Genomic DNA, 57,671 nt, shown 5'->3' on the forward strand with positions numbered 1-57,671 from the left:
CAATGTGCTGCAGCAGTTCAAGGCAGGTTTGGAGACGGGCACATTGGATCCGGAAAAAACGTTGCCTGAGTTTAACTCGAGATTGAAGGCAGCCGGGATTGAGAAGATTATCGCTGAGAAGCAGAAACAATTGACTGATTGGAAGAAAACAATGAAGTAGTTCCATATCGAGTGCTTCAACTGCAATCCAATAAAGGATTAACGGAGGACTTTGTTGATGAATATTATCTTGATTACTGTAGACAGCTTGAACAAACATTACTTGAAGGCTTACGGCGAACAGACCGGGATTGATGTTCAGACGCCGAATCTGGATAGATTTGCTGCAAAATCAGCCATATTTGACAGGCATTATTCAGGAAGCCTGCCTTGTATGCCTGCCAGAAGGGAATTATACACAGGTATCCAGGAATTTTTATGGCGTTCATGGGGCCCGGTGGAACCGTTTGACATGCCGATTGCCCGTGCCGCGAATCAACAAGGCTATGTCACACAATTTATTACCGATCAATTTCATTTTTTTCATGGTTACAGCCATGGTTATTATGATGATTATCAAGGCTTTGAGCTGATTCGCGGACATGAGTTGGATGCCTGGAAAACAGCACCGCTGGGTGACGAAGACCAGTCGTTCCTACAAAAAATCCACTACAATCCGAAGCTGCCGGAGCCGTTTACACGCGGAGCATACGCCAAAAACGTTAAGAACTTCAAGGAAGAAGAGGAATTCTTCGCACCAAGGGTGTTTCAGACTGCAGAGCAATGGTTGGAGGACAACCATACTCATGAGAAATTCATGCTGGTCATCGACAGCTTTGATGTTCATGAACCGTTTCATAATCCGGATAGTATCGCCGGTATGTATACAGACGAGGACATTCATGATCCGGACTTGCCGATCTGGGCGCATTCAGGAAGGACGGACGAAGGGAACGGAAAGTTAAGCGAAAGACAGCTTGCCTTTATTAGGTCACAATATGCGGCCAAAATAACATTGGTCGATAAATGGTTGGGCAAGGTGTTCAATAAGCTTGACGAACATCAATTGTGGGATGATACCATGGTCATTGTCACATCCGATCACGGGCATTATTTGGGCGAAAGAAATTTGATGGGCAAGCCTTCTTACAATAATTACAATGTTCTGGCCAATATTCCGCTTATAGTATGGCATCCGCAAGGCGCACATAACGGAAGTAGAGTTTCCTCCTTGACGTCGACAGTGGATCTGTATGCGACCATGATGGTAACGCTCGGTGGCGAAGTTCGGCATTCGGAGCATAGCCGCAGCCTATTGCCTATTTTGACAGGTCAGGCAAGTATAATCAGGGACTGGGCGATATACGGTTATTTTGGCAGAGCCTTAAACATTACAGACGGCCGGCATACATACCATGTCCCGCCGGATGAGAATATTCCACTGTACAACTATTCGACTATGTATATCAATCCGGTAGCCTTCTTTTTTCCCGGATATGTCCCGGACAAGGTTGAGGCCGGTCAATTTTTACCGTATACGAATGCGACGGTTTGGAAATATGAAGTTAAAGTGCCATCGGAATTCGCTATCTTCACCAAAGGAAAATATGCCCATGAGCTCTATGATTTGGAATACGATCCTTGGCAAGAGAACAATCTTTTGGACAGCTCACCGGAGCTGCACACCCGGATGAAGGAACTGCTGGGATCCGCATTGTCTCAGCTGCAGGCACCCTCTGAAGCATTTACACGAGCAGGTCTTGTACCGAAATGACGGATGGGAGCGCACAGTGGCGTTCAGGAATGACGAACAGTCCGCTGTAATTTATCCAAGTAAGACCAAATTGGAAGTGATGTGTTAATGACGACGGTCAGTACAAGTATATGGTATATCAGTTATGGGGACTTAACACTTCGCGTTCTACTTTCTCTGCTGTTAGGGGGATTAATCGGTATTGAACGTGAGTGGAGCAATCATGCAGCTGGCTTTCGAACCCATATTTTGGTTTGTTTGGGTTCAACGACGATTATGCTGCTGTCGATTTACGGCTTTGGCGATTTCGCTAATGAATTTAATGTCAGGATGGACCCTGCCCGGCTTGCTGCGCAAGTGATCTCAGGAATTGGTTTTCTAGGGGCAGGGGCTATTATGCGAACGGGGGTTACCGTTTCCGGATTAACGACAGCCGCCTCCATTTGGGTTGTTGCAGCCATTGGTTTGTGCGTGGGTGCGGGATTCTATTATGGAGCTGTCCTCGTAGCTTTCCTTGTTTTGGTAAGTCTGTTTGTTCTGAATAAGTGGGAGAAACGATTGCCTGGCAAGCGAAAGAAGCATGAGCTGCATGTGCAAGTTAAAGCTTGCCCAGGTGTATTAGGCAAAATCGACACGGTGCTCCACGAGCAGGGCATACAATTTAAGAATCTAAGGATAGAATCGGAAACAAGCGAAGGCACGCCTGAGACGATTACGATGCTGCATTTCCAATTGCATCCATCAAGACACCAGCAACTGATGGTTGCGATTGAGCAAATCTACGATATTGATGAAGTAATTTTCGTCGAGATTCCAGTGGCCTTGGACGATCACAAAGTGATGGTACATGGGGGCAAATCGGCGCCAGTTTGAATATGTAGGTAAAGCAAAAGCAGGCGAAGAATTCTTCGTCTGCTTTTAGCACATTTCAACAAGAGAATAAGATAAGCTGTTTAATTCCCTGTATAGGTAAAAAATGGCCAGCTGATGTATAATGTTTCTAGCCGTTAAGCAGCTATGGTCTACATCACATTGGATGGAACAGAAATCTATAAGGACCCCGTTTCAACAAGAGATTGGGACCGTTTGGTCCAAATAAGCAGCCTCAGAGGCGATCATTTAACCTGCTTTGGGATCGAAGAAACTTTTTCCAATGGACTCGCTGCCGAGGTAGCCTTACCCATCTTGAAGCATATAGATTGCCAGGTGATTCCAAGCAGGTTCCCTGACCATGAAGTGGCATATATGGGGATGTGTTAAGGCGGATTTCGTAACGAGAACAGTAGACGATGACGGCATTGAATACGCGCTTCAAGCCTTCCATATCCTGTAATTCAATAATCAATCTTAAGGAGATGCTATTACTTATGATCATGCCCATGAAGCTGCCTAAAGAACAAAAGGAAGAAATCATTACAAAGGTTCAAGCCTATTTTAATGAAGAAAGATCGGAAACGATAGGAGATTTGGGAGCAGAGCAATTGATTGATTTTATGATTAAGGAACTTGGGCCGTATTTGTATAACAAGGGGATTGCTGATGCCAGAAACTTGATCAACGAAAAAGCCGCTCAAATCGAAGATGAATTGTATACGCTTGAACAGCCGCTCCATAACCGAAAGAGATAATTCCATACAAGGTACAGCCAGGATTGCCGAAGAAGGCAGTCCTCTTTGTTGTTTATATCAAGGTTTGGTATAGCTGACCTTACAAATAAGCAGTTGACATGGTGAATGGATTATTCTGCTTCCACTGGGACTAACCGGGAATCGGGGTGAGGGCTGATTTAGAGTAAAATCCTGTTTTCAAATATGTTTTTCATACTAATATGAGATTTGGAAGGTCCGAGCTCTACAAGTGAGTCTTGGAATTCGGCAAGCTCCTCAATCGATGCTGTTTGTACCTGGATAAGATAATTGAACTCCCCGCTGATGCGAAATAAATCCGTTACTTCCCTGGCCTCTTTACAAAAGTCCACTAGCTCTTGGCAGCGTTCTGTCTTGATTAGAATAAAAGTGGTCGTACCTCGATTCATCTCCCGCAAATTAAATATGGTACCATACCCGGAAATGATTTTTTTCTCTTCGAGCTTCAAGATTCTTTCTTTAACCGATGGTTGAGACATCGAGATTTCTTTACTGATTTGGGAAATGGACATTCGCGCATGATGCTGCAGTAATTGCATAATCTTTTTATCAATATCATCGATCAGATGTTCCATATTCGGCGGACTCCAAATCCATTTTATAAAGTAAGGTATTTAAGTGAAATTAACTTATATTTAATAACCATTCTAATATAAAACCCTCATTTATAGTATATATTCTACAGAAAAATATGACTATAATAAAAACAACTTATAGATCGAGGAGAGATCAGTGATGAGCGTAAAGGGAATAGCGCATGTGGCGATACAAGCCAAAAATTATCAAGCAACCATTTTATTTTATACTGAAGTTTTAGGGTTTAAAGTAGGTCATCATTGGAGTCTCCCGTCTTTCCAGATCAAAGAAGCTTCGATGCTGGTCTCACCTGATCAAAGAACGTGTATTGAAATCTTTGATAACGAAGCGGTCATTCCGGCACAAGGGAAAAAAGCAACGTCCGAAGCGGAAATAGCTCACGGAGCGTTATTACATTTGGCCTTTTATGTAGATAATGTAGACGATATGTATCATAAAGCCTTGACTCATGGGGCCAGCACATATATAGAACCGGGCCAGCTGTCTCTTGGCGAACCCCCACTCGTTGTCAAAAACGCTGTAATTTACAGTCCGAATGGTGAGGTTATTGAATTTATTGAGGAAGTTGATTTTGATCTAAGACCGGTTATTGTCCCGTAGGCTCGTGGTGTTGTCCATCCTCGGGGCTTTTACCATCGGGCACACTGTAACCATTTTGTGAAATTGTTTGGTTGTCCCTTACCAGATAAGAGTAAGTCCAACCCTTTTCATTCTCAAACGTCACATCCAGGGAATAAGGATTATATGGTCGTCCTACTTTTCGATCGATTTTCCACTCCTGGTTTGGATATTTCTGTTTCAGATACAGGTTGAGCTGATCTGTTTTTATGGAAACTTTGTAATCGATCCAATAGGGACGAATAGCAAACCATGAAATCAATACCAACGTTATGAATAAAACAAGGAATAGACTGATTTTTCTTGCCTTTTTCGGAATAAGCATAGTAATAATAAAAAGTAAGACTACACAAATAACGGAAGCGGTTATTTCGATGACGGTTATGGGATGCATATTTTCCTCCTGCCCAACAATCATAGCTACGGGGTGTTCCTACTCATGTAAGTGTATCATATATGGCATTTTACGCGCTGATTATCCTTTGTTGAGTGCGCTCATAAAAAGGCAGAACCGAATACAAATCATTCGTCTGCCCCTGTAAAGTCAGATGATGATATCAGATTAACGCACAACTTTGAAGTTAAAATGGGAGTGACCCACAGTCATATGAACTCTGACCAAAAGGGAAAAGAGCATTTCGGTGCTGCGTGCAGAAGACAGGTCCCCCAAATCAAGGATACTTTCCCAACCGAACCAATCCTTCAAATATCCAATGACCTCGTTTCTGGCATCAACATCATTTCCGCTTATGAACAGATCATGCTGACCTTCTGCAAGACTGAGTGGGTTTACCATTAAAGCGGCTGACACGGTATTCATGGTTTTCACTACTTTTACATGGGGAAAGGCACGTTGAATTTGTTCCCCTAATGAATCTGTGTTGGCTACGAACAAATTCAGGATACCGTTTGAAAAATCCAATGGAAGAGAAATATCGATCAATATTTTACCCTGCAAATTATGACTTCCCGCTGCCTTCAATGCCTTCAAAGAACCTGCTCCTGAGGTAGCATTAAAGACAATATCTCCATGTGCAGCGGCCTCATCGAAAGAACCAACACTAGCCCTGACGTCACTAACTTGATTCAGCCACGCATCCAGTTTCTGAGGGCTTCTAGTTCCCAGCTTGACTACGTGACCACGTTTAACAAGTGCCTCGCCCAAGGTTTGCCCGGCATTTCCCGAACCGATAATTCCAATTTTCATGGACCTTCCTCCTCTATATACTTACAAGTCAGTATACTTACATTGACAGTATATATACCGATCTGTATAATGTCAACTAGAAGAGGTGGAGATGATCTTGATGAAATCAGATGGAAAGAAATCAGCTGCACGCGAGCAATTGCTGGTTACTGCAAGCAAATTGTTTTTTGATAAGGGATTCCATGCTGTCGGAGTCGATATGATTGCAGCTGTATCAGGAATAACCAAAATGACGATGTACAAGCATTTTCCTTCAAAGGATCATCTTATCGTTGCGATATTGGAGCGTTCAGGCGAGCTGTATTGGGAATGGTTTGAAAGTATTGTTCATGGAATTGCCCAACCGGAACAGCAGCTCATCGCAATTTTCGAGGCGGTTTCCAAGCAGCATGCCTTATCTCCCCAATCGACGTTCTGTCTTTATCAGGCCGTTGCTGTCGAGTTCCCTTCACGGGAACATATGGTGAATAAAGCGGCTGTTGAACATAAACAATCCATCGTCAAAAGGTTGGAATTAATTTGTGAGCAAGCCGAATTACAATCACCACAGCCCCTTGCCCGACAACTGTTTGTGCTGCTTGAAGGGTTTTGTATGTCTTCCCGTTTTTTTATTGCAGACAGCCTTGAGACTGAGACGGATATTGTTAATGCGGCCATTACATTGATCCATGCACATCATCAATAAAACATACGGAAAGACTGGGATGTTACTTTTAACATTCCGGTCTTTTTTTATTTAGCTATGTGGTTACAGGGATCTTGTTATCGTTCAAATTGCGTTTATTTTTACCATAAATTCCAATTTGAAGTTATAATATTATTTACATCAAATCATGGATGACTGGGAGGTATATGATGACATATCCGATAAGAGTAAGGCCCACTGCGCTGATACTTAATGAGGGAAAAGTGCTGCTGATTGAGTATTGCGAAAATGATCAATACCATTACAATTTGCCAGGTGGTGGGGTGGAGTCCGGAGAAACAATCATCGATACGTTAAGAAGAGAGTTACTTGAGGAAGCAGATGCTGCAATCCATGTTGGCCCCGTCGCATTCCTATATGAATATTCCCCACACAAGCAATCCGGTCAATATGAATCCAGTATTCCAGGACTCAATATTATTTTTGACTGTAGTCTTCAAGCAGGATCTGTCCCTCAGCTGCCAGAGCATCCCGATCCCCACCAAGTGGGTGTCAAATGGGTGCCCTTGGAAGAATTGGAAGCCGTAGTTCTGTATCCCAATATAGCGAACCATATTACCCAATATGCAAGGAATAAAAGACATATCGAATTGATAGAGGATCACCAATTGCAGTGTTATGCAAAATAGCTGAGCCCTCTGACCCGTGTACTGTCTATTCACACTATAAGGAAAAAGGTGGTGCCGCAATGCATTCCATATTTAAAGAGGTTACACAAAACATTCAATTTACGGGTGACTTAAAGCACGATATCTACTTATTTCTATCGGCTAACAACTGCAGCAAGACGGCAGAGCATTGCATGGATGTGGGTACAGAAGCAAGAAGGATAGCCTTATTATTTGATGCCAATCCCGAAGCGGCCGAAATATCCGGTTGGTTACACGATATTAGTGCTGTGTTTCCAAATCATCAGCGAATCGCTGTGTCAAGAGAGCTGCAGATTGAAGTTTTGCCAGAAGAAGAGTTTTTTCCAATGATTATTCATCAGAAGCTCTCTAAAGCTATGGCAACAGATATTTTCAAAATCACAGATACAGAAATATTGGATGCAGTGGGTTGTCATACGACTTTGAGAGCTCGATCCACCCAACTTGATCAAGTGTTATTCGTAGCGGATAAAGTGGCTTGGGATCAACCGGGTGAGCCACCCTATATTCAAGAGCTTCAGAGGAGCTTGAAAATTTCATTAGCCCATGGAGCTTTTTCATATATCCAATTCTTATGGGAACGTAAGGAAACGCTTAAAGTTGTACATCCCTGGTTGAAAGAAGCATACGAGGAAATGAAGCATATAGAGAATATTAATAACCATTCACAGAAGCGATTTAAATGAATAACTATCATCTGTAACATTATTACGAATCTATCGTATTTTATTGATTAATTACTACATAACCGAGCCAGGCAATAAGGAAATAAACTGGAAAAAGCACAATTACGGATAACAACCTTGCCCTTTTATTAATCGAAACTGCTGAGCCGATATACAACAATGGGAACACAAGTCCCCAAATTGAAAATCTTGGTGTGGCAGAAAGATAAAGGGATAGAGGCAATATTAAACAAGCGGAAATGAACAATAAGCTGGAACGGCTGAATATGACTCCAAGCAAAGATGTGATCACCGAGCAAATCATTAATGGCCAAAATAATAATTGTATCATGACTCACCTCCAGGCTGTGATTACTCTCAGAAACACACAAGACTAGGCACCCTACCTTAACCATTATATACCATCCTATTGGAGGTATCGTAGAGATGTTAACATTTATTACTGAAGTACCGACGGATAAGCCTGTTAGCGGTGTTCATTGCATACCGGTCCTGGATAACGGAAATGTAGTCATGGTTTGGGATACGGATGAACAGGTATTAACTACCATAGGCGGAAGATTAGAAACAAATGAATCATTATTTGAAGGCATGGATAGAGAAGCGTTAGAGGAAGCCGGAATTGAATTAATGGATGAAAGAATCCCTTTTGCCTGTTGGTATTGGAAGGAATTTGACTCATACCGCATTTATTATTTAGCTAAAGTGAAGAGATTCCTTGAAATGTCCCAAGTGTACGAAAAAACAGGATATGTCATAACGAATTTTGATACCGCAATTGAAATCATTCAGAAGGTTGAAGGACGTGAAGAACGGATTGCTGTCATAAGGAGAGCAGGGATCCTAGCTGGACAAGTCAGGGAATAGGGCAGCAGTAGACAGCATCCCCTTCCTGCGGCATGGTTAACGCCCCTACAATCCTTTGATGTATAATGGTACTTATGGAAAAGATCCAAATCGAAACTCTAGGAGGATATCAGATGAAATATCGTAAACTGGGCAATAGTGGATTAAAGGTCTCATTACTGGGATTGGGTACCAATGCATTAGGAGGGAGGGCCGACCAGGAGGAGTCGATCCGGATTATTGGGCAGGCGATAGACAAAGGCATCAATTTCATCGATACCGCTAATATATATACCAAATCCGAGTCGGAGCGTATTATCGGGCTGGCCTTGGAAGGCAAGCGACATGAGGTTGTATTAGCGACGAAGGCAGGATTAGTCCGCGGCAGTGGACCTAACGAACGGGGATCTTCGCGATTTCATCTTCAGCAGGAGCTCGAAGGTAGTCTGCGTCGGCTAAAAACGGATTATGTGGACTTATACCAAATACATACTTTTGATCCGGAGACTCCGCTCGAAGAAACACTTAGAACGCTGGAAGACATGGTTAGCTCAGGCAAGGTGCGCTATATTGGTGCGTCCAACTACGCTGCATGGGAGCTGATGAAAGCACTTGGGATTAGCGAGCGTCAGGGCTGGAACCGTTTTGTTTCTCATCAAATTTGTTATTCGCTGGCTGATCGGACCCCTGAACAGGAGCTTGTTCCCATTTCTCTGGATCAAGGTGTGGGCATCATTCCGTATTTCCCGCTGGCAGGTGGCATTCTGACAGGGAAATATACATCCGTAGGTGCAGCACCTGAAGGATCAAGGGCCGATAAAGATCCTAACTTTGGCAAGTTTTTGACGGATGAAAGATTACAGCTGAGTCAAAGCGTCAGTGAATTGGCTGCCAAGTGGGACTGTACTCCCGGCAATCTGTCACTATCCTGGCTGATGCACAACCCTGTCGTATCGACCGTTATTGTTGGAGCTTCAGGTGCTGCGCAGCTTGAGGAAAATTACAAAAGCTTATCGATTGAGCTGAATGCCGATCAACTGCAGGAGCTTGACCGGGTCAGTGAATATTCGCGTTATGGCAAGCCGTTTGCACATTTTCGACTGCCGCAAGCCTAAAGGGTAAGAATGGTCGAAGAAAACATTTCGGATATCTACAAGTCCGGTGAATAACGAGCACAGCGGCCAAATGATCCTGGAGAAGCGTCAGCGCTCGCCGGAAACAACAGCGATCGAAAGGATATTTGGTCGCGCAGCGGGACTAATTCACCGTACTTCTAAATTGATCATTGTTTATGCTTTTTCAACAACGGCGCAAGCTGCACAGCAACAATGGCCGTTCCAGCGATACATAACGAGCCTGCTTGCAAATAGGTGATACTGCGTCCGAGAAACAAGATATCCATCAGGGCAACCTCCAGCAGCATTAAATTATTGATAAGGCTGCTTTCATAGGCGCGCAGCTGCTTTTGCGACCAAGCCCAAAGTGTAAAGGCCAACGCTCCATTGATGGGTCCGAGCCATAACAGAATGAGGATCAGCTTTAAAGAGTAAGGTGGAATACCTTCTAGTATGAATCCAGTTAACAGCATACCGGCAGCCCCGATCAGCATTGGTATAAAAACGAGTGCGGAAGGGGCTGTTTGTTTGCGGGTAAGCAAATAACGGGAATAGGTCAAGTGCACAGCGTAGCCAACACAGGATAGCAGGATCAAGCTGATGCCGATCAGGCTGCTTTGGGCAAAATGCCACGGATAATAGTAAAATACGATGCCCACCATAGCTGCGAGAACAGCCAGGAAGGTGGCGCGGCCCTTTAACTCACGCAGCCAAAGCGCGTCAATAACGAGCAGGAACAGCGTATTTCCCACCGATAGGAACATGTTGGACTGCGTAGGGGTCAAATAAAATTGACCTGCATACTGAAGTCCTTGAGCCAGAATAAACCCGGTAATTCCAAGAAACAAGTAGTGCTTCCAGGTCAGCCTCCATTTCCCCTGTGTGACTTCTGAAGAAACGTTCTGGACGTCATTGACACCATTTGCCTGAGCGTGCTTTCGATCACGAAGCCGCAGCACCACCCATAAGGTCAACGCCGCTGCGCTGTAGCGCATGCCTGCAAGGGTAAAGGGACCTACGCTCTCAGCAAACGCATATTGATTCAAAATGTAAGAGGAGGACCACAGCAGCGTTACGAAGACGGCCGCTGCAATGGAAAGCGCACGAATCATCGAAAGCCCCCCGTTTGAACGCTGCCACACCGCTATGTTGCGATTGTTCTTAACTTTCTTTTCTGCATCCATAATAAGCTATTTCCCTTCTCTAACAAGGCTATTGTTAACTTCATAGTAAGCTTGTAAAAAGGGGATAAAAAGAGTAGACTTTCTTTTATTAATTTTCCCCTTTTTGAATCATCACTCTGTTTAAGGAGATTTGTATGCAAATTGCTTATCACTACTTGAAGCTAAGGGAACATGTGGGCTATGCAGAAAAAGAGCCTGTGGAGGTTTCACTGGAGCAGCTTGCAGAAGTGTTGTGCTGTACACCGCGAAATGTGAAGCTGATTGTGAAGCAATGCCAGGAGCTGGGGTGGATCGAATGGCAGCCTGGGCGTGGTAGAGGGAATCGTTCCATAATTACATTTAACATGGAATCGAAAAACGTAATACGCTCATGGGTCCAGACCAAAATAGACAAAGGTCAGTATTCGCAAGCGATAGAGCTTATGCGTAGGTATGATCAGAGCCCGCCTATTCAACAACAAATAACAGAATCGATCTATAAGCAATTTGGCATCCAATCCACGCCATATAAGAAGGGGCACATCGATTTGCTGCGGCTTCCTTTTTACCGGGAAATGCCTCTATTGGATCCGATCAACGCCACGCGGAGGACAGAGCTGCATATGAATGGCCAGCTTTTTGACACACTTGTTGAATGGGATTGTTCCAATGCAGTATTTGTACCCCGGCTTGCTGTGCACTGGGAGCAGAATAGGGATGGGACCGTATGGATGTTTTACTTGCGTAAAGGTGTCCTTTTTCATAATAAAAAAGAGCTGACGTCCGCGGATGTTCATCATACGCTCATGCGTCTTAGCCAGTTAGATTCGGATTGCGCAAATCTGGAGCCGAATAGACTGTGCTGTGAATGGAAGGTGCTTCATATTCGCAAGATAGAAGCCACACATCGGTATGCGCTGCGTATTCAACTGGCTGCACCAAGCTCCTTGCTGCTGCATTATCTGGCTGCACCCAAGGCTTCCATTATTCCATGTCAGACTCACGAAAATAATGAGCGGTTACCAATTGGAACTGGGCCGTTTAAGCTGTTGCGTAATGACGCGGAGATGGTGGTTCTGGAGGCATTCGCGGACTACTACCGGGAGAGGGCACAGCTGGATAAGGTTGAAATTTGGATATTGAAGGAGCTGCTCACACAAAAAATGCCCGATGGTGGTTTAGGCGGACAACCTATGCTTTACACGCATCCGTTCCAAATTCATGCGCATGCTCCAACGGGGACGACGATTATGGAGCAGACGGAGGGAGGCTGTGCGTTCATAATCATGAACAGTCGCAAGCAAGGACCGTTACAGGACTCTGCTATGCGGCACACGCTGCGTAAGCTTTTGCAGCCCGAACAGTGTGTGGCGGAGCTTGGAGGTAATCGGATCGGAGCCGCCTACAGCTTTTTTCCAGATTGGAGTGCAGCAATAGCGACTCAGATAGTGGTAAAGAGCAAGGTTAAGCATGGGACCGAGGACCCTGAGACAGAGCAGTAGGTGGCTACAGCTGCTGCAGCAGATACGACGGTTTCTTTACAAACCAATGGTTATGAAAATTCGCTTCAGCTGTACACGCACTCCATCTTGAACAATTCGCTTGAGCAGACGGCTCATTGGATTCAGCAGCGATGTGCATCCGCAGGCATTCCAGTACATATTCAAGTGCTGCCCTACGAACAATTCAGTCAACCTGGAGCGGTAGATGCTGCGGATATCGTGCTGCTTAACGCTATTACAACGAATAATCGGGAGTGGTCGCTAATGCATGTACTGCTCCATGAAAGCTACGGGGTCCATCGCTTCGTTGATCCGGTATGGTTAATCGAGCTTGATCAAAGGTATGCGGCCATAGCCAATGAAACGGATTCCGCAGCCCGATCCGTACTTTTGCAGGAAGTGGAAACATTGCTGCTGCATCATGATGCGCTGCATTTTCTTTACCATTTGCGGCACGCTGCCTTTTACCATCCGAACCTGCTCGGAACAGAAAAAATCAACCCCTATGGCTGGGTTGATTTTCGTGAGCTGTCACTGCGGCCTGAATAGCTTTTACAGTGTAAAGAGTTTATTTTTTTCAAGCTGCTCTATGTAAACTTTATAATTGACGCGCAATTTAATTTGTCTTACAATATGACTAATGAATCTTACATGCATCATGAAAAGGGGGGATAGGGATGGGAACCGGTCCAAAGGAAGTAACGATGAAATCGATCAAACGGGAAACGATGTCCAAGCAGGTGGTTGATCAGATTATCGAGCTGCTGACGAGTGGACAGCTTCATCCTGGAGATAAGCTGCCGACGGAGGCCGAGCTTACGGATAAGCTGTTTGTCAGCAGACCGGTTCTCCGCGAAGCGTTAAGCTCATTGGAGACGATGGGGATGATCCAGAGGAAGACACGCGAGGGCACTTTTTTTTCCAATAAGATTGGCAGTAAGCCGTTTTCGATTATGCTGGCTTTGTCAGCGGGGGATATTCCTGCCGTAATGGAAGCAAGAATGTCCTTGGAGCTGGGCTTGGTCACGATGGCCGCGGAGAAAATTACCGATAGTCAGCTGGAGCAATTGGCTGAGATTCTGCGTGCGACAGCTCTAAGCAAACAAGGCTATGTGGGACTGGACAAGGAATTTCACCGAACGATTGCCTATAGCGCCAACAATCCAATTCTTGAAGGCAGTATCGACCCGCTGTTGAATATGTTTGATGAAATTGAGAAGCAAATTCCTACGGTGGATCGTGATCATAGGGCGACCATGCAGGAGCACCAAGCGATATTTGAGGCGCTTCAGCAGCATAATCCGCTTGCAGCGCATTCAGCCATGTATCACCATCTCAACCATGTCCGATCAAAAGTGTTGAAGAGTCTGGGATAAGCCGATGTGAATGGCATCTATGTAACCGAAACCGTATTAGTGAATGAAATCATGAAGGGTGGAGAAATGAACATGAATCAGGTCAGACAATCACCAACAGGAATTTTGGGATTTCCCGTAGCACCGATGGATCAACACGGCAAGCTGGACGAGAAAGCTTTGGAGGCGAATATTCAATTTTTGATCAAGGAGGGCTTGTCGTCCATATTCATAGCATGCGGATCTGGTGAGTTTCATGCGCTGTCTCACCGTGATTACAAGTCAATGGTTGAAGTGGCTGTTGCTACTGCCAAAGGCAAGGTGCCTGTCTATACCGGAGTTGGCGGTAATATAAGCCATGCTTTGGAATTAACGGAGCTGTCGGCTGAGCTTGGGGTTGACGGGTATCTGATTTTGCCACCGTATTTGATAGAGCCGGAGCAGGAGGGGCTGTACCAATATTTGAATACAATTATCCAAAGTACAGACTTGAATGCGATCGTATATCAGAGGGATAACTGTGTATGTTCTTTGGAAACGCTTCAACGGTTGCTGGAATCCCCTCAGCTTGTCGGTTTGAAGGACGGCTTGGGCAACATGGATTTGAATATTGAGATGACACAAACCATTGGTAAACGCCTGGAGTGGCTCAATGGGATGCCGATGGCTGAGGTCACAATGCCTGCTTATGTAAATCTGGGCTTCAGAACGTATTCTTCTGCAATTTCCAATTATATTCCGCATATTTCGGCGCTGTTCTTCGATGCCTTGCTGAGCCACAATGACGACCTGCTCCATGAGCTGTATGAGCATGTAATCCTGCCGATTAACAAAATTCGCAAGCAAAGAAAAGGTTATGCCGTTGCTTTAATTAAAGCGGGCATGGAAATCGTCGGTCATCCGGTTGGTACTACTGTTCGTGCACCTATCATTCAGGTGGAAAAAGATCATTACGACAAGCTGGCCCAAATTATCCAGGTTGCTTTCGAGAAGTTTCCAAAGGCAGCAAAATCATAAACGAAATCATATCCTATACAGCATCATAATTTGATAAGACAAGGAGACCGACCATGAGCAGCCCGACTGAAATTCCGACTTATTTAAACTTTATCAATGGACAATGGACACCGGCATCCACAGGTGAAGTGGAGGTTCGCAGTAATCCAGCCAACACCAACGACAAGCTGGGGACGATCGCTATGTCCTCTCTGGACGATTTGAACCTGGCGGTGTCGAGTGCCAAGCAGGCATCCCGAGCGTGGAAAAAGCTGTCAGGCAGCGCACGCGGTGATTACTTGTTCAAGGCAGCCGCTATTCTGGAAAGCAGAGTGGATGAAATTGCCGAAACAATGACCAGAGAAATGGGCAAAACGTTTCCAGAGGCCAAGGGTGAAACCATGCGGGGTGTTGCCATATTACGCTATTATGCGGGAGAAGGCATGCGTTCAATCGGAGATGTGATCCCTTCCACAGACAGTGAAGCGCTGATGCTGACCACACGGGTCCCGCTCGGCGTAGTAGGTGTGATCACGCCGTGGAATTTTCCGGTTGCGATTCCGATTTGGAAAATGGCTCCGGCCTTGATCTACGGCAATACCGTGGTCATCAAACCAGCGGCAGAAACGGGAATTACAGGCGCCAAGGTGATAGAGTGCTTTGCAGCAGCCGGTTTTCCAGCCGGAGTTGTGAATTTGATCAACGGCTCGGGTCCCGTCATCGGCCAAGGCTTGGTTGAGCACCCTGATGTCCATGGTATTACGTTTACCGGTTCAGGAGCAGTTGGCAAACGGATCGGACAGTGGGCCCTGGCTCGCGGCGCCAAGTACCAGCTGGAAATGGGCGGCAAAAATCCGGTGATCGTCACAGCCGATGCCAATTTGGATCTTGCCGTTGAAGCCACCATTAGCGGGGGCCTGCGCTCCACAGGACAGAAATGTACAGCAACGAGCCGGGTTATTGTTCAGAGCGAGGTGTATGAGGCCTTTCAAGACAAGCTGCTGCAAAAGGTACAGCAAATCACTGTAGGCGACGGCATGAAGGACGGCATCTGGATGGGACCTTGTGCGAACGAGAATCAACTGAATAAAGTGCTTTCTTACATAGTGAAGGCCAAATCAGAAGGTGGGAAGCTGGTCGCTGGAGGAAATCGCCTTCAGGGAGAAGGGTATGATCAGGGGTATTTTGTCCAACCGACGGTTTTCTCAGATGTAACGACGGACATGACGATTGCCCAGGAGGAAATTTTTGGACCTGTGCTTGCACTGATGAAGGTGGATTCCGTAGAAGAAGCATTAGCGCTTGCGAATGATGTGGAGTATGGACTTAGTGCCTCGATATTTACAACACGGATTGATCACATGCTGTCCTTTATCAACGAGATGGAAGCAGGGCTTGTGCGCATTAATGCAGAAAGCGCTGGAGTTGAGCTGCAGGCACCGTTCGGCGGGATGAAGCAATCGAGCTCTCATTCTCGTGAGCAGGGACGCGCAGCAATAGAGTTTTATACATCGATTAAAACAGTTTTTATCAAATCCTAGCTCGCGGGCTCACCGTTCTTCCAAACTTGAATAGGAGTGGAGTGACACTATGAATGCTCAACTGACACAGGACAGCGCTCAGGGAACACCGATAATTACGGAAATGCGGGTTATTCCTGTTGCGGGCCATGACAGCATGCTGCTCAATCTGAGCGGTGCGCATAGTCCTTATTTTACAAGAAATGTGGTTATTCTTAAGGATAATGCAGGGCGTACAGGGATTGGCGAGGTGCCTGGAGGCGAACGGATTCGGCAAACGCTGGAGGATGCAAATGCGCTCGTCATCGGTCAATCGATCGGGACGTATAACCAAATTCTCGGTAAGGTTCGCAGGAGCTTTGCTGATAGGGATGCGGGCGGGCGGGGCTTGCAAACCTTTGACTCGCGGATTACGATTCATGCGGTTACAGCTCTTGAGGCTGCATTACTCGATCTGCTGGGCCAATACCTTGGTGTACCTGTTGCCGCCCTACTCGGAGAGGGGCAGCAGCGCGAGTCCGTGGAAATGCTCGGTTATCTGTTCTACATTGGGGATCGCAGCAAGACGGATTTGCCATACCTGAGTGATCTGGAGGCTGAGGACGATTGGCTGCGCCTGCGGCATGAGGAAGCGCTTACGACAGCGTCAATTGTTCGGCTGGCTGAAGCAGCGCATCAACGTTACGGCTTCAACGATTTTAAGCTAAAAGGTGGTGTGCTGCGCGGCTCCGAGGAACTGGAAGCCGTTACGGCGCTGGCTGAGCGTTTCCCACAGGCGAGAATTACGCTTGATCCGAATGGCGCGTGGTCGCTAGAGGAAGCCATCCGGCTGTGCCGCGGACAACAGCATGTGCTAGCTTATGCCGAGGATCCATGTGGTGCGGAACAAGGGTATTCCGGCCGCGAAATCATGGCGGAGTTCAGACGGTCTACCGGACTGCTAACAGCTACGAATATGATTGCCTGCGATTGGCGGGAGATGGGTCACGCGATTCAATTAGGCTCGGTCGATATTCCATTGGCTGATCCGCACTTCTGGACGATGCAGGGCTCGATCCGTGTAGCCCAAATGTGCCATGAATGGGGATTGACTTGGGGCTCGCACTCGAATAATCATTTTGATATCTCGCTGGCGATGTTTACGCATGTTGCTGCAGCCGCACCTGGACATATTACAGCGATCGATACACATTGGATTTGGCAGGACGGTCAACGACTGACCAAGGAGCCTTTGCGAATTAACGAAGGCAGGATCACGGTTCCGACGAAGCCAGGGCTTGGCATTGACATCGATATGGAGCATCTCGAAAGCGCTCATCGGCTCTACCTGGAGAAGGCACTCGGAGCTCGCGATGATGCAATCGCCATGCAGTATCTGAAGCCTGGCTGGAAGTTCAATAATAAGCGTCCCTGCCTGGTTGACTAATAAATAGCGAAAAGGAGGCCAACTGGCGCTCCTTTTTTGTCTTTATCCGTTGGTAGGCTTATACTGGAAAGGAAAACCATTGTTCCATTTTCCCTTATTTAGAAGGAGGACCTTATGCAATCGATTGATAGAAAAGCTTTGGTTAGCCGGCATCATCCTATGATTAGAGAACTGAATCCTGTATCACCCCTTACCGTCGGAAATGGCGAGTTTGCTTTTACTGCCGATCTGACAGGCTTGCAAAGCTTTCCGGAATCGTATCAAATGCCGCTAGGCACGCAATCGCAGTGGGGCTGGCATCAAACGGGAGGCAGCCGGTATACATTGGAGGATGCGCCCATGCAGTCCTTTGAGACCCATGGACGTCAAGTGGAGTATCCATTTGCACCCGGAGATAAGCCGGATATTTTCCACTGGCTGAGGCAAAATCCGCATCGTCTGCAGTTGGGGCAGATCGGGCTTGTGCTCATGACACCAGATGGCCAACGAGTCGGAATTGAACAGCTGGAGCAAACCGAGCAGCAGCTCAACCTGTGGGAGGGCATTCTGACAAGTCAATTTACGGTATCTGGAGCTTCTGTCAAGGTGATCACCTGCTGCCACCCTGACTCCGATCAGCTTGGGATCCATATCGAATCCCCGTTAATAGAGGCAGGCTTACTGCAGCTGTCCATTCAATTTCCTTCGTCAACCATGACTGCGAAGGAATGGCGCAGCGCGCTTGACTTGGAATGGCAGCATGAAACGCATCGCACAGAGTGGGTGGAGGTATCGGCCAGCAGCGGCACGTTTGAACGGACATTGGACGAGGATCGCTATAAGGTAACCTGCCATTGGAATGAGGGCGAGCTGAAGCAGGAAGGGCCTCATCAGTATCGGATTATTCCCGGTAAAAATGGCCATTCGTTCTCTACTGTGATCGGATTTATGCCTAATGCAATTAATCTGACAGCGCTTACTTTTGATGAGATTCGGACTGCCAGTATGGAGCATTGGGAACATTTCTGGCTGAGTGGCGGAGCTGTAGAGCTTGCCGGCAGCACGGATGCGGGTGCGCTTGAGCTGGAAAGACGTATCGTACTGTCTCAATTCGTTACGGCAATTCATTGCGCGGGATCCCTTCCTCCTCAGGAAACCGGATTATTATATAATTCCTGGTATGGCAAATTTCACTTGGAAATGCATTGGTGGCATGCGGTACATTTTGCGTTGTGGGGCCGTACGCATTTGCTTAAAAAGAGTCTTGGATGGTACCGGGATATACTGCCGGTAGCAAAAAAGCTTGCTCGTGATCAAGGATATCCAGGAGCGAGATGGCCCAAAATGGTTGGACCGGATGGACGGCAAAGCCCTTCCCCAATCGGGAATTTACTCATCTGGCAGCAGCCGCATCCCATTGTGTATGCAGAGCTCTGTTATCGAGCCGAGCCTACACTGGATACACTGAATGAATTTGCTGACATCGTCCTGGAGTCAGCGGAATTTATGGCTTCCTATGCACATTGGGATGAGCAGAGTGGGCGATATGTGCTCGGCCCGCCGCTGATTCCGGCACAGGAAAATTTTGCTGCGGAGGAAACATGGAATCCGACCTTTGAGCTGGAATATTGGATGCAAGGACTGGAGATCGCTCAGGCGTGGCGTTCACGGCTTGGTATGGAACCAACACCGGAATGGAACCGTATTATTGAATTGTTATCCGTGCTTCCTGTTCATAACGGTGTATATATAGCCCACGAAAATCGTCCCGATACTTTCCTGACGGATAATACCGATCACCCTTCGATGCTCGGTGCATTTGGCATATTGCCAGGCAAAAAGGCGGATCGTTCGATCATGAAAGCGACCCTGCTCAAGGTGATGCAGGAGTGGAATTGGCAGACCTCCTGGGGCTGGGATTTCCCGATGGCTGCGATGACGGCAGGGCGTCTGGAGGATGGGCGTTTAGCGGTAGACATTTTATTGCGGGACGAAGTGAAAAATACATACCTGCCTAATGGACATAATTATCAGAATGCGTCTCTGATGGCTTATTTGCCTGGCAATGGCGGGTTATTAACTGCGGTTGCGATGATGGCCTGCGGATGGGATAACGGACCAGCTATCCATGCACCAGGCTTTCCGACTGATGGCACGTGGGAGGTTCGGTTTGAAGGCTTGTCGAAATGGATGTAAATGCTAAGTCGCAAGTAGGGCATTCACTATGATAATCGAAAAGAGGTGCCAGTCATGAACACTTTTTCTACGTTCCAGCTACCGCAGCAGGTCATCTATGGTCATCATGCTTTGACCCAGCTAGGACTCCAGACTACTAGGCTGGGTAGAACGGCTTTGTTAATCAGTGATCGCATCATGGAGAAACTCGGGACCGTTCAACAATGCCAGCAGCATTTGGAGGAAGTCGGTATTGTGCCTGTTTGCTATTTGGATGTCAATTCGGAACCGACCGATTTTCATGTATCCGAAGCTCTTGCTGTTTGTCTGGAGCACCAATGCGATGTCATTATTGCGGTTGGTGGCGGGAGCTGTATAGATGCTGCCAAAGCCGTCTCCGTATTGGCCACAAATGGTGGACAGCTTGGAGATTATGTGGGTGGTAAAGCTGTGCTATCGGCACCGCCTATTCCGTTGATTGCCATTCCAACAACAGCAGGAACGGGATCAGAAATGACTAATGTGACGGTCATTATCAACACACTTAACGATGTGAAAATGATGGTCAAGCACACTGCCTTTCTTCCAAGCGTAGCCATTGTCGATCCTATGCTTACTGTATCAACGCCGCAGAGCGTTACAGCTGCCACGGGCATAGATGCGCTCTGTCATGCAATAGAAGCCTACATCTCCCGCAAAGCACAGCCGATGACAGATCAATTAGCCCTGTCTGCGGTAGCACTGATTTCCCAAAACTTACGTAAGGCCTACACGGATGGCTCAGACCTGGAAGCCAGAGAACAAATGGCATTGGCTTCGATGCAGGCAGGGGCTGCTTTCTCTAATGCGTCCGTTACATTGGTACACGGGATGTCCCGCCCCATTGGAGCTATATTTCATGTTCCACACGGTATCTCGAACGCCATGCTGCTTCCCGCGATATTGGAATTCAGTAAAGATCGTGCTATCGAAAGATTAGCTGTTGTCGGACGTTTATTCCGCCCCGATTTATCTCAGCTTTCCGATCAGAAAATGGTTGAGGTAGCGATTCAAGAAGTGAAGGGGTTATGTAAGGACCTGCAAATAACGAATTTGGAAAACTGGGGCATTGACAAGCTGAAATTTCAGGAAGCGGTTTCCAAAATGGCCGTGGATGCTCTGGCTAGTGGAAGCCCTGGCAACAACCCTCGCGTCCCTACGGTTGAAGAAATGATCGAGCTTTATCATACATGCTACAGCTATTCCTTCTCTTAACAGGAATGAAAGGAAAACCGATATCATACAATGAAGCCAACTGTCACGACAGTTGGCTTGTACTGCATTCCATCGAAGCGAAAAATCATTGCAAATTTGCAAAAACGTGATATCATTTTTTGTAGAACAATAAATAAAGGAGGAGCTATGAAGGAGCTCACTTTCGAATCATGGCAGCAGTACCTGGCATTTATACAGCACAAGTTCATGCAAAAGGGCCACAAGAAAGGACTGGAAGGTGACGCGCTTGCGGAGTACGTGAATAAGCACGAGCAGAATGCCGCTTTGGTCTGGGCAGAAAATGATGGCGATACCTGCATCAAGCAGCAGGGTTATATAACGCTTCTAGTCTGGAAGGATGAACAGGGTCAACGAAGAATTGGAAGAGGAAGACCGAAAAAGTCGAGCTGCGAAAAGCTCAATCATTCAATCCATGTGCGTCTGGATGATGCAGCCTATGCGAAATTAAACAGCTATTGCCAGGAAAAAAAGCTCGATTTGTCTGAGGCGATACGATTTTTGATCGATACTTTATAGCATTGGAATGTACATGTGTTTAGTAGAGCTGAACGAAGACATCTTCGGAGGCAGCCATCGTTCAGTTGTTATATTCTTATAAAGGTGGTTAACAAATTAGCATGAATAGTTCAATTAATAGTACAAAGGCTGCACCCCAGCCGGTCACGCGGGGGAATAAGCTGTGGATGGTGCTTGTGCTTGGCTCTTTGGCAGCCTTTGCCCCTCTGTCCATTGATATGTATTTGCCAGCGCTGCCTGCAATAGCCGGGGAATACAGCACCAGCGCGTCACTTGTTCAGCTTAGTCTTACTTTTTTTCTGCTCGGATCTGCACTTGGACAATTGTTTGCCGGGCCGATCAGTGATGTTCGCGGCCGTCGGATGCCGCTTCTGGTTGGTCTGGGTCTGTATGCCGTTACTTCGTTGTTATGTGCATTCAGCCCTTCGGTCGAAAGCCTGATTATTCTCCGTTTTGTCCAGGGACTGGCTGGCTCTGCCGGAATTGTCATCTCGCGTGCGATTGTACGAGACCTGTATTCGGGAACGGAGCTGACGAAGTTTTTTACACTTTTGATGCTGGTGAATGGGGTAGCGCCAATCCTTGCTCCGATCGCTGGAGGACAGCTCATGAGGGTAACCTCGTGGCATGGCGTATTTATCGTATTATGTGTTTTGGGCATGGTGATGCTTGCTGCGGTGTTCTTCGGTTTGCGTGAAACGCTGCCGAATCAATTGCGTTCCAAGGGCGGCATTGGCAACACCTTGTCGACCTTTCGCGGCCTGCTTGTAGACCGTGTGTTCATGGGGTATGCGATTGCGCAAGGGTTGGTTTTTGCAGCCATGTTTGCTTATATATCGGGCTCACCGTTTGTGCTTCAGGAGATCTTTCATGTATCACCGCAAATGTTTGCCGTATTTTTTGGAATTAACGGTATTGGCATCATTATTGCCGGTCAAATCACGGGTAGGCTGGTAGGCCGATTAGGTGAAACGAAGCTGCTGATCACAGGTCTCGGTATTTCATCTTGCGGTGGTATACTGCTGCTGCTTATGATCGTAACAGGTGCAGGTCTGTATGCGATTCTGCCTGCTCTATTTATGGTCGTGTCGAGTGTCGGTATCGTATCTTCAACCGGGTTCTCATTAGCGATGCAAAACCAAAGCAAGTCTGCAGGCACGGCATCGGCGCTGCTTGGTGTACTCTCGCTTTTGCTGGGTGGCGTTGTAGCTCCGCTTGTTGGTCTGGGTGGAAGCCAATCTGCCTTACCGATGGGCCTCGTTATTGCCTGCACATCTGTAGGCGCTGTGATCGTATACGTATTTATGGTGCGCCGCAAAGCACCTGTCTCATAAATTCAGAAGGCGCCGCCTGGCCAAGCTATCGTTTACAGCGGTCATGAACTGCTGTAATCTATAGCTATTGGAAGGCGGGCGATATTCTTATGCAATTTTTTCGAACCTTGATGCCCTATTTGCTGCAAAATAAGCTATTGGGCATATTTTTTATATGTGGTGTTATAGTCGAAGTTGTTTATTTGGTAGCAGCGCCGCTAAGCCTGAAATATTTGGTAGATGAAGCGTTTGTACCAAAAAACTTCCAAGTTTTCGTTGTCATATTAAGCATTTTGGTCATTGGTGGTGTGTTAAGCGTCTGTGCCGGTACCGGCGGTGATTATGCCCTTAACAAGTTGAGCGGGAGGGTCATTCAGAGGCTCAGGACAGAACTATTTGCCCATATGCAAAAGCAATCGCTTCCTTTTTTTGAAAAATATCGGGTAGGCGATCTTGTCTCCCGTTTTTCGTCTGATATGGCTTCTATTGAAAGAGTGATTTGTCAATCGTTTCCCTTTCTTATTAAAGAAACGTTAAGCATTCTGATGGGGCTAGTCATGCTGTTGGTATTAGAATGGAAGCTTACTTTGGCGATGCTGATCGGTTCCATATTGATGTTTATCGGACCTAAGCTGCTGCAGGGCAGGGCAGAAGCCAGTAATGCTAAGTATAAAGAAGCGCAAGAGCAATTTTCCAATATGATCGATGAAACGGTCAAAGGCTATAAAACCGTTAAAGCGTTACATCAACAGGACAGGCTTCTGCAGCGTGCCCAAGGGCAAATTCGAGATTTGCTCTCTCTTGGTTTAAACATGCACATCTTGAATTCGCTGCTTGAACGGCTGCCGCTAACCGTACTGCTGGTGCTGAACGGGATGATGATCGGCTTTGGAGGTTATTTGATCTTTCATGATGAAATGACAGTTGGTGACTTTATTGCCTTCTTTACTTTATTTATGAGTGTTGGTCAATCTGCATCGAACCTTTCCTATTTGATACCTAACCTTATTGATTCCAGCATCAGCTTCAAACGAATAGCGGAAATATTGAATCATCAACCAAGTGTGCCGGAAGCATCTGACCCCGTTGCTCTGCCTCCCCTGGACAAATACATAGAAATGAATCAGGTAACCTTTGGTTTCACAGAGGGGACGGAACAGATCAAGGAGGTCAGCTTGCGTATCGCTGCCGGCAGCTATGCGGCGTTTGTAGGTCCAAGCGGCTCAGGTAAAAGCACAGCCTTACAGCTTTTGTCGCGTTTTTACGATCCAAGGCAAGGCTCCGTTCGTATCGATGGTTATGATCTGAAAACCGTAAGCGAGGCTTCCTTAAGGAGGCAAATGGACATTGTGTTCCAGGACACGTTCCTGTTTAATACGACAATCAGGGATAATCTGCGGCTTGGCAGCGAACTGGTTACAGATGCCGAGATGATGGAAGCGGCCGAGCTGGCCCGCATTCATGAAACCTTGATAAGCTGGCCAGAGGGCTACGATACGCTGATCAACAATGAAGGAGCATCGCTTTCAGGCGGGCAGCGCCAGCGAATTTCGATTGCAAGGGCGCTGCTGAGGCAGCCGAGACTGCTGCTGCTGGATGAGGTAACTTCAGCTCTCGACCCTGCCACTGAGGCTGACATCAATCAGACTATCCAACAGCTGAGGCATCATACGACGATTATTTCCGTCACGCATCGATTGTCGTCAATCGTGAATGCAGATGTGATTTTTGTTTTTAAAGACGGCAGGATCGTCGAGTCGGGAACCCATCAGGAGCTGCTGCAGCAGTCTGGACTGTACCATGAAATGTGGGAAAAACAGCATGGCTTTATGCTATCTCAGGACGGGCTTCATGCCACAGTCGATGGACACCGATTAGCGAAGTTTCCATTTTTCGCTGGAGTTGATTCGCTGCTCCTGCAGAACATTTCCACTCTGTTTTCTACGGAGACCTTCAAGGAAGGCGACACCGTCGTCCAGGAAGGGGATCAGGGAGACAAATTTTACATCATCGTTCGAGGCAAGTTCGAAATTCTGAAAAGCTTTCAGAGTAGCAGCTTGCAGCGGGTTGCGACGCTGCAGGATGGGGATCATTTTGGCGAAATCGCCCTATTAAAGGGAATCCCTCGAACGGCCACAGTGAGGGCAATGGGTCCTTCGGTATTGCTATCTGTGAGACGGGAAGCTTTTCTGGAATTAACCGCGAAGTATCCGCAAATTTTTACCGTTGTGGAACGAACCTTGAAGGAGCGAATCTAATCGAAAGGAGCGGAACGTTGTCCATGACTATTTATTGTAAACGCTGTGCGACCGATGATGATTATGCCAAAGCGAGTCTGTTTATGCTGCAGAATAAGACAGAGCTGCATCCCGGCTTAAGCACCGTGGATATTATTACGCTGCTTTACTATTATATGACTGCTGGCAGCCTGATTATGGTTATGGATGCAGATGAACATATGCTGGCTGTGGGTGCATACTATATGGGTACGCCTGAACAGGAATTTGTGGATAAACAACGGGTTGTGTTGGTCGATAATGTGATCGTAGCCAGATCATATCGAAGCACTCGTGTATTTATTCGTGGTTTTCGATATTTGCTGAGCCAGATTATCGAGGATAATCAAGAAGTACAAGAATTTCGCTTCGTCGCGCTTTCCGAGAATACGTATTTACAGAAGCTCTATCCCAAGTTTGCTAGTTTCATAGGCAGTCGGGAAGGGACAATAGGTACCGAAGACATATACAGTGTTGAAATTCACAAATTAAGGACTTTTTTGGATCGATTCGCTAGGATATAATAAAGCTACTAGGAAATACACTTAGTGACAAAGGAGGCATATGCTATGTTCCCAATCCCCCCCAACTTAAAAGGTAACAGTAAGGGTGGCGGTTTATCGAAAATCGTGAAAACCAATGATAACCTAAGAGTACAACCTCAATAATGGTACTTCAATTTCGCCTTAGTCAGTTTGAAATGGATCTGGAATTATATATATCTTTTTTGCTCGAACACCATGGTGAACTGAATTTACCTTATTCGTTTGCAATGAAACTGAGTTTTATCGCCAGTCCCTTGGTCTTAGGTAAAGCATTGATGATTTTCAACGAAGAGCCATATGAGATGATCGGGACTGCAGGTTTTGTCTATGGAACCAGTGCCCATGATTATGAAGATCGGCATATTTGTCAGGTGGAGGTAGCCTTTATTCAAAAGGCCTATCGTCAAACTTCTGTATTTGCTCAGGGTTTAAGAGAATTGGTTCGAGTCATTAAAGCGGATAACGAAGCTGTGCAGCAGGTTCAGTTCTGGACGCCTGTTGATCAGCCCGATCTGGACAGGCTTTTGGGCAGATTCACTTTATTGCCTCATGCAACGAAGTCGATCGTGAACAATATGGCCTTCTACACCATTCCATTCGATGAACTCGAGTCCTATTGCAATCGTTTGCGGGATTTCAGGTGATTGGCTCACAACATAGGTAAGGACTCAGGTACCCGTTGGGTGCCTTTTTATTTATTCACTAAAACGTCCAGATGCATTGCAAAATCGCAGTAATTCTCTTATATTTAGGTAAAGCGCTTAATCGTCTGCTTTAATTTGTTTGCGGAAAGTTGGGTATGGCATGAAGGTTACTATCTACGATATTGCCAAGGAAGCGGGTGTCTCTATAGCTACCGTGTCCAAGGTTATTAACCGTGGGGGACGCATAAGCGAAAAGACTCGTAATAAAGTCATTAAAATTATGGAGGAGCTGAATTATCAGCCAAGCGTTGTTGCATCGGCTTTAACCGGCAAGCAAACCTATACGCTGGGACTGCTGCTGCCGGATTTGGCGAATCCTTTTTTTGCGGAGATTGCGAGAAGTATAGAGGATCGTGCCCAGGAAATGGGCTTTAACGTCGTCATTTGCAGTACGGATAACAGTCTGGATAAAGAAGAACGCTACATCTCATTGTTAAAGCAAAAAAGCGTCGATGGCATCATTATCGCAACAGGGGTTCGCAATGATGCTTTATTAAAGGAATTGGTTCGGCAGAAGCTCCCCGTTGCACTTATCGCGCGGGATATGCCGGCTGTCGCTGTGGATATCGTGCTGGTCGATGATTTTCAGGGTGGATATTTGGCGACCTCTTATTTGATCCAAAATGGTCATAAGCAGATTGCCGTAATTGCCGAGGATACCGAAGTCATGAGCAGCAAGGAGCGGATTCGCGGCTATCGGCATGCCTTGGAGGAGGCGGGGATTCCATTTCATCCTGAGCTGGTGCGCATCAGTGATTTTAGTGTGAAAAGCGGCAAAATAGCTGCAGGTGAGCTGCTGCAGGGACTTAAAGCTTGTACGGCCGTGTTTGCCTGTAATGATTTGTTGGCCATCGGTACGATTCAGGCTGCACGCGAAATGAAGCTGTCCATCCCTGACGATTTATCGGTCGTAGGGTTCGATAATACGATTCTGGCCACGATCGTGGACCCGCCGCTCACGACGATAGCCCAGCCGATTCAGGACATGGGGGCTCAGGTCGTCAATATGATTCTTCGCCATATTAATGGCGGTCATACGATGAATCAGCGAATGGTGCTGCCACCAGAGCTTGTTATTCGCTCGTCGGTATCCAAGCCGAGGAAATAAAAAAGCAGGAAAAAGCTTGTATAGTCGATTCGCTATACAAGCTCTACGGTAATTTCTGTTTGTAAACGATCTACATCATGAAGCTGCACATAACCTGCACGTTCCGTCAATGCATTCGCTGAAGCAACGGCAGAAGCGTACTGCAAGCAGGTGGGAAACGGGAGGTTTTGAGCAGTAGCCATTGCCATGCCAGCGACAAAGGAATCTCCGCAGCCAACGGTATTGACTACCTGAATAGGAGGGCCCTGTACCCGATATAATACTCCTTCATAAGCACTGATCGAACCCGCTGCTCCCAGAGAAACGGTCACACGCGGGATGCCCTGTTGCTGCAAGCGAAGCAAGCCCTCGGCTCGGTCAATATCTGGTTGATCCTCGGTATTGCCCCCAATGAAAGCCCCAAGCAGAGTAGTGACCTCATCTTCGTTAGGCTTCACAAAATCAGGCTGCGCACCTACCCCTTGCAGCAGCGCATTACCACTCGTATCGAGAAAAGCAAGCGCTCCGGCTTGCTTCACAATACGGATCAGCTGTGCGTAGCCGTCGGTGGGTACGCCCTGCGGTAAGCTTCCCGAGAAGCATACGATACGCGACTGTGCAGCGAGACCAGCCAGCTTGGCCTGGAAAAGCTGCCAGGTTGCAGCCGAAATCCATGGGCCTTGCTCCAGAACCTCAGTTGAAGAGCCCTTCGATTCATCAATCATGTTCAGGCATAGCCGTGATTCTTCCTCGATCTGTACAAAATCATGCTTGATTCCTTGCGCATCCAATTTTTGTTCGATGAACCGGCCATTATGACCGCCAATGATACCGGTAGCTAGAACCGGATAGCCCAGCTGCTGAATAACACGGGCTACATTGATCCCCTTGCCACCCGGCTCGGCGTACATCTGTCGTACCCGGGATACCTGTCCGAGTGGAAAGCTGTGTATATAGTAGGTTTTATCGATGGCTGCGTTCAGGGTTACGGTAGTAATCATGAGTGCCTCCTTAGCGGATACCGGACGCTTTACCGATGCTGCCAAGCATCCGCATTTTTTCCATTGCCGCTTCTTTTACGGCTTTTTTGGCAGGCACCATATATTTACGTGGATCGTTTTCATCCGGATTGTGCGCGAATACCTGTTTAATGGCATCGGAGAAGACGATGCGTATTTCGGTGGCGATATTCATTTTGGACATGCCCAGCGAGATACAGCGTTTGACCTGCTCCTCGGGAATACCTGAGCCACCATGCAGCACGAGTGGAACCGCTACGCGATCAGCCACCTGACGGATTCGCTCAAAATCGATATTCGGGTCGCCCTTGTAAATGCCGTGCGCGGTTCCAATGGCAGGAGCCAATGTGGGAACTCCGGTAAGCTCAATAAAGCGGGCACATTCCTCTGGGTCAGCTAATAGCGCTTCGTGCTCGGCGACTACGATATCGTCCTCAACGCCGCCAACCTTCCCAAGCTCGGCTTCCACATTCACACCAGCAGCGCGGGCGATGTCCACGATCCGTTTGGTTTGCGCCACATTTTCCTCAAAAGCAAACATCGACGCATCAATCATGACTGAGGTATAGCCTGCGCGGATGCAGTGAATGATCATATCAAAATCGGTGCAATGGTCCAGATGAAGTGCAATGGGAACACCCGAACGATTGGCGGCAGTGGTCGCAGCTGCGACCAAATAGTCAGCTCCCAGATGCTTGACCGTTCCTACTGTTGATTGCAGAATGAGCGGGGAATTCGTTTCCTCCGCAGCGTCTACCACGGCTTGCAGCATTTCCAAGGTGTGTACGTTAAAAGCGCCAATCCCATAACCTTGGCTGCGGGCAACTTGCAATAAGGCTGTCGATGAAACTAACGGCATGGATGATTCCTCCTAAGAGTGTTCCTTAAGGAACACTGACATCGTAAGCATAAGCTGAGTTTTGTGTAACAAAGCTAACGCTAAATTTTCACAACCTGTGTCAAATTGCGCGGCGAATCCGGATCGGCATTACGGTTCAAGGCTGTGTAGTAGCCTAGAAATTGCAAGGCAGGCAAGTAAAGTACACTTCTGGCTTCATCGGAAATGTCGCTGCCGCCGACTTCAAACACAGCATCGGCAAATGAGGTATCCTCACCTTTGTTAGCTGTTAACAGCAGTACAAACGCTCCATACTCCTGCATTTCGCGTGCAACCTTCAATTCATAATCACGAGCCTTTTCTGACAGCAGCAGGCAGACGAGCGTACCTGGCTCAACGATCGATTTGGGACCATGACGGAATTCCAGCGTTCCATACGCTTCTGTCCATACATAGGACATCTCCTTGATTTTCAAACAAGCCTCCAATGAAAGACCGTACAGTGCTCCCATACCCAAATATACATATTTAATGAAAGATTGCTCACGTACCAGGGTATCAATAAAAGGTTGGGCTGCCAGAACGGTAGCTCCATCCTGCTTCACGACTTTGGCAAGCTCCTCCAACAGGTCATGGCGGCCTGCGGCTTTGGCGATCGCCGCTTGCATCATAAATGTCATGCTGCTGAGTGATTTCGTCATAACAGTGCTCGTTTCTTTCCCGAGTGGGGAGACGAGGCATTCCGCCAGCTTGGCCATCGAGCTTTCCTCATAGCAGGTGATTCCGGCAATCGTCCAGTTGGCAAGCGATTGTACGGACTCCAGCGCCAATACAACCTCAGTCGATTCACCAGAACGGGACACGCCAATTACCAGATAATTGCGATAAGAAGGAGCTGTTTGCTCACGGAACAGCAGCAAATCTGACGATGGGTAAGCAACAGCACTTCTTCCCAGCCAGGCTCTGCAGGTAGCGGCCATCGTAAGTGCCTGATAGTACGAGGAACCGGATCCGATAAAAATGATCTCTTCAAAAGCAGCGTTATTCAAGTAACGTTCAATCCAATCCTGCTGAAGCTCCAGTTGGTTCCATGCGGCTGAAATCGCCTCGGCTTGTGCGTTAATTTCTGAATAGGTATGTTGTCCTAATGTCGTCATTTTCACAGCTCCCTTCGATATAATGAAATTATAATTCATAATTATGATTTATTCAATCATTTATTTGATCTTGTAAACAAAAAAGGCCTTGAATCCTTCATCAAAGAATTCAAGACCGTTTAAGGTCATAGGCTTATTTATGTAATCCTTTTATTCTGCTGTATATTCGCGATATTGCTCCGCAGTTAACAGCTGGGTTAGCGCTTCCTTGGCATGGTCATCGATTTCGAGCTCCACCATCCAACCTCCGCCAAAAGGATCACTATTCACGTTTTCCGGTTGATCCAGCAAAGTGTTGTTGACTTGGGTGACGACACCCGATATCGGAGCGTATACATCAGAGACGGTTTTGACGGACTCGATATTTCCGAGACTGGTTTCGCTTAACACCTCGGTGCCAACTTCAGGCAGCTCAACAAAGACGATATCGCCCAATTGGGACTGTGCAAAATCTGTAATGCCAATCCGGATCGTACGCTCGCCAATCACCTCTACCCATTCATGCTCCTTACTGTACAGCAATTGATCCTTAACCACCGACATGGCCAGCCCCACTTTCGAATTGTTGTTAGTTCCGCCTACTTGCGAATAGGATGCTTTCAGACTAAATCAGCGCTGTGGGTCATGTCAAGTTTACTGCTAAAAAAGTAGCCATGCTGCCAAAATAAGGTTGACAATGAGATAAGCGGTAAGGTAATAATGAGTGTATGAAATGAATAAGCGGATGAGAGCATAAGGAGAGACTGACGCATTGACGGCAGCGCCGAAGGAGTAAACCCGACAAGGTGAATCTCTCAGGCAAAAGGACTTTTGCAGGACGCAGCTCTGGAGAGACTTCGGCATCATAAGCCGTGGCACCGATGGGGAAACTACAGCCTTTCTTTGCAGGTCAGAAGACTAGGTGGTAGGTAACTCTCAGGTACAAAGGACAGAGTGAGAAGCAGGTACGGTCGTTCAAACAGGATGAGCCTCTGCTTTTCACGCTGTCTTTTTTGCTTTTCATACAGGACGGAAACGATGATTACATCCAATGGAGGTGAGGGTATGTCAGATTTAAAACGAACGCCGCTATTCCCGATTTATACACAGTATGGGACTCCGAGGGTTATTGATTTTGGAGGCTGGGAGCTTCCCGTGCAGTTTACTGGTATTCAAAAGGAGCACGATGCTGTTCGACACCAGGCCGGCTTGTTCGACGTATCTCATATGGGCGAGGTGACGATTACGGGAGTGAATGCGGAAGCCTATGTGCAAAAGCTGACCACCAACGATGTCACGAAGCTGAGTAACGGCCAGGCTCAGTACAGCTTGATGTGCAATGAGGCTGGGGGCGTAGTGGATGACCTGCTCGTATATCGTCTGGAGGCTGACCGATTCATGCTTGTCATCAATGCTTCCAATATAGATAAGGATATGGAATGGCTGCAAAGTCATCTGATTGAAGGGGTGCAGTTGAACAATATTTCTGAGCAGACTGCCTTGCTTGCCTTGCAGGGACCTGCGGCTGAAGAGATATTGCGTAAGGTGACGTCGGTTCCGGTGCATGAGCTGAAAGCTTTTTCTTTCCTTACCGATGTTGAGCTCGGCGGCTTGAAGGCGCTTGTGTCTAGAACGGGGTACACGGGTGAGGATGGCTTTGAGCTTTATGTAGCTGCTGAGCACGCCATAGAGGTCTGGACTCTGCTCATGGAGGCTGGCGAAGCATATGGCTTGCAGCCGGTGGGATTGGGAGCGCGCGATACACTGAGGTTTGAAGCCAAACTGCCGCTGTATGGGCAGGAGCTGTCCGCTTTGGTGAGTCCGCTGGAGGCTTCGGTCGGATTTTTTGTGAAGCTGGATAAGGGGGATTTCATAGGCAGGGAAGCGTTGATCCGTCAAAAGGAAAGCGGCATTCCCCGCAAGCTGGTAGGCATCGAGATGGTCGACCGCGGCATTCCCCGCAGTCATTATCCGGTATATGCTGACGATCGTCTCATTGGCGAGGTTACCTCAGGCACGCAGTCACCGACATTGAAGCGGAATCTCGGTCTGGCCTTAATTGAAGCTGGATATAGTGGATTGGGTACAGAGGTGTGGGTGGAGATTCGTGAAAAACGACTGAAAGCGATTGTTGTAAAGGCGCCATTTTATAAACGTGATCATAAATAAGGAGTGGATCAAGTGAAGCACCGCTATTTGCCAATGACCGAGCAGGATCAGACGGAGATGCTGGAGACGATTGGCATGACAACCGTAGAAGAATTGTTCAGTGATATACCAGCTTCCGTACGCTTTCAAGGACGTCTTGAAGTATCGGAAGCTTTGAATGAGCGTGAGCTGTTAAAGCATATGCGGTTATTAGCCGGGAAAAATGCCGATTTTGACCGTTATACCAGCTTCCTGGGCGCAGGCATTTATGATCATCATATTCCGGTTGTTATTAATCATGTGATTTCCAGATCCGAATTTTATACAGCGTACACGCCTTATCAGCCGGAAATCAGCCAAGGCGAGCTGCAGGCGATATTTGAATTTCAATCGTATATTTGCGAGCTGACCGGCATGTCGGTAGCCAATGCCAGCATGTATGACGGTTCCACCGCATTGGCGGAGGCCGGTGCGTTGGCATCGGGAGCAACCAAACGCAAGCAGCTTGTAGTTTCCCGCGCTATTCATCCGGAAGCGAGACAAATTGTGGCGGCGACGGCCAAAGGCTTGAATCTGGACATCGTTGAGGTGGGCATACGTGATGGAGTCACGGATCTGGACGAGCTGTCTGCATGTGTGACCACGGATACAGCAGCTGTATTGATCCAATCGCCCAATTTCTTTGGCTGTATTGAGGACTTGCGAGCTATCGAGCCTGTAACGCATGGAGCGGGTGCTCTATTCGTAGTCAGCGCCAATCCGCTAACTCTTGGGCTGCTGGAATCTCCTGGTGCGCTTGGAGCGGATATTGTCGTTGGCGATGCGCAGCCTTTTGGCATTCCGGCCTCGCTCGGAGGACCGACCTGCGGTTACTTTGCAGTATCAACGGCCTGGATGCGCCGGATGCCCGGCCGTATTGTCGGACAAACCGTGGATCGGGACGGAAAACGCGGCTTTGTGCTAACCTTGCAAACGCGAGAGCAGCATATTCGCCGTGAGAAGGCGACCTCCAATATATGCTCCAATCAGGCATTGCTCGCGCTGTGTGCTTCTGTCTATATTTCAACCCTGGGTAAGCAGGGAATTCAAGAGGTAGCTGATCTGAATATACAAAAGGCTCATTATGCCGCTGATGTATTAAGCCGTATATCCGGTGTATCGGTTCCATTTGGACGGACGCCATTTTTTAATGAGTTTGTGATTAAATTGCCCGAATCCTCTTCCATTTCCATTACAGCATTGAATGAAAAGCTGCTTGAAGCCGGATTTATTGGCGGCTATGACTTAGGCAGAGATGACGCGGCGCTTGCAGGCCATATGCTGATTGCTGTGACGGAAAGCCGAACGAAAGCCGAAATCGACGAATTTGCGCTACAATTGGAGGCTGCCCTATGAGTGAAACATTGGAAATCAAGCACGATAAGGCACTTATATTTGAAATGAGCAAGCCTGGGCGTGTCGGCTATTCCTTGCCAGAATGTGATGTACCGAGAACAGACACGGATAAGCTGATCCCTGGGAACCTGCTCCGTGCAAAGCCGGCGGAATTGCCTGAGGTGTACGAGGTAGACGTGATTCGGCATTATACAGCGCTATCTCGGAGAAACTTCGGCATTGACAACGGTTTTTATCCGCTTGGCTCCTGCACGATGAAATATAATCCAAAAATTAACGAGGATGTCGCCCGTTTTTCCGGCTTCGCCAAGATTCACCCTTACCAGCCCGAAAGCTCTATTCAAGGTGCGATGGAGCTCTTATACCAGCTGCAAAACGATCTGGCTGCGATTACGGGCATGGATCAGGTGACGCTGCAGCCCGCAGCAGGCGCGCATGGCGAGTGGACCGGACTGATGATGATTCGTGCTTACCACGAGAGCCGCGGCGATTATCGGACCAAGGTTATTGTACCGGACTCCTCGCATGGTACGAATCCAGCGAGTGCGACTGTGGCAGGCTTTGATACGATCACGATCCCGTCGAATGCGAAAGGGCTTGTTGATCTGGATGCGCTGCGCAAGGCTGTTGGGCCGGATACGGCAGCGCTGATGCTGACCAATCCGAATACGCTTGGTTTATTCGAGGAACAGATTGTCGAGGTTGCGGCGATTGTGCATGAGGCAGGGGGGCTGCTCTATTATGATGGAGCCAATTCCAATGCGATTATGGGCATCACGCGTCCAGGTGATATGGGGTTCGATGTCGTCCATTTGAATTTGCACAAAACGATGAGCACACCGCACGGCGGTGGAGGTCCGGGTGCAGGTCCGGTTGGCGTGAAGCAGCGACTGATACCCTTCCTGCCTAAGCCGCTCGTGGCTAAAGCTAAGGATGGGACGTATTACTTTGATTATGACAGGCCGGAATCGATCGGGAGGGTCAAAGCCTTTTACGGCAACTTCGGTATTCTGGTTCGTGCCTACACGTATATTCGTACATACGGTCCGGAGGGCTTGCGTCGGGTATCGGAGTGTGCCGTGCTGAATGCCAACTATATGCTGCGCCGCTTGGCGCCATATTACGAGGCTCCTTTTGACCGCGTCTGTAAGCATGAGTTTGTACTGTCGGGTCGGGGGTTAAAAAAATTCAACGTTCGTACACTTGATGTCGCGAAGCGGCTGCTCGATTTTGGCTACCACCCGCCGACGATTTATTTTCCACTGAATGTTGAGGAGTGCATCATGATCGAGCCGACGGAAACCGAAAGCAAGGAAACGCTGGATGCCTTTATTGATACGATGATCCGAATTGCCAAGGAAGCGGAAGAGACGCCAGAGCTGCTTCACAATGCTCCTTATACAACAGATGTTCGCCGTTTGGATGAAACCTTGGCTGCACGCAAGCCGGTGCTGAATTGTACCTGCGGTTAAATTCTGCATGGTCCTGTGCGATCCCTTCAAATTAATGGGTAAGCTCCATATCCCCTTTAAGTAGACACTCAAATCAACCTTCATGGTATGGAGGAATGAGTGAACTTGAAGGGGATATTTATTATGGGAAGAAGTGCGAAAGGCAGCTGAACAGGTAGAAATCAGTAACTGCATCCAATTAAAGGTATGGTTAGGAAACGACACGATGGGAAAAAATTGATTTACATAAAGAATTTAAAGAGCCAGCGGGAAAATTGATGTCAAAACTTTACCTGAAAGAGTTAATATTATTTCTTACATTCACAGTTTCGGGAAGGTAGAATGATTAAAAACAAGACTTGGGGTGAACTTCATGGCAACTGAATCACAAACGCACTCAAACGATCTACAAAAGGCACAAAAAAAACGGAAAAGCTCCAAAGAACAATGGCGTGAGGATTTGGCTGGATATTTATTTATTGGTCCGCTGCTAATTGGCCTGTTTATATTGACGCTTTTTCCAATTATAGCTTCATTTCTGCTTAGCTTTACGAACTGGAATTTTGTCGCCGGCTTTTCCAAAATGAAGTTCTTAGGCTTTGACAACTTCATTAAGCTTGCGCACGACAGCATATTCCTGCTATCCATCAAAAACAACCTGATTTTATTGTTTGTCGTACCCATCACCTTGATTGTATCTCTGGTGTTGGCGGTCGTCATTGATAAAAAGATTTATTTTAAGGATATATTTAAGCTTGTTTATTTCATTCCGTACATCTCAAGTATTGTCGCTGTAGCGATTGTGTTTCAGGTGTTGTTCCACCCAAGCTTCGGACCGATTAACCAGATGCTGATGTCATTTGGAGTAGCCAACCCACCTAAATGGATGGCCGATCCGGATGTAGCTTTATATTGTGTGATGGGGCTGATGGTGTGGGTGAATATCGGTTATAACATGATTGTATTCATGGCCGGCTTGCAATCCATACCGAATGATCTTTATGAAGCTGCGGACATTGATGGCGCCTCGAAGATTAAACAGTTTTTCAACATCACCGTGCCGCTGTTGTCACCAACTACATTCTTTTTGCTCGTCACGGGCATCATCGGATCATTTAAGGTATTCGATGTGATAGCCGTTCTGACCGGCGGTGGCCCTGCTAATTCTACAACCGTGGTCGTGTATCGTTTATATGAAACAGCATTCATTAATTTGCAGTCGGGTTATGCGTCCGCCATGGCTATTGTGCTCTTGATATTCGTTCTGATCATCACACTTATACAGTGGTATGGCCAACGCAAATGGGTTAATTATTAATTGAGGAAAGGATGAATCTGATGAATAAGTGGAATGTTATAAAAAAAGTGATTTTGACTGCGATTATGTGTGTGCTTGGCTTCGTATTCATGTCTCCCTTTCTATGGATGATTTCCGCATCGATGAAGCCGGAAGTCGATGTGTTTACTTTTCCGATCGAATGGATTCCGAAGCACTGGAATTTGATTGAGAATTATACGACGGTGTGGACTACGACGCAGTTTCCGCTTTTTTACTGGAACTCGATCAAGGTTACAGTGGGAACGACTTTATTGTCCGTCACACTTGCTTGTATGTCGGCATATGCCTTTGCGAAGATCAAGTTCCGCGGCAGTGGTTTGTTTTTCATGATCATATTGGCGATCTATCTGATCCCGAGCCAAGCGATATTGGTTCCTCAGTTTTTAATATTTCGCTGGATCGGACTGTTCGACAGCCACCTTGGTTTGATTTTGCTGGGCTCGTTCAGCGTACTCGGGACGTTCATGCTTCGGCAATTTTACCTGGGGATTCATGATGAATACATTGAATCGGCCAAAATGGATGGGGCAGGACATATACGAATTTTCTTCTCAGTTTGTACACCATTAGTTCGTCCGGCGATCGCGACGTATGCGATTCTGCGTTTTATCTGGACGTGGAACGACTATCAAGGTCCGCTTATTTTCCTGAAATCAAAAGAATTGTTTACGATCCAGCTCGGTATTCAGTCTTTTGCGACTCTGAACGGTGCGCTATACTCCTTGATCATGGCGGGAGCAGTGTCTGCCATTTTGCCTCTGTTGATCATTTTTATCATCGGTCAAAAACATGTTATCGAGGGTATTTCGGTCGGTGGAGTCAAAGGATAAGCAATTCAAGCAATTGGAAAAGGTCAAAATAAGAGTGGAATAGGTTAAAAAATTGACTTCTGCTCGAATAAAGCGTCTGTTATATTCGGAATGTAACGGTTTTCAAAATAAAAAGTTCGTATATGGAGGGGTTTATATGAAAAAGAGTTTATTAACGCTTAGCGGTTTACTATTAACCACAACCGCACTTGCTGGATGCGGTGCCACCAATAATAATGCAGGATCATCGACGAATGCCGGTAATGAAGGTTCCAAGGAGCCTGTAACGATCAAGGTTCAGGCTTGGTATACCGAAGCTCAAGGGAATTGGAATGCTACGGTTGATGCTTACAACAAAACGCATCCAAACGTTAAAGTGGTATATGAGGGGATGTCCGAGAAGGGTGATTCCCAGGAAGGTATGAAAAAGATGGACCTTCTGGCCGCTTCTGGTGATCAAATGGACGTCGTGATGTATTCCAGTGCATCTGATTTTGCCCAACGTGTAGGTGCAGGGATTTTGGAGCCTCTAGATGATTATTTGAAGAAAGACAACATTGTCGTTAAGGACGAATACAAAATCGATCCTATCGTGAACGGCAAATATTATGCTTTACCTGGTAAAATGATCGAATGGTTCATTATGCTGAACAAGGACAAGCTGGATGAAGCGAAGCTTCCGGTTCCGACCGAATGGACTTGGAACGATTATGCCGAATACGCGAAGAAAATGACCAAGGGTGAAGGAGCCTCCAAGACATATGGTTCCTATTTCCACAACTGGAAGGATTACGCGCTTCTTGCGTTAAATAATGATATGGAAAATCCGTACCTCGTTAAGTCAGATGGCTCAGCGAATATCGATAACCCGAAAGTTCGTTACTCTCTAGATCTGCGCAACAAGATGGAAAATGTGGACAAGACTTCTGTTCCATACTTCGAAGTTGTATCCCAAAAAATGAATTACCGCGATGTGTTTTATGCGGGTAAAACAGCCATGCTTGCAACTGGAAACTGGATGGTTGGGGAGCTTTCAATGAACGGTAAATTTAACACCGTATTTGCACCTTACCCAAAATATGACGCCAAGGATACAAACGGTTTAACAGAAATTGGCGCAGACTTCATGGGTATCGCAGCATCCTCCAAGCATAAGCAGGAAGCTTATGATTTTGTGAAGTGGTATACAACTGAAGGTATTACAACACAAGGCTTGTTCTTCTCCGGTTGGAAAAAAGCTGATATTAACCAAAACGTTGATGCCATTCTAAAAAGCGGCAAACCAGAAAATGTTAAGTTCATTGATAAAGAATCATTGTTGAGCACACTGAAGGTGAACAAAGCAACGAAGCTGGTAGTACCTCCAACGTATGCGTTGCAGCAAGAAAAGGAATATATGAATCAAGTGGAGCTGTACTTGGTTGGTAAGCAGGATCTGGATAAAACGATTCAAACGGCAACAACTAAAATTGAAGAAATCAAGAATAGCAACAAATAAACATTGCTGTAACATTAGAATGGATCAGCTGCGCTGATAACTCAAGCATTCTAATGTTATACTAAAAGAGGAGGCGATAAGCCTCCTCTTTTTCTCATATTTTTCTCATACGAAAGGAAAGGCAGGCGGTTTGTAGTGCCAGGGTGGCTTCGTACCTTATCGCTTCGCAATAAACTCATGTTGACGATTCTGATTTGTCTTGTTCTGCCGTCAATCGTTTCATTATATGTATCCAATCTGTTGACGAGAGATGTTGTTCGTTCTCAGGTGACGGAGAACTCTCAGGAAGCCATGAGAATCGTCAACCAGTTTGTAGCGGGACAAATCAAAAATATGGTTTATGTGATGAATTTTGTTCAATTTGATGAGGAATTGCAGCTTTCGATCCTGGAGCTGGGGCGAATCAATGAATCGACGAGCCAGGGAGATGTTTTGTCTCACAAACAAAAAATTTCTAAAAGATTGGAAACGGTCATTAACTCACTTGGACATCTGAACGTAACTATACTGCTGCCTAACAGGGAGTACGTCGCATCGTACTCAACGTTCAGCAAAGATCCGCGGAATATTTTCGATAAAAGCTGGTTTCAGGATATTGATAAGGTATCCGGTTATAATGTGAAGTGGGTTGGGGCGGAACCTAACGATGATATTCAAACATTAAATAAGCCTTATCTGCTCACGGCAGCCAAGCCGCTACGCACCAACTCAACCACCTACGGCTATGTTATAGTCAGTTCGGAGATGGATAATTTCCAGCAGTTATTCGATCAATATAAAGCTGATGAAGTCATGGTCATTATCGACCGCCAAGGCCATGTAGTGGTAGATAAGGATTATAGCTCCATCGGGACAACTTTTCCTTACTATGATCAATTGCCGACGAGTAATAGTTCTTCATTCCTGAAGGTAGCGGGGGAAGAATATATAATGCTTAGCGAGCAAATAACCCCGGAGTGGCGGCTGGTGAGTATGAGTCCTTACAAGAAGGCAGCCCAAAAAATTGAATCATTCCGTCAGACTGATTTTCTGATTCAACTGCTATTTTTGATTGTATTTGTTGGCATCCTTCTTTATATGGTGCGCGCCTTGACGAAACCGATTGCGAAGCTTGTCCAGACCGTCGTCCAAATTGAGTCCGGTCAGCTCAGTGAGCGTTCCAATATAACCGGCGGCGATGAGGTCGGACGGCTCGGCTATGTTTTTGACCGGATGATTGGCCGTATTGAACGAATGATTAAAGAAAACCGCCGAGAGCAGGAGTTAAAGCGTAAGGCAGAGCTTGCGATGCTGCAGGCGCAGATCAATCCGCACTTCTTGTTCAATGTATTGAATTCGATCAGGCTGAAAATCATCATGAAGGGCGATGAGGAGAATGCTGAACTGATTAGCTCCTTATCCTCGGTATTGCGGATGACGATCAACCGTAACAATGAGTTCATCATGCTGCATGAGGAAATTGATATTAATGAACACTATGTCCGGTTATTGAACTCCCGCCATGGAGACCGTGTGGTGCTGCGTATTGAGGCTGCTTCCGATACGCTGATGCTCAAAGTACCCAGATTTATACTCCAGCCGCTAATCGAGAATGCTTATATTCACGGATTGAAAAGCAAGCCTGGGGAAATTATTATTGCTTCATGCAAGTGTGAGGATGGACGATTACAGGTGGAGATCCGCGACTCAGGCATTGGTATGACTTCGGAGAAGCTCATTGCGCTGCGTGCTCACCTCGAAGCTAAATTGCGGGATCATACGGAAGAGAGCCATAAAGATTTATTATCAGGTATCGGAATTAATAATGTATTTGAACGATTAAAGCTGATTTACGGTGATCGGTTCGACTATGACATCGACAGCATACCAGATCGGGGAACGTGTATCGTGCTGCGTTTTCCCGAGAATGCGGACAAGGGGGAAAACGATGTATTCAGTTATGATCGTGGATGATGATTTGCCTGTACTTGAATTTTTGGAAACATCGATCAAATGGAGCGAGCTGGGATTTCGCTTAGCGGGAACGTATGACGATCCTTTAGAAGCACTTGAGGCTGGACGTAAGGACAAGACGGATGTACTGATCAGTGACATTGGTATGCCCGGTCTGAACGGACTTGAATTGATCCGATCGTTGCGAGAGAATCATTCCATGCTGAAGGTTGTCATCTTATCCTGCCATGATGATTTTCAGTATGCCCAAGCAGCTGTGAAGCTATCAGTGAGTGAATATGTGTTAAAGGAAACGATGAATGCACGCCTCATTACTGAGGTGCTCCTGCAGTTGAAGGAGCAGTTGGATGTGGAAGCCGGTGTTTTGTCGAAGAGCTTAAAGCTGGAGAGGGAGGTTGAGCTGAACCGAAGCGCGTCAAAGCGTCATTTTATCCGGAGTACGGTCAATGAGCCTCTTCTCGATACCGTAGAGTGGAATCGCAAGGCTGAAGAGTTCGGTATCAAATGGGGAGAACATGCTGTATTGCCGGTTTTCGGTTATGCGAATCAGCTTAAAGAGGCTGTGAATCGATTTCAGTCAAAGGATTTATTCGTATATACCATTGAGAACATTATGGAAGAGCTTCTGGTTGATCACGTAGAAACGGTGTTTTTTACGTACGATACAGGGGAGATTGTTCTGCTATTTCCTCACTATTCGCAGCTTCATATCAATAACAGTCAGAAGGTAACTCAGACGTTGAGAGAAATCCAGAGCTGCCTGCTTCAATATACAAAAATTCCCTTCTCATTTCTTACAGGAAATCCGGTAAAAGATGCTCGCTCTCTCAAGGATCAATTGTTCCATATGGTGGATACGAAAAATCCCCGCTTTTACTTGCCGGAATCCTCCGTGATGAAGCTGGAGCATGTGAGGGAAAGCTTTGGGGAAGGCGATCTGCTGCTGGAGCAGTACATGCCGGCACTGGAGGAATTTCGCCGCGCGATATTCGAGGAGCGCAATGAGATGATTGACGACTATGTCTCAAAATGGATGGAATTCATACAATATCATCGCTTCCGCCCCATGGAGGTAAAGGAATGGCTGCTGAAAATGATTCTTGATGTACGTCTGCGTCTCAAATCGCTGCAGCATTACAATTCAACGTTCTCCTCGGAGCTGCTGCACCATGATTTACTCGAGTTGTCGTCCGTTCGTGAGCTTGAGCTGTGGCTAAAGGGTTATCTTTGGGAGGCTATTCAATGGGCTGGACAAGTATACCGTGAATCTCATAACCGCGAGATTGTGGAATGCCAGCGTTTTGTTTACAATCATCTGGACAAGAAAATTTCGCTTGAGGACGCGGCCACGCATCTCCATCTTCATCCGAGTTATTTAAGTCGGCTGTTTAAAAGGGAAACAGGGGAGAACTTTGTCGAATACGTAACCCGGATAAAAATGGGAAAAGCGAAGGAACTCCTGGAGATCACCGATAAGTCGATTGAGGAAATTGCCGATATGCTTGGATACGACAACAAAAATTATTTTGGCAAACTGTTTAAAGCACACACAGGTACAGTGCCGAACGGATACCGCGCTGTACACATAAAAAGGTAACACCTGGATCTGAGTACAACTTCTATATAGCAACCGTTCACTTTATACCCGTTAATCTGGTACAATAGGAAGCAATAGTTCAGATTGCCAGGGAGTGGAGTGTACAGAGTGGAAACGAATTCTGATTTATCAACCGAACCTAAAGTGTTAATTGTCGACGGTATGGCCTTATTATTCAGAGCCTTTTATGCAACCTCGTATAGTGGATATATCCGAAAAACAAGCGCAGGACTGCCGACCAATGCGGTCTACGGCTTTATTCAATATTTGTTCGATGCGGTCAAAACATTCAAGCCTACTCATGTGGTGTGCTGTTGGGATTTGGGGGGGACGACGATTCGCGCGGAGCTGTTCGATTCCTATAAAGCCAATCGAAAGGCCCCGCCTGAAGAGCTGATTCCCCAATTCGAGCTGGTAAAGGAAGTTGTCGCAGAAATGGGCATACTCAATCTCGGTGTGCAGGGCTACGAAGCCGATGATTGTATCGGTACGGTAGCCAAGGCGATCAGCGAGGAAGCGCATGTCTATATTTTGACCGGGGACCATGATATGCTGCAGCTGATTTCGGAGCGAATCCATGTCATTATTATGAAAAAAGGCAAGCTGAATTACTTGACCTATGATCTGCAGGTTTTGTGGGAGGAAAAACAGCTGCATCCCTATCAGATTATTGAGTTGAAAAGCTTTATGGGCGATACCAGCGACAATTATCCCGGTGTTCGGGGAATCGGTGAAAAAACCGCTTTAAAATTAGTTCAGGAATATCAAACCGTTGAAGGTGTATTGGATGCTCTGGAATCGCTGCCCAAAGGCGTTCGAACCAAAATCGAGTCTGACAGGGACATGCTGATGCTGTCCAAGGACTTGGCTACGATTCGACTGGATGTGCCGCTAACGTGCAGTCTGGAGCAATGTATTTGGAGTATTCAGAAGGAAGCTACGATTCGCAAGTTTGACGAGCTTGAATTTGGTGGTCTGATCAAAATCGTCATCTAGCGTCTGGGAGCAGTATCTGGAAGCCCATACATACTAAATCGGAGAACCAAAAGAAAAAGCTCGCCACTTTAGAGCATGAATCTAAAGGCGGTGAGCTTTTTGTGTTTTATTGTGCTTTATAACAGCAACGAAAGTGTCGGGTTATTATTCCTTCACAGGGGTGTGCTTGTCTTTATCATCGCCTTGGTCATCCTTGTGTTCCTTTTCTTTTTTCTCTTCATGGAATTCGATAGGAGTTTGTCCAGTAATGTAATCCAATGGGGTGTAATCGCTGTTTGGAATTTGTTTACCTTTAATGATTTTCAAAGTAATGATCAGCAGCAGTACGATAATTGGCACTATGAGTGAGAGAACGACATACAGTCCAAAATCCTTCATATCCAAACTCCTTTGATTGATAGAGTCAATATCATAAATGACGGTTTACCGATATTTGGTTTATTCAATGCCAAAGTACAGTCAAAAGATGAGCTGTCCACATTATATATCTTAAGATGATAAATACAAATATACAAATTTCGGAAATGAAAGAGTATTAACAACAAATGAACGCTTATTTAGGCGGAATTTTCTCTTATTTTCTCAGTCTACAAATTAATTGTACAGTAGAATTCAATCCATTTTGATGAGCTATTTGATCAAATATTTTATCAGCTTGATTAAAGATTGACTTCAGCTTTGAGTCAACAACGAATTGAAATTCATATTCAATATCAAGGCTCTTGCAAATTGAGCTTATAAAATTCCAATTCGATGGCATTTTATATTCTTCAATGACATCAAACCCATTTCGGTTCAACATATCTTTAAGGCCTCTTACCGAGAACAAAAATAGATGGTAAGGCGGCATCATCCAAAAATAATTTTCTTTCATTACATCAAACAATAAGCTATCTACCGTGGGAACCTCTATTATCAAATATCCCTCTGCTTTTAGAACTTCGGCTGTGAACTTAATAAGTTCTTCAGGCTCTTTTAAGTGTTCAAGTAAGGTCCATATTGTGACTAAATCATAGGTTTGATTGTCTTGTTTCAAGCCATTCCAGTGGCAAACATGCAGATGATTATCCAGATTCAATTTCCGTATTCCAAATTCAATAGACCTTTTGGAGATGTCGATTCCTTCTGCCCCAAAGCCTTCGTCTTTCATAAAACGAACAAAAGTACCCGCTCCACAGCCAATATCTATCATGCTAGCGTCAGGTTGCAAATATTTTTTTATTGGCTTTACTCTATGATTTAAAAAGTATTCTTTCTTAGTTGGGTTAAAGTAGCGGTCAACTGAAGAACTTAATATTTTTTCTTCTACTTCATCTTCCGTTTGGTTAGATCGATAGAATAAATGAAGGCTATCTTCAGTAGGTTGAGGATTAACGAAATAGGAACCGCAAGTGAGACATTGTGAATGCCACACACCAGGAACAGACATAAATCCTATGTTGGACAACAAAGATTTTTCGAGAATATCTTTAGATAAGCAAACAGGACAATAAGTATTTAAATGATCAAATTCCAATGTAACATCCATCGATTATCAGTCCTTTTCTACTGGATGGAATATCAAAAGTCAAAGCATTCTGATCAAAAAGAACGACTGTCGAGAAAAGCTTCGACAGCCGTCATTCCTTCCAAACTGGAATATGGGAGGGGATGGCATACCCAAGTCCCTCCTTATAAATTAGATGGCGAGTCGGAAAAATTCGGTCATGCAAAGGTCAGCGACAGCGCTGGCTACTGTTGCAGTAGCACTGATGGAGGTAAAGGCGGGAACGGTAAAGGACCGTAATTGCCCTGAGGTCAACGTATACGCTGCAACAATCGTTGCACCCCTACGGAAAGTAAACGTCAATGATGCCGAGGTTGAGGAATCATTGGATAAAACGCCCGTAGCTGCCACCTGAATCGGGTTGGGACCAAAAATTGTCGCACCCGTGGTAGAAATGGTGTAGTTTTGTTTCGCCAAACAAGCAGATTGAATCGGCTGTTCGCAACAATTACTGGATCCAGAACAACTCATGTAATTTCCTCCTTAATAGTACTTGGGATGATTTGTCTTACTAAATTAGTATATGGTTGACTTTATAAAGAGTATGGGTACATACAGGAGGGCATGGAAAATGTACCTTTATTTGTGTTCATGCTCCGAAAAGTAGCGTTCTGTTAATCGCTCTTCCACAGCGATAAACTGTTCGGTGACCAATTCGAAAATTCGTTTGATGTACATGATCATGTTAAGGTGCAGTTGAGTGACATCCCGGATCCGCTCCACAGTGTCGATTTCGCCAAGATCGTTGATCTGCTTATGGAAAGCAAAGACAACGTGCTGAACAAAGGTGGAGATGTAGGTATCGTCTGTATATTTTTGATGAGCGCTGATGTTTTGTATGACCAGGTCGGTGATAAAAGCTGGAATTTCGGTTTCTGGATATTTGGCATGTAAATGACATGCTCTCTCGATCAAGCGGCAGTTTTGAATGTCTTTATCCGCGATGATCGAGAGGTGAACCATGTTATCCCGAACCTGTCGCAATCGTTGAAGTAACGTCTCGTACTTTTCCTTTGTGAAATGCTTCACCTTATCGTCTGCGATGCTTTGGACGTATTGAGCCAGTGTCTGTTCGAGAGGGGTCTTGCAGTACGCTTCAATCGCTTCTTGAAGGCTTACTAACCTCGTTCCCTGGATCAAAGCTCCGCCTTCTGTTGCGTCGATGAATGTGCGACTCGGATATAAACGGATTTGATTTTCGAACCAGGTTTTGAAGTCGAACCAGGTTTTGGACGTGAGTACAGGCTGACCATCCACGCCCGGAACGAAAAAGGACGGCTGGGTATATAAATATTGCGTCCAGGTGGACGTATCGTCTTCCGCATAGATCGACAGCTTGCTGTGTGTGGCATTGTCATGCCCGAAAGCCAGATCCTGACCAACGAAAATGATCGGGTCCGCGCCGACCCACAGCGCGAATTCGAAGGCAAGGTGCGCAGATGTTGCGCCTCCCAACAGCTCTGCTTTGTCCTCCATGATGGCTTCCCTAACCCATTGCGCTGAATGCTCTCCCCTTCGGAAAACCGGAATCCAAGGGCAGTCAATGGATTGCGGAATTCGCGGATCGATTAGGGATAGCCCAACAAGCACCAGATCCGTCGGCAGCTTCTCACGTTCGAACAGGAGGTGGTAACTGTTAGAGGATCGCTCCAGCACACAAACGGCATCAGGTTGAATATTCCGTCTCAAGCAAGGAAGCAACGCGGATTCCGCAGTAATAATAAGGGACTTTCCGACGGCATTGACCAAACGATCAGCATTTTTATCCAAGGAAGGACCATTCGAGACAATAAATGCGGGCTTACCGGCGAAAGCGTTGCGAAGTGATGACAATGCCGGGCTTTCAATAATTTTTCCGGCATTATCCAGCGTATTGTACAAACCTACCAATGTATCGTGAACCGTGTTGCCGATATTTACCGAGAATAAAGCAAGCAGATTCCAAATCCACTCATGAATTTGCATGTATGTTTGTTTCTCAATACGATGGGCAAGCCAAGTGAAAGAGGAGGAGAGCATGGTGGATATGAGCAGCAATTCTCCGTTCATAAATGTACTAAATTGTGAAATCATTTGCTGCTGGTCTCCGACCAGGAAATGGATGGTCGGGTCATTCAACAGAGAACGCACGTCCATACAGCTCAGCATCGCGTAAAACAAGTTGATATTCCGTTCGAAGATGATGGTTTCCGTGTAGGGCTTTTTGCGTTTTGCATATTCCAGAAGCGGATAGCCAAGGCCGCATCCGTAAATGAAATGCAGCCTGATATTTTTGTATTCAAGTGTCTCCGCCCAAACCTCTGCTTCAAGCCACGGATCGACGAGGCTGTTTGAATGGACAGTTCCGTTTCCAAAGGAGAGAAGTGCTACTGGAAAACCCTTGTTTCCTTGAATGATCTGAATCTTTGTTTGAGCATCCCCGTCCATATCCATCTCCGCCACCAAGTCCTTCAAGTATTGAGGAAGAGATTGCAGATTGTCTTCAAGAGTCGTGTTTGACATCGGACGGACTCCCTTCAAATACTGGATTTTCCTGGTTCAGCCGGGGCAATAGTTCGTACTCCATCACATCCATGGCTAACGCAATATCGGATTGCTCCAAATCGTTCAACAGTTTGCAAATCGTTTGGGTGATCTGGTCATACTCGGGATGCGACGGACCAGCGTCCTCCCTGTCTTCCTGTTCGAGCTTGTCAAGCCATAAAAGACAGGCCTGTTGAAGCGAGAGGATACCTTCATAGTCGTCGCCTTTTCTCCAGGATCTGCATCCCTTTTCTATTAAAATTGTGTAGTCGCTCACATCGTTACTCATAGATGTCATAGTCTCCATTCCTTATGCGTTCCAAGAGTCTTTGAGAGCCTGCTTCAAAGAACCATTCCGTTTTTGCAATCGCTCCTTGGCTCATCCAGTTATGAGTTTGCCGTAGGTGAATGATCGGTTCCATCATTCGCTCTTGGTCTACTGGATGGAAAAGCACAGAGGGATTAGAAGCTAACCAAACATACCATCTTTCAAGTACAGCTTGTAAGTGCTGACGGGATTCCTGTAAACGCTGTGTCTGCATGTAAGTCCTCCTTTAGATACTTCAGCAATGGCTACCTCAGACTAATCCGATAAGCCCCATTACAAACCCCATTATCCCCACTGCAGGAGATGAGCAGTTTTCGAATGGTCGGGACGGAGAAAGAGACCTGTTGTCCTTGCCTGATCGTTCCTACAATCTGTTTTCTACGTCTCATTATGATTTTGGCTATCATTTTACCTTTGGTCCTATTGTCTACTCGCACAATGGCGGGGTGAAGGGAGTTTACTGCCGTGAAGTAAGTTTTGGGCTCATCATCGCATAACTGAAATATTTTTCCGCATATGTTTTCGCGTATGCGTCTTTTTTTTCTCGGTCGCACCCGTTTTCTGCATGAAGACGGGTAGTTGAACTTCACAATTTGTTTGTTAACTTGGATCGTATTTGTTTTTGATCTTGCCATATCAGAGCCCTCCTATATTGGATTACAGTCCTGTAGAATTATATGAGAAGCGTAATCAAATTGTGGCAAACATCCGCTGATTTAGAAAAATAGATGAGTGTACCCGGACCATTCGCTCAGTCGAGGCTAGCTTGCGATGGATATATTAAACGGAACGGGAGGGAAAAGAAATGAATAACGATAAGTCATCCTTTTTTTGTCCTCACTGTGAAACCATTCAAAACTGTTTACAGAGTTCATGGTTTGTTACCGACGGTGACACTATCGAACTCTTTACGACGAACGAAGTAATCGGCGCATCGGGAAAGTTGGTTTCCAGTCCGGGCTCTGCCAATGAAGTCAGGTTCCAATTCATGTTTGACCGTGTTATAGTCAAAGCCATTACACTACAAGCAGGACAATGTACGATATTTACCGTCAACGGATTTGACAGGATTCAACTTATTGGCTTAGGTTCCCAGGCGATGGGGGATTTTTCTCTGATTACGCAGCACCACCCATTTTGATCAACGTAAGATGGAGACCTGCCTTTTGAGCAGGTCTTCCCTTTTTAATGTTTAATTGCATGATTCCAAGACCCTGGATTGGTGGAGAAGTGATCGCAACGCATCCAGGTCCAACGGTTCCAAGTCTTTTGAACTGTAGATCCGATCTTTGCATTTGGTTGCTCCCGGATATAAATGATCTATATGCCACCAAGGAGGGAGAACGAACATATCCTTCCATTCTAAGGCATTTTCCCCTTCCTCTTCGCTCAGAAGATCCTCGTAGGTTTTTTCTCCGGGCCTAACCCCGATAATTTGAATTGCTTGCTCTGCATTGGCTCTTTCATCAGGGGTTATCCACACTTGTTCAATCAGAGCACGAACAAGATCATTCAAGCGTACAACTGGCATTTTTAACACGAATACGTCCCCGCCCTGCGATAACAGCAAAGCTTTTAATACCAATGCTACCGCTTGATCGACCGACATCATGAACCGGGTCATGTTTGGATCTGTGACTCGTAAAGGCTTATGTTGTTTAAGATCGCGAAGGAAAGTATGGACGACGGAACCACGCGAACCGATGACGTTGCCGAAGCGGACGGAGCAAAAGACAGTAGGCGCACTTCCCTTTGCATAAGCGGCAGCCGTAACCAAACGTTCGGCCAATAATTTGGTCGCACCCATGGTGTTGAGAGGAGAAACCGCTTTGTCGCTGCTTGTGACCAGTAATTTTTTTACTTTGTTCTGGATGCAGGCCAAAATGACGTTTTGTGTACCCATCACATTGGTTTGTATCGCTTCGAAAGGATTGTATTCGCAAATCGGCACATGCTTCATCGCGGCGGTATGCAGGACGATGTCCACATCTTCCGTCGCACGGAGAAGCCGTTCGTAGTCTCTTACATCACCAATCAGGAAACGGAAAAGGGAGGCGTTCCCCAACTTTTGACTTAATAAAAATTGTTTATGCTCGTCGCGGCTGAACAGGCGTATGATACGAGGAGCGTAGGCTTGAATATGAAGGGCTAAGGCTTCTCCCAACGTACCGGTTGCTCCCGTAATTAAAACGTTCTTCCCTTGAAACATTGTGCGGAGTTGATCATCAACGGTCGCAAGCAATCGTACCCACCCCTGTCGGCTTCTTGGAGCCTGATATAATCGTGGCTGGTGTATATATATTCCACGCAGGATAAGTCGTGTAGTTCATTAACCTAAGACTGCTGAATAAATAAGAAAGAAATTTACAACACATCATTTTTTGGATGCATTTGGTGGATTCAAGATTCACATGACAAACCTCGTTGAATACAGTAATTAAGATCGTCTACCTGGGGGCGGATGGAGTTATGGCAAAATTATCTTGCCCTGCAAATAATGACGGATGAGGTTGTACAGGACGTCATCAAGGCTATCTATAAAGTCATTCAATATTTTTCTCTGTAAGGATATTTCTTGAGAGAGGTGACATATGGTTCATTTGGAGAAATGCGCGCTTATCGATCTGGATGAAACACATTTGCCGCTCCTTTTGCAATGGAGGAATTCGGAAAGAGTTCGTTCATTCATGTTTCGCGATCATATCATTACTTGGGAAGAACACAAAGCCTGGTATCAAAAGTATCAATCCGGCAGGCAAACGGTCTGCAAAACCTTTTTGGTTAACGATAAGCCGCTTGGATTTGTAAGCGTTTATGACATTGACCGATACAACGGCATTTGCAAGTGGAGCATTTATATCGGCGATGATGCTGCACCCAGGGGCAGCGGAACGGCGATGGGCTATTTGGCTCTGAATGTTGTTTTCGACGAGTTGAAGGTTCGAAGGTGCTGTTCCGAAATATTTGCCTTTAACAAGGTGAGTATACGTTATCATCAAAAGCTTGGCTTTCATGAGGAAGGCAAATTAGTGATGCATATTAAAAAGCAGGATCGATACGAGGATATCGTGCTCATGGCCCTTTTTGATGAAAAATGGAGCGAAATGAAGCAGGGAATTGCGCATGCCTTTCCCAAAGAGCACTAGGGAGAACAAAAGTCGGGGAAACGGTAACAATGAAAATCCATAAGGTGAGGATTTTGTTGGATGGAAATTGGTGATGGTCCATGAACATAACGGTAATTGTCCAGGCGCGCTTCGGTTCGACGCGACTGCCGGGAAAAGTGATGCGACAATTGGGAGACCGGTCCGTCTTGTCACATGTTATTGACCGCTGTCATGCATTTGATAAGGTGACGCAGGTCGTTGTGGCTACTACGAATCAACCTACAGACGACATGATCCAAGAAGAGTCCCTGAAAAAGGGGGTTTTCTGTTACAGAGGCAGTGAAGAGGATGTTCTGAGTCGATATTATGAGACGGCACAATTATGCAAATCCGATGTGATCGTAAGGATCACTTCGGATTGTCCTCTAATCGATCCGTGGGTTTCAAGTCAAGTGATTAATCATTATTTATCCGATCCTGAGATCGATTATTGCAGCAATGTTCTCAAAAGATGTTTTCCCAGGGGCTTGGATACGGAGGTGTTTTCGTTACAGGCTTTGGAAAATGCCTATCGAAATGCAAAGGAGGCTCTCGAACGCGAACATGTGACTCCTTATATTATTCGAAACCCACAACGGTTTCGATTGAGTGCGTATGTGCTCCCGATCGATTGTTCAAAGTATCGTTGGACCTTGGATACGGAGGAAGACTGGGAGCTCATCAAGCTAATTTATGAGCGACTGTATCGCCGGGGAACTTTTTTTTCCTGGGAGAATACATTGGATTTGATGACAAAACATCCCGAACTGCCAGCGATCAACGCCCACATCGAACAGAAGAACCGATGATCGATGCTCTCGTTGATGCGGAGAAATTATAAAAGAACAAATCAATAGAGGGTAAGGTGATCTGTGTGAAAAGGGTTCTAGTTATCGCAGCCCATCCGGACGACGAAGTGTTGGGCTGCGGAGCAACCATCGCCAAACACGTAAAACAGGGAGATGAGGTTCACGTTGTCATTCTTGCGGAAGGAATTACGAGCAGGGACACACAGAGAAATCGTGAAAAGAACACCGAGAAGTTATCCGCGTTGTCTGCTGCTGCTGATCGTGCTCATCAAATTTTAGGATCAGCCTCGCTGCATTTGCGTGACTTTCCCGATAATCGAATGGACTCGGTGGACAGGTTGGATATCGTTAAGGCAGTGGAGGAGATTGTTGATCAATTTCGCCCGGATGTTATTTACTCGCATCATATTGGCGATGTAAATATTGACCATCGAAGAATTCATGAGGCCGTGGTTACAGCCTGCAGACCGATACCCGGGAATCACTTGGTCAAAAGATTGCTGTTTTTTGAAATTTGCTCCAGCACGGAGTGGCAACTGGCTGGATCGGCTCCCCCGTTTGTGCCGAACTGGTTTATAGATGTATCGGATACTCTGGATAAGAAAATGGAGGCTCTTACTGCTTACGATTCGGAGATGAGAGCTTGGCCACATGCCCGATCTATCAAAGCGGTAGAGCATCTTTCGCGATGGCGGGGGGCTGTAATTGGGGTGGAAGCTGCGGAAGCCTTCATATTGGGGAGATCGATTGAATCCTAAGATTTGTTCCAGATTGGGGGGCGATGAATGAAAAACGACGATATTGCACAGAAAATTGTTGAATATATCAAAATCAACAGGGTCAGCACGACGGAGATTGCCGATGCTTTGGGAAAGACGGGTCTGGTGGATCCGGAACTGAAAATTCTTGTACCGGGAACTCGTGCGGTCGGCATTATTCACTACGTCCCTGCTGTGAACGGTTCTAATTGGCATACACATCAATATATAAGCGATACCCCGGAACATTCGGTCATTTTCATCGATGCGTTGGGCTGTGAAGGAAGAGCCATCTTCGGTTCCTTGGTGGCCAAATACGCCTTGTTGTATAGGCAGGCAAGCGGTGTCATTGTCAAAGGGCTCGTTCGTGACGCACATATTTTGATGAAGGAGAGGTATCCGATATGGTCCTATGGAGTCAGCCCGATCGGTTGCGTAAACGAAGAGACTGATTTCGACGAGGAAGCTTTTAAAAAGAAAAAGGAGATATGGGACGGTTCGATTATGATTGCTGACGACAGCGGCGTTGTGGCGATTAGAAAAGAGCAATTGACAGAGGAGTTTTATTCCCGATTGGAATGGATAGAGGAACAGGAAGATCTTTGGTTCGACTGCATTGACCGCTTGAAATACGATACATTTGAAACGGTATGCCTGAAAAAATATAAAACGGAACGGAAGTAACACGGATCGAGGGGTGATTTTATGACGAACCCGTACTTCGGCTGGGGGAAGTTTAAAGATATGGATCAGGATTACTTCTCGTATATCGATACCTTAGCGGAGATGAATATCGATGCAAAAGAATTGATTTTTCAATTTCCTGTATTTGTAGGGCATGTGAATTTGGGCAGATATTTGTTTTTTTACGATCTTTACAAAAAAGTAATGAACCTGAATGGGCACATTGCAGATGTAGGAACCTACAAAGGCGCTTCATTCTTGTTTTTCTCCAAACTAATCCGGTTATTCGAATCTTACGCTACGACTCAAGTTCATGGTTTCGACTGGTTCAAAGGCATGAATCCGTCCGAAGACGATGATCCTTTACAGAAGGATCGCTATATCGGTGATTTCGAAACCCTGAGCAAATGGATAGAACTGCAGCAATTAAAGGATATATCGATTGTCCATAAAATGGATGTTACCCAAGAGCTGGACGGTTTTTTGCAGCAGAATCGGCATTTGCGGTTCAAAATCGTATTTATCGATTGTGGAGTGGCGGGTGTGATCGAAAAATCTTTGGAGTGCTTGTGGCCTCGGCTGGTCAACGGAGGAATCTTGATCATGGACCACTTCAATTGCGAAGTTTCACCGGCTGAGAGCATTCTCTTGGACAAATTTATCGGCAATCAATTCGTTCGCCAAATGCCTTTCAATCGTCAACCGACCTGTTACGTTATTAAAGAACAAGTATAAGAAGGACAGTATTCAATGAACCTATATATTCGCTGTGACGGCTCGCCGGTCATAGGACTCGGGCATGTAATTCGGATGATGGCTTTGGCTCGTCAAATCGTTACTACGGACAGTGGCAGCCACATTTATTTTATGATGAGAGATTTGTCAGAGTCTGTAAAACAAATGGTCAAAAAAGAAGGTTTCGAAGTTCTTACGATCCCTGGGAGTGAAGATACGTATACTGTGAATCCAGATGCGGAGCTTGACGTTATCTGCCGTCTCGCGGATTCGAACAAGAGTGTCATGATAATTGACCATTACGGATATGGACTATCCTTGGTTTATTCAGTCAGAGCGCTATTTAAAACCTTGGTCCTTATCGATGACTATCAGCCTGACAGGTGCATTAAGGAGATTGATATGTTGGTTAATCCCAACTTTTCGGCCGAAACTGTCGGTTATCCAAAATATAAAGACCAACTGCAGCTGTTGGGTCCGCAGTATTCCATATTGAGAGAACAATTTGCTTCTTCGAGCCATCCTCCGTATTTCGTTCGGAATCAATGCGAAAATATTCTTATCTGTTTCGGTGGCAGTGATACGATGAACATCACAGCATCAATCCTAAAATTGTTCAATCAATTAGAAGGAAACCTTACCTTAACCGTTATTACCGGTTCAGAAAATCATGATATCGAGATGATAAGGCGGGGTGCTGAGCAATCGAGACATCTGGTCATTGTTAAAACCCATGTGAATAACATGGCGGAGAAGTTTTTAAGACAGGATCTGCTAGTATTGCCATCCTCCACTATGGCCCTGGAAGCGATGGCATTGGGTGTTCCTTGCGCTGTCCTAAGCTGCGAAGATAATCAACTTCCGGGCGGCTTGGCGATGAAGGAACTGGAGACAACCGTTTATCTGGGTGATTACAAGTATGTAAATTGGGATGTAATTCGTCGTACACTGCAAATGGTCATCCGCGATGCTGAGCTTCGAGGGAAGCTATCCGTCCGCGCAAAAGAGAGGGTCAACGGGGATGGTGCCCAAATAGTGGCAGAAGCCATACTGAAGTTGTGCAGTAGACCGACATAAGGGGAGGGGATGGAAATTCAGAATACGATCACCTTTCGAGGCTCTAGGAGAACTATTATCAGTGCCGAAGAACGGCCTTATATCATCGCTGAAATCGGTTCAAATCATAATCAGAACTTGAAGTCGGCCAAAGAATTGATTCAGATTTCGGCCGAATGTGGAGCTGATGCTGTAAAATTCCAGTCATTGGATTTGGAAAAACAATATGCTCCATCGGCACAAAACCGGGAAATGAAAGACTTGTTTCATCAAATCCGATTGCAAGAAGAATGGTACCCTGTTTTGGCGGCGGAGGCGAATTGCTGCGGAGTTGACTTCTTTTCGGCCCCGACTTATCTGGATGCTATTCCTTTGCTTGAATTCGTCAGTACGCCTTTTTATAAGTTGGCTTCTCCGCAAATTCGAACCTTCCCTACCTTGATCAGGAAGGTTGCTTCACTGCAAAAACCGGTTATTTTATCGGTAGGATATTGTAATTATGCACAAATCGAAAGGGCGGTTCAGATTTGTTTAAGCGAAGGCAATGAACAAATCGTTATTTTACATTGTGTTTCGGAATACCCCACGAAATTTGAACAGGTCCATTTGCGGACGATGACAACATTGGGACAAATGTTTGACTGCCCAGTTGGGCTTAGCGATCATACTCCCGGATATGAAGTTCCTGTCGCTGCGGTAGCCTTGGGAGCCGTTGTGATCGAAAAACATATCACGTTAAATCGGTCAATGGACGGTCCTGACCATTTTTTTGCTATGGAGCCCGAGGAATTCAAGCAGATGGTTCAAGCTGTAAAGCATACTCATTTGGCGTTGGGCAGCAGCAGGAAAGTGGTAACCAAGCACGAATCCGAATTTGCCAACAGCATTACGGTACGCTGGTTTGCAGGCGCGGATATTGATGCAGGTCGAACCATTGCGGAAGACAACATTGTTTACTTAAGAGACAAAGATGGGATTTCCGATGAAAACTACCGTTTTCTCGGTTTCTTAAAGGCTAAGCGACCAATCAAAAAAGGAGAGCCGATTCGTTGGACCGATGTTAGTGTCCAAGAAAGGAGCTGAACGGCAAAATTGAGCAACAAACGTATCATGATCATTAATTCAGGTTGGGAACAAACGGATTTGATTCGTAAAGCCAAAGATCAAGGTTTATATGTTATAGCTACTGACCTTCAACCAGATGCTCCTGGCTTTCAGCTCGCCGACGAAACTGCGGTGGCCGATCCCCGAGATTTATCACAATTATTTGCAATAGCGAGTGAAAAGAAAATCGATGCCATAATATCAGACCAATGCGATTATTCTCATTTTGCTGCAGCTTATATTGCAGAGCGATTAGGACTGCCTGGGGCAAGCCTTGGGGCGGCGCAGCATTCAACCAATAAAAAGTGGATGAGGCTCGCTTGCAGCCATACTTCTATTCAGCAGCCAAGATTTATTGCTTGTAAAACCATACAGGAAGCGAAGTTGGCCGTGCATGAGATAGGACTACCGGTCATCATCAAGCCACTGGATAACCGCGGCAATTTTGGCGTGAACCAGGTTGAACATATTTCGCAATTGGAGGAAGCCTTTTTTGAAGCGATTGCCAACTCGCACTCCAGAGAATGTCTGGTTGAACAGTTTATTCAGGGAACGATGGCCACGGTAGATGGATTCGTGTTTGGAATCCATGGGCATTACTCGCTTGCAGTGGCTTCCAAGGCGATGCTCGGCGGGAGAAAACGGGTAGCCATGGAAATCGTATACCCTGCGGAGTTTCCGCAAAAAATTGTAAAGGAACTTCAACTTTGTCATAACAAGGTCGTCCAAGCTCTCGGGATTCAATACGGATGTACTCACGGCGAATACATGGTAACCGAAACCGGAGATATTTTTCTGATCGAATGCGCGAATCGAGGTGGCGGCTGCTACACGAGTTCGAGAATTGTTCCGGCTGTATCCGGATACGATCTATCGGAATATTTGATTCTCAGTGCATTGGGTGAGCGCGATCTGAAGGTCGCGGAAGACGCGGAATCGATGAAAAAGGCTTCCGTCCTCAGTTTTATCCAATTATCGGCGGGTAAAATCGTTTCGATAGAAAATCAAGAACAGATCATGAAACGCAACCATATTTTGGCGTTTCGTCTCTCTGTGAAACCCGGCGATACTATAACAACAATCACTAATGATGCCAATCGACATGGCTTTCTCATTACGACAGGGGCAACCACAGAATTAGCTAAACAACATGCCGAAGCAGCAAAGC

The 57,671-nt window shown here is 46.2% G+C and carries 59 protein-coding genes and 2 riboswitches (2 of these 61 cut by a window edge); of the genes, 43 read left to right on the forward strand and 16 right to left on the reverse strand.

Annotation, left to right across the window (positions count from 1 at the left end):
- The 5 genes from NST47_RS07230 to NST47_RS07250 form a co-directional block, all read left to right on the forward strand.
- A protein-coding gene (locus NST47_RS07230) for an ABC transporter substrate-binding protein (protein ID WP_341154523.1) crosses the window boundary here: on the forward strand, positions 1–160 show its end. The gene continues 1,343 nt to the left of window position 1, outside the view; only the last 160 of its 1,503 coding nucleotides appear in the window; the start codon falls outside the window, past its left edge; it ends in the stop codon at positions 158–160.
- A gap of 57 nt (positions 161–217) precedes the next feature.
- Positions 218–1,753 carry a sulfatase gene (locus tag NST47_RS07235; RefSeq protein ID WP_341154524.1) on the forward strand — a complete coding sequence of 512 codons (1,536 nt, stop codon included), beginning with the start codon at positions 218–220 and terminating at the stop codon, positions 1,751–1,753.
- A gap of 87 nt (positions 1,754–1,840) precedes the next feature.
- Positions 1,841–2,605 carry an MgtC/SapB family protein gene (locus NST47_RS07240; protein ID WP_341154525.1) on the forward strand — a complete coding sequence of 255 codons (765 nt, stop codon included), beginning with the start codon at positions 1,841–1,843 and terminating at the stop codon, positions 2,603–2,605.
- Positions 2,606–2,749: 144 nt separating this feature from the next.
- Positions 2,750–2,992 carry a hypothetical protein gene (locus NST47_RS07245; protein ID WP_341154526.1) on the forward strand — a complete coding sequence of 81 codons (243 nt, stop codon included), beginning with the start codon at positions 2,750–2,752 and terminating at the stop codon, positions 2,990–2,992.
- A 119-nt stretch (positions 2,993–3,111) separates the two neighbouring features.
- Positions 3,112–3,360: a DUF2164 domain-containing protein gene (locus NST47_RS07250; protein WP_341154527.1), complete on the forward strand. Its 249-nt coding sequence runs from the start codon at positions 3,112–3,114 to the stop codon at positions 3,358–3,360.
- Positions 3,361–3,518: 158 nt separating this feature from the next.
- On the opposite strand, the gene NST47_RS07255 is transcribed toward NST47_RS07250, so the two are convergent.
- A complete protein-coding gene (locus NST47_RS07255; protein ID WP_341154528.1) occupies positions 3,519–3,953 on the reverse strand; it encodes an Lrp/AsnC family transcriptional regulator in 435 nt (144 codons plus the stop codon).
- A gap of 160 nt (positions 3,954–4,113) precedes the next feature.
- Between NST47_RS07255 and NST47_RS07260 the strand changes: the two genes are divergently transcribed.
- Positions 4,114–4,575 carry a VOC family protein gene (locus NST47_RS07260; protein WP_341154529.1) on the forward strand — a complete coding sequence of 154 codons (462 nt, stop codon included), beginning with the start codon at positions 4,114–4,116 and terminating at the stop codon, positions 4,573–4,575.
- Here the strand turns inward: NST47_RS07260 and NST47_RS07265 are convergent.
- Positions 4,562–4,987 carry a hypothetical protein gene (locus tag NST47_RS07265; protein ID WP_341154530.1) on the reverse strand — a complete coding sequence of 142 codons (426 nt, stop codon included), beginning with the start codon at positions 4,985–4,987 and terminating at the stop codon, positions 4,562–4,564. The two genes, NST47_RS07260 and NST47_RS07265, sit on opposite strands and share 14 nt — an antisense overlap.
- Positions 4,988–5,155: 168 nt before the next feature.
- A complete protein-coding gene (locus NST47_RS07270; protein ID WP_341154531.1) occupies positions 5,156–5,800 on the reverse strand; it encodes an NADPH-dependent F420 reductase in 645 nt (214 codons plus the stop codon).
- Between the two features lie 100 nt (positions 5,801–5,900).
- On the opposite strand from NST47_RS07270, the gene NST47_RS07275 reads away from it, so the two are divergent.
- From NST47_RS07275 to NST47_RS07295, 5 genes are all read left to right on the forward strand, one after another.
- Positions 5,901–6,485, forward strand: coding sequence for a TetR/AcrR family transcriptional regulator (locus tag NST47_RS07275; RefSeq protein ID WP_341159622.1), 585 nt, complete (start codon positions 5,901–5,903; stop codon positions 6,483–6,485).
- Positions 6,486–6,655: 170 nt separating this feature from the next.
- Positions 6,656–7,135 carry an NUDIX domain-containing protein gene (locus NST47_RS07280; protein ID WP_341154532.1) on the forward strand — a complete coding sequence of 160 codons (480 nt, stop codon included), beginning with the start codon at positions 6,656–6,658 and terminating at the stop codon, positions 7,133–7,135.
- 59 nt (positions 7,136–7,194) lie between these two features.
- Entirely contained in the window at positions 7,195–7,842 is a 648-nt protein-coding gene (locus NST47_RS07285) for an HD domain-containing protein (protein WP_341154533.1), read from the forward strand.
- A 426-nt stretch (positions 7,843–8,268) separates the two neighbouring features.
- Positions 8,269–8,709 carry an NUDIX hydrolase gene (locus tag NST47_RS07290; protein WP_341154534.1) on the forward strand — a complete coding sequence of 147 codons (441 nt, stop codon included), beginning with the start codon at positions 8,269–8,271 and terminating at the stop codon, positions 8,707–8,709.
- Positions 8,710–8,822: 113 nt separating this feature from the next.
- Positions 8,823–9,803 carry an aldo/keto reductase gene (locus tag NST47_RS07295; RefSeq protein WP_341154535.1) on the forward strand — a complete coding sequence of 327 codons (981 nt, stop codon included), beginning with the start codon at positions 8,823–8,825 and terminating at the stop codon, positions 9,801–9,803.
- Between the two features lie 167 nt (positions 9,804–9,970).
- Here NST47_RS07295 and NST47_RS07300 read toward each other — a convergent pair whose 3' ends face one another.
- A complete protein-coding gene (locus tag NST47_RS07300; RefSeq protein WP_341154536.1) occupies positions 9,971–10,987 on the reverse strand; it encodes a DMT family transporter in 1,017 nt (338 codons plus the stop codon).
- A gap of 134 nt (positions 10,988–11,121) precedes the next feature.
- On the opposite strand from NST47_RS07300, the gene NST47_RS07305 reads away from it, so the two are divergent.
- The 14 genes from NST47_RS07305 to NST47_RS07370 all read left to right on the forward strand — a co-directional run bounded on the left by NST47_RS07305 (position 11,122) and on the right by NST47_RS07370 (position 27,656).
- Entirely contained in the window at positions 11,122–12,468 is a 1,347-nt protein-coding gene (locus NST47_RS07305; protein ID WP_341154537.1) for an ABC transporter substrate-binding protein, read from the forward strand.
- The gene (locus NST47_RS07310; RefSeq protein WP_341154538.1) at positions 12,469–13,017 is read left to right on the forward strand and encodes a hypothetical protein; all 549 of its coding nucleotides are present in this window, start codon (positions 12,469–12,471) and stop codon (positions 13,015–13,017) included.
- A gap of 128 nt (positions 13,018–13,145) precedes the next feature.
- On the forward strand, positions 13,146–13,844 hold the full coding sequence (locus tag NST47_RS07315; RefSeq protein WP_076235112.1) for a FadR/GntR family transcriptional regulator: 699 nt from the start codon (positions 13,146–13,148) through the stop codon (positions 13,842–13,844).
- Between the two features lie 72 nt (positions 13,845–13,916).
- Positions 13,917–14,840: a 5-dehydro-4-deoxyglucarate dehydratase gene (kdgD, locus tag NST47_RS07320; protein WP_341159623.1), complete on the forward strand. Its 924-nt coding sequence runs from the start codon at positions 13,917–13,919 to the stop codon at positions 14,838–14,840.
- Between the two features lie 53 nt (positions 14,841–14,893).
- On the forward strand, positions 14,894–16,360 hold the full coding sequence (gene gucD / locus NST47_RS07325) for an alpha-ketoglutaric semialdehyde dehydrogenase GucD (RefSeq protein ID WP_341154539.1): 1,467 nt from the start codon (positions 14,894–14,896) through the stop codon (positions 16,358–16,360).
- A gap of 49 nt (positions 16,361–16,409) precedes the next feature.
- The gene (gudD, locus tag NST47_RS07330) at positions 16,410–17,765 is read left to right on the forward strand and encodes a glucarate dehydratase (protein WP_341154540.1); all 1,356 of its coding nucleotides are present in this window, start codon (positions 16,410–16,412) and stop codon (positions 17,763–17,765) included.
- Positions 17,766–17,879: 114 nt separating this feature from the next.
- Entirely contained in the window at positions 17,880–19,940 is a 2,061-nt protein-coding gene (locus tag NST47_RS07335) for a glycoside hydrolase family 65 (RefSeq protein ID WP_341154541.1), read from the forward strand.
- Positions 19,941–19,994: 54 nt separating this feature from the next.
- Positions 19,995–21,173 (forward strand): iron-containing alcohol dehydrogenase, encoded by a 1,179-nt coding sequence (locus NST47_RS07340; protein WP_341154542.1) that lies wholly within the window; start codon positions 19,995–19,997, stop codon positions 21,171–21,173.
- Positions 21,174–21,320: 147 nt separating this feature from the next.
- Positions 21,321–21,710: a hypothetical protein gene (locus NST47_RS07345; RefSeq protein WP_341154543.1), complete on the forward strand. Its 390-nt coding sequence runs from the start codon at positions 21,321–21,323 to the stop codon at positions 21,708–21,710.
- Between the two features lie 101 nt (positions 21,711–21,811).
- Positions 21,812–23,044 carry a Bcr/CflA family multidrug efflux MFS transporter gene (locus NST47_RS07350; protein WP_341154544.1) on the forward strand — a complete coding sequence of 411 codons (1,233 nt, stop codon included), beginning with the start codon at positions 21,812–21,814 and terminating at the stop codon, positions 23,042–23,044.
- Positions 23,045–23,133: 89 nt separating this feature from the next.
- Complete coding sequence (locus NST47_RS07355; RefSeq protein ID WP_341154545.1) at positions 23,134–25,281, forward strand: ABC transporter transmembrane domain-containing protein; 2,148 nt, start codon at positions 23,134–23,136, stop codon at positions 25,279–25,281.
- Between the two features lie 23 nt (positions 25,282–25,304).
- On the forward strand, positions 25,305–25,823 hold the full coding sequence (locus tag NST47_RS07360) for a hypothetical protein (RefSeq protein ID WP_341154546.1): 519 nt from the start codon (positions 25,305–25,307) through the stop codon (positions 25,821–25,823).
- Between the two features lie 248 nt (positions 25,824–26,071).
- Entirely contained in the window at positions 26,072–26,488 is a 417-nt protein-coding gene (locus tag NST47_RS07365; RefSeq protein WP_341154547.1) for a hypothetical protein, read from the forward strand.
- Positions 26,489–26,648: 160 nt separating this feature from the next.
- Positions 26,649–27,656 carry a LacI family DNA-binding transcriptional regulator gene (locus tag NST47_RS07370; protein ID WP_341154548.1) on the forward strand — a complete coding sequence of 336 codons (1,008 nt, stop codon included), beginning with the start codon at positions 26,649–26,651 and terminating at the stop codon, positions 27,654–27,656.
- A 32-nt stretch (positions 27,657–27,688) separates the two neighbouring features.
- On the opposite strand, the gene NST47_RS07375 is transcribed toward NST47_RS07370, so the two are convergent.
- From NST47_RS07375 to gcvH, 4 genes are all read right to left on the reverse strand, one after another.
- Positions 27,689–28,636, reverse strand: coding sequence for a 1-phosphofructokinase family hexose kinase (locus tag NST47_RS07375; protein ID WP_341154549.1), 948 nt, complete (start codon positions 28,634–28,636; stop codon positions 27,689–27,691).
- Between the two features lie 10 nt (positions 28,637–28,646).
- Positions 28,647–29,513, reverse strand: a complete 867-nt coding sequence (gene fba, locus NST47_RS07380; protein ID WP_262686138.1) for a class II fructose-1,6-bisphosphate aldolase — start codon at positions 29,511–29,513, stop codon at positions 28,647–28,649.
- Between the two features lie 80 nt (positions 29,514–29,593).
- Positions 29,594–30,649 (reverse strand): SIS domain-containing protein, encoded by a 1,056-nt coding sequence (locus tag NST47_RS07385; protein ID WP_341154550.1) that lies wholly within the window; start codon positions 30,647–30,649, stop codon positions 29,594–29,596.
- Between the two features lie 150 nt (positions 30,650–30,799).
- A complete protein-coding gene (gcvH, locus tag NST47_RS07390) occupies positions 30,800–31,192 on the reverse strand; it encodes a glycine cleavage system protein GcvH (protein WP_341154551.1) in 393 nt (130 codons plus the stop codon).
- Positions 31,193–31,373: 181 nt separating this feature from the next.
- Positions 31,374–31,469, forward strand: a riboswitch (glycine riboswitch).
- A 3-nt stretch (positions 31,470–31,472) separates the two neighbouring features.
- Positions 31,473–31,583: riboswitch (glycine riboswitch) on the forward strand.
- 110 nt (positions 31,584–31,693) lie between these two features.
- On the opposite strand from gcvH, the gene gcvT reads away from it, so the two are divergent.
- The 9 genes from gcvT to NST47_RS07435 all read left to right on the forward strand — a co-directional run bounded on the left by gcvT (position 31,694) and on the right by NST47_RS07435 (position 43,814).
- On the forward strand, positions 31,694–32,797 hold the full coding sequence (gcvT, locus tag NST47_RS07395; RefSeq protein ID WP_341154552.1) for a glycine cleavage system aminomethyltransferase GcvT: 1,104 nt from the start codon (positions 31,694–31,696) through the stop codon (positions 32,795–32,797).
- 12 nt (positions 32,798–32,809) lie between these two features.
- Positions 32,810–34,171: an aminomethyl-transferring glycine dehydrogenase subunit GcvPA gene (gene gcvPA, locus NST47_RS07400; protein WP_341154553.1), complete on the forward strand. Its 1,362-nt coding sequence runs from the start codon at positions 32,810–32,812 to the stop codon at positions 34,169–34,171.
- A complete protein-coding gene (gene gcvPB, locus NST47_RS07405) occupies positions 34,168–35,643 on the forward strand; it encodes an aminomethyl-transferring glycine dehydrogenase subunit GcvPB (RefSeq protein ID WP_341154554.1) in 1,476 nt (491 codons plus the stop codon). Before gcvPA ends, gcvPB begins: the two co-directional genes overlap by 4 nt.
- Before the next feature lie 352 nt (positions 35,644–35,995).
- Positions 35,996–36,940, forward strand: coding sequence for a carbohydrate ABC transporter permease (locus tag NST47_RS07410; RefSeq protein WP_341154555.1), 945 nt, complete (start codon positions 35,996–35,998; stop codon positions 36,938–36,940).
- A gap of 11 nt (positions 36,941–36,951) precedes the next feature.
- Positions 36,952–37,791 carry a carbohydrate ABC transporter permease gene (locus NST47_RS07415; protein WP_445667363.1) on the forward strand — a complete coding sequence of 280 codons (840 nt, stop codon included), beginning with the start codon at positions 36,952–36,954 and terminating at the stop codon, positions 37,789–37,791.
- 136 nt (positions 37,792–37,927) lie between these two features.
- Complete coding sequence (locus NST47_RS07420; protein WP_341154557.1) at positions 37,928–39,268, forward strand: ABC transporter substrate-binding protein; 1,341 nt, start codon at positions 37,928–37,930, stop codon at positions 39,266–39,268.
- A gap of 135 nt (positions 39,269–39,403) precedes the next feature.
- Positions 39,404–41,221 carry a cache domain-containing sensor histidine kinase gene (locus NST47_RS07425; RefSeq protein WP_341154558.1) on the forward strand — a complete coding sequence of 606 codons (1,818 nt, stop codon included), beginning with the start codon at positions 39,404–39,406 and terminating at the stop codon, positions 41,219–41,221.
- Positions 41,196–42,818 carry a response regulator transcription factor gene (locus NST47_RS07430; RefSeq protein WP_341154559.1) on the forward strand — a complete coding sequence of 541 codons (1,623 nt, stop codon included), beginning with the start codon at positions 41,196–41,198 and terminating at the stop codon, positions 42,816–42,818. The genes NST47_RS07425 and NST47_RS07430 overlap by 26 nt, the downstream gene beginning before the upstream one ends.
- Positions 42,819–42,926: 108 nt before the next feature.
- Positions 42,927–43,814, forward strand: coding sequence for a 5'-3' exonuclease (locus tag NST47_RS07435; protein WP_262686146.1), 888 nt, complete (start codon positions 42,927–42,929; stop codon positions 43,812–43,814).
- A 144-nt stretch (positions 43,815–43,958) separates the two neighbouring features.
- On the opposite strand, the gene NST47_RS07440 is transcribed toward NST47_RS07435, so the two are convergent.
- From NST47_RS07440 to NST47_RS37145, 7 genes are all read right to left on the reverse strand, one after another.
- Positions 43,959–44,192: a DUF3951 domain-containing protein gene (locus NST47_RS07440; RefSeq protein WP_341154560.1), complete on the reverse strand. Its 234-nt coding sequence runs from the start codon at positions 44,190–44,192 to the stop codon at positions 43,959–43,961.
- Positions 44,193–44,388: 196 nt separating this feature from the next.
- Complete coding sequence (locus tag NST47_RS07445) at positions 44,389–45,342, reverse strand: class I SAM-dependent methyltransferase (RefSeq protein WP_341154561.1); 954 nt, start codon at positions 45,340–45,342, stop codon at positions 44,389–44,391.
- 150 nt (positions 45,343–45,492) lie between these two features.
- Entirely contained in the window at positions 45,493–45,831 is a 339-nt protein-coding gene (locus NST47_RS37140) for an S-Ena type endospore appendage (RefSeq protein WP_445667364.1), read from the reverse strand.
- A gap of 108 nt (positions 45,832–45,939) precedes the next feature.
- The gene (locus NST47_RS07455) at positions 45,940–47,862 is read right to left on the reverse strand and encodes a motility associated factor glycosyltransferase family protein (RefSeq protein ID WP_341154563.1); all 1,923 of its coding nucleotides are present in this window, start codon (positions 47,860–47,862) and stop codon (positions 45,940–45,942) included.
- Positions 47,843–48,181, reverse strand: a complete 339-nt coding sequence (locus tag NST47_RS07460; protein ID WP_341154564.1) for a hypothetical protein — start codon at positions 48,179–48,181, stop codon at positions 47,843–47,845. Before NST47_RS07460 ends, NST47_RS07455 begins: the two co-directional genes overlap by 20 nt.
- Positions 48,165–48,425, reverse strand: coding sequence for a hypothetical protein (locus NST47_RS07465; RefSeq protein ID WP_341154565.1), 261 nt, complete (start codon positions 48,423–48,425; stop codon positions 48,165–48,167). Before NST47_RS07465 ends, NST47_RS07460 begins: the two co-directional genes overlap by 17 nt.
- 31 nt (positions 48,426–48,456) lie before the next feature.
- Entirely contained in the window at positions 48,457–48,846 is a 390-nt protein-coding gene (locus tag NST47_RS37145) for an S-Ena type endospore appendage (RefSeq protein ID WP_445667365.1), read from the reverse strand.
- A gap of 170 nt (positions 48,847–49,016) precedes the next feature.
- Between NST47_RS37145 and NST47_RS07470 the strand changes: the two genes are divergently transcribed.
- Positions 49,017–49,352, forward strand: coding sequence for an S-Ena type endospore appendage (locus NST47_RS07470; RefSeq protein ID WP_341154566.1), 336 nt, complete (start codon positions 49,017–49,019; stop codon positions 49,350–49,352).
- 51 nt (positions 49,353–49,403) lie between these two features.
- On the opposite strand, the gene NST47_RS07475 is transcribed toward NST47_RS07470, so the two are convergent.
- A complete protein-coding gene (locus tag NST47_RS07475; protein ID WP_341154567.1) occupies positions 49,404–50,453 on the reverse strand; it encodes a polysaccharide biosynthesis protein in 1,050 nt (349 codons plus the stop codon).
- Between the two features lie 349 nt (positions 50,454–50,802).
- Here NST47_RS07475 and pseH point away from each other — a divergent pair, with 349 nt between their 5' ends.
- The 8 genes from pseH to NST47_RS07515 all read left to right on the forward strand — a co-directional run.
- Positions 50,803–51,357, forward strand: a complete 555-nt coding sequence (gene pseH / locus NST47_RS07480; protein ID WP_341154568.1) for a UDP-4-amino-4,6-dideoxy-N-acetyl-beta-L-altrosamine N-acetyltransferase — start codon at positions 50,803–50,805, stop codon at positions 51,355–51,357.
- A gap of 80 nt (positions 51,358–51,437) precedes the next feature.
- Complete coding sequence (locus tag NST47_RS07485; protein WP_341154569.1) at positions 51,438–52,166, forward strand: glycosyltransferase family protein; 729 nt, start codon at positions 51,438–51,440, stop codon at positions 52,164–52,166.
- A gap of 65 nt (positions 52,167–52,231) precedes the next feature.
- On the forward strand, positions 52,232–52,924 hold the full coding sequence (locus NST47_RS07490; protein WP_341154570.1) for a PIG-L deacetylase family protein: 693 nt from the start codon (positions 52,232–52,234) through the stop codon (positions 52,922–52,924).
- A 27-nt stretch (positions 52,925–52,951) separates the two neighbouring features.
- On the forward strand, positions 52,952–53,608 hold the full coding sequence (locus NST47_RS07495) for an RraA family protein (RefSeq protein WP_341154571.1): 657 nt from the start codon (positions 52,952–52,954) through the stop codon (positions 53,606–53,608).
- A gap of 21 nt (positions 53,609–53,629) precedes the next feature.
- Complete coding sequence (locus tag NST47_RS07500; protein ID WP_341154572.1) at positions 53,630–54,343, forward strand: class I SAM-dependent methyltransferase; 714 nt, start codon at positions 53,630–53,632, stop codon at positions 54,341–54,343.
- A gap of 15 nt (positions 54,344–54,358) precedes the next feature.
- A complete protein-coding gene (gene pseG, locus NST47_RS07505) occupies positions 54,359–55,420 on the forward strand; it encodes a UDP-2,4-diacetamido-2,4,6-trideoxy-beta-L-altropyranose hydrolase (protein WP_341154573.1) in 1,062 nt (353 codons plus the stop codon).
- 9 nt (positions 55,421–55,429) lie between these two features.
- Positions 55,430–56,482, forward strand: a complete 1,053-nt coding sequence (locus NST47_RS07510; RefSeq protein WP_341154574.1) for an N-acetylneuraminate synthase family protein — start codon at positions 55,430–55,432, stop codon at positions 56,480–56,482.
- A gap of 27 nt (positions 56,483–56,509) precedes the next feature.
- Positions 56,510–57,671: the 5' portion of an ATP-grasp domain-containing protein gene (locus tag NST47_RS07515; RefSeq protein ID WP_341154575.1), read on the forward strand. Its footprint extends 29 nt past the window's final position; 1,162 of the gene's 1,191 nt are visible here — the first part of the coding sequence; the start codon lies at positions 56,510–56,512; its stop codon lies beyond the right edge, outside the window.

Origin of the sequence: Paenibacillus sp. FSL H8-0034, assembly GCF_038000305.1 — a bacterium.
In the GTDB taxonomy this organism is placed as follows: Bacteria; Bacillota; Bacilli; order Paenibacillales; family NBRC-103111; genus Paenibacillus_S.

Excerpts from the sequence above, each read along its gene's own strand:
- NST47_RS07235 (WP_341154524.1), top strand. The coding sequence starts at position 218 with ATGAATATTATCTTGATTACTGTAGACAGCTTGAACAAACATTACTTG.
- NST47_RS07240 (WP_341154525.1), top strand. The coding sequence starts at position 1,841 with ATGACGACGGTCAGTACAAGTATATGGTATATCAGTTATGGGGACTTA.
- NST47_RS07245 (WP_341154526.1), top strand. The coding sequence starts at position 2,750 with ATGGTCTACATCACATTGGATGGAACAGAAATCTATAAGGACCCCGTT.
- NST47_RS07250 (WP_341154527.1), top strand. The coding sequence starts at position 3,112 with ATGAAGCTGCCTAAAGAACAAAAGGAAGAAATCATTACAAAGGTTCAA.
- NST47_RS07255 (WP_341154528.1), bottom strand. The coding sequence starts at position 3,953 with ATGGAACATCTGATCGATGATATTGATAAAAAGATTATGCAATTACTG.
- NST47_RS07260 (WP_341154529.1), top strand. The coding sequence starts at position 4,114 with ATGAGCGTAAAGGGAATAGCGCATGTGGCGATACAAGCCAAAAATTAT.
- NST47_RS07265 (WP_341154530.1), bottom strand. The coding sequence starts at position 4,987 with ATGCATCCCATAACCGTCATCGAAATAACCGCTTCCGTTATTTGTGTA.
- NST47_RS07270 (WP_341154531.1), bottom strand. The coding sequence starts at position 5,800 with ATGAAAATTGGAATTATCGGTTCGGGAAATGCCGGGCAAACCTTGGGC.
- NST47_RS07275 (WP_341159622.1), top strand. The coding sequence starts at position 5,901 with ATGAAATCAGATGGAAAGAAATCAGCTGCACGCGAGCAATTGCTGGTT.
- NST47_RS07280 (WP_341154532.1), top strand. The coding sequence starts at position 6,656 with ATGACATATCCGATAAGAGTAAGGCCCACTGCGCTGATACTTAATGAG.
- NST47_RS07285 (WP_341154533.1), top strand. The coding sequence starts at position 7,195 with ATGCATTCCATATTTAAAGAGGTTACACAAAACATTCAATTTACGGGT.
- NST47_RS07290 (WP_341154534.1), top strand. The coding sequence starts at position 8,269 with ATGTTAACATTTATTACTGAAGTACCGACGGATAAGCCTGTTAGCGGT.
- NST47_RS07295 (WP_341154535.1), top strand. The coding sequence starts at position 8,823 with ATGAAATATCGTAAACTGGGCAATAGTGGATTAAAGGTCTCATTACTG.
- NST47_RS07300 (WP_341154536.1), bottom strand. The coding sequence starts at position 10,987 with ATGGATGCAGAAAAGAAAGTTAAGAACAATCGCAACATAGCGGTGTGG.
- NST47_RS07305 (WP_341154537.1), top strand. The coding sequence starts at position 11,122 with ATGCAAATTGCTTATCACTACTTGAAGCTAAGGGAACATGTGGGCTAT.
- NST47_RS07315 (WP_076235112.1), top strand. The coding sequence starts at position 13,146 with ATGGGAACCGGTCCAAAGGAAGTAACGATGAAATCGATCAAACGGGAA.
- kdgD (WP_341159623.1), top strand. The coding sequence starts at position 13,917 with ATGAATCAGGTCAGACAATCACCAACAGGAATTTTGGGATTTCCCGTA.
- gucD (WP_341154539.1), top strand. The coding sequence starts at position 14,894 with ATGAGCAGCCCGACTGAAATTCCGACTTATTTAAACTTTATCAATGGA.
- gudD (WP_341154540.1), top strand. The coding sequence starts at position 16,410 with ATGAATGCTCAACTGACACAGGACAGCGCTCAGGGAACACCGATAATT.
- NST47_RS07335 (WP_341154541.1), top strand. The coding sequence starts at position 17,880 with ATGCAATCGATTGATAGAAAAGCTTTGGTTAGCCGGCATCATCCTATG.
- NST47_RS07340 (WP_341154542.1), top strand. The coding sequence starts at position 19,995 with ATGAACACTTTTTCTACGTTCCAGCTACCGCAGCAGGTCATCTATGGT.
- NST47_RS07345 (WP_341154543.1), top strand. The coding sequence starts at position 21,321 with ATGAAGGAGCTCACTTTCGAATCATGGCAGCAGTACCTGGCATTTATA.
- NST47_RS07350 (WP_341154544.1), top strand. The coding sequence starts at position 21,812 with ATGAATAGTTCAATTAATAGTACAAAGGCTGCACCCCAGCCGGTCACG.
- NST47_RS07355 (WP_341154545.1), top strand. The coding sequence starts at position 23,134 with ATGCAATTTTTTCGAACCTTGATGCCCTATTTGCTGCAAAATAAGCTA.
- NST47_RS07360 (WP_341154546.1), top strand. The coding sequence starts at position 25,305 with ATGACTATTTATTGTAAACGCTGTGCGACCGATGATGATTATGCCAAA.
- NST47_RS07365 (WP_341154547.1), top strand. The coding sequence starts at position 26,072 with ATGAAACTGAGTTTTATCGCCAGTCCCTTGGTCTTAGGTAAAGCATTG.
- NST47_RS07370 (WP_341154548.1), top strand. The coding sequence starts at position 26,649 with ATGAAGGTTACTATCTACGATATTGCCAAGGAAGCGGGTGTCTCTATA.
- NST47_RS07375 (WP_341154549.1), bottom strand. The coding sequence starts at position 28,636 with ATGATTACTACCGTAACCCTGAACGCAGCCATCGATAAAACCTACTAT.
- fba (WP_262686138.1), bottom strand. The coding sequence starts at position 29,513 with ATGCCGTTAGTTTCATCGACAGCCTTATTGCAAGTTGCCCGCAGCCAA.
- NST47_RS07385 (WP_341154550.1), bottom strand. The coding sequence starts at position 30,649 with ATGACGACATTAGGACAACATACCTATTCAGAAATTAACGCACAAGCC.
- gcvH (WP_341154551.1), bottom strand. The coding sequence starts at position 31,192 with ATGTCGGTGGTTAAGGATCAATTGCTGTACAGTAAGGAGCATGAATGG.
- gcvT (WP_341154552.1), top strand. The coding sequence starts at position 31,694 with ATGTCAGATTTAAAACGAACGCCGCTATTCCCGATTTATACACAGTAT.
- gcvPB (WP_341154554.1), top strand. The coding sequence starts at position 34,168 with ATGAGTGAAACATTGGAAATCAAGCACGATAAGGCACTTATATTTGAA.
- NST47_RS07410 (WP_341154555.1), top strand. The coding sequence starts at position 35,996 with ATGGCAACTGAATCACAAACGCACTCAAACGATCTACAAAAGGCACAA.
- NST47_RS07415 (WP_445667363.1), top strand. The coding sequence starts at position 36,952 with ATGAATCTGATGAATAAGTGGAATGTTATAAAAAAAGTGATTTTGACT.
- NST47_RS07420 (WP_341154557.1), top strand. The coding sequence starts at position 37,928 with ATGAAAAAGAGTTTATTAACGCTTAGCGGTTTACTATTAACCACAACC.
- NST47_RS07430 (WP_341154559.1), top strand. The coding sequence starts at position 41,196 with ATGTATTCAGTTATGATCGTGGATGATGATTTGCCTGTACTTGAATTT.
- NST47_RS07440 (WP_341154560.1), bottom strand. The coding sequence starts at position 44,192 with ATGAAGGATTTTGGACTGTATGTCGTTCTCTCACTCATAGTGCCAATT.
- NST47_RS07445 (WP_341154561.1), bottom strand. The coding sequence starts at position 45,342 with ATGGATGTTACATTGGAATTTGATCATTTAAATACTTATTGTCCTGTT.
- NST47_RS37140 (WP_445667364.1), bottom strand. The coding sequence starts at position 45,831 with ATGAGTTGTTCTGGATCCAGTAATTGTTGCGAACAGCCGATTCAATCT.
- NST47_RS07455 (WP_341154563.1), bottom strand. The coding sequence starts at position 47,862 with ATGTCAAACACGACTCTTGAAGACAATCTGCAATCTCTTCCTCAATAC.
- NST47_RS07460 (WP_341154564.1), bottom strand. The coding sequence starts at position 48,181 with ATGACATCTATGAGTAACGATGTGAGCGACTACACAATTTTAATAGAA.
- NST47_RS07465 (WP_341154565.1), bottom strand. The coding sequence starts at position 48,425 with ATGCAGACACAGCGTTTACAGGAATCCCGTCAGCACTTACAAGCTGTA.
- NST47_RS37145 (WP_445667365.1), bottom strand. The coding sequence starts at position 48,846 with ATGGCAAGATCAAAAACAAATACGATCCAAGTTAACAAACAAATTGTG.
- NST47_RS07470 (WP_341154566.1), top strand. The coding sequence starts at position 49,017 with ATGAATAACGATAAGTCATCCTTTTTTTGTCCTCACTGTGAAACCATT.
- pseH (WP_341154568.1), top strand. The coding sequence starts at position 50,803 with ATGGTTCATTTGGAGAAATGCGCGCTTATCGATCTGGATGAAACACAT.
- NST47_RS07485 (WP_341154569.1), top strand. The coding sequence starts at position 51,438 with ATGAACATAACGGTAATTGTCCAGGCGCGCTTCGGTTCGACGCGACTG.
- NST47_RS07495 (WP_341154571.1), top strand. The coding sequence starts at position 52,952 with ATGAAAAACGACGATATTGCACAGAAAATTGTTGAATATATCAAAATC.
- NST47_RS07500 (WP_341154572.1), top strand. The coding sequence starts at position 53,630 with ATGACGAACCCGTACTTCGGCTGGGGGAAGTTTAAAGATATGGATCAG.
- pseG (WP_341154573.1), top strand. The coding sequence starts at position 54,359 with ATGAACCTATATATTCGCTGTGACGGCTCGCCGGTCATAGGACTCGGG.
- NST47_RS07510 (WP_341154574.1), top strand. The coding sequence starts at position 55,430 with ATGGAAATTCAGAATACGATCACCTTTCGAGGCTCTAGGAGAACTATT.